Raw genomic sequence first — 57671 nt, 5'->3', positions numbered from 1 at the left:
CCTAAAATACCAATAATAGCAACGTAAAATCTCTGCTTTTAGGTCAGTTTAGGGCAAGCAACACGGTTTCTGATTAGAAGTGGAGGCGGTAGTGATTTTCACTAGATTTTTAACCAATCAATCGAGGCTTCAAGTCTTTCGCTCGAATACAGTGAAAGCGGATATTTTACAGCTAATAAAAATATTTTTTCTGATCTATTTCCCTATAGCTGTGGCCATATCTAGGGTTAGTGTCAAACGCTCTTGAGATTCTTTAAGGGCGTCTTGGGGGTTGCGGCCCAGAAGGGTTGCTTCTATGGCGCGACCGAGGTTTTCTGAGAGGCGGGAGTAACCTGATATAATAGGTCGCGCTCTGGCTGAGTTCATTTGCTCTAAAAATACTTGCAAAACAGGGTTTTTTTCCACAAAGCTTTGATAAGCTTGGCTCTGTCTCGATTTTAAGTTAATGGGCAAGTAACCTGTTCCCAAGGCCCATGCTGTTTGGAATTCTTCACCTATAACGTATTCTAAGAATACTAGGGCGGCTCGCTCTCGTTCTGGCGAGGTTTTCATTAAAAATAGGTTTTCACCCCCTACGACGGCTGCGGGCCGTTTGAGAATCGGTAAAGGCATTGCTCCGTAGTCGATCGCGCTTTGCTGCAACTGTGCTAGCGTCCACGGCCCGGTGATTTGCATGGCGACTTTCCCGGCGATGAAGTTGTCGAGTTCGTAACCGCGTTCGGGTGCTGACAATATTGCTGAACCTTCTTTTAACAAGTCGTTCCACAATTCTAAGGCGGCGCGAGAACCGGGATTATCTATTTGGGGTACAGGACTTTGAGGTGTTTTGCCTTTGAGTTCGCCGCCTGCGCTGAACATGAATGGCAGCCAGGTAAATACTGTCCATTCTCCTTTGCCTAGGGGGAGCACTATGCCGTGTTGGTCTGTGCGGCCGTCTCCGTTGGTGTCTTGCGTGAGCGATCGGGCTGTTTGCTTTAATTGCGCCCAATTCTGCGGCAATTTTTTGATTCCTGCTGCTGCAAATAAGCTGGGACGGTAAAAGATGGCGACGTTGTTTGTCGCCAGGGGAACTGACCAAGTGTGTCCGCCGAGTTCCATTGACTCGAAGAGTGCCGGGTAGATTTCGGCTTTCCGGGGCGATTTGTCGAGCCAGTTTTCTAATGGTTCAATTGCGTTTAGTTCTGCTAGTTTTCCTGAAATTGTGGCAGCATTCCAAAGCAAATCCGGCGGTGCATTTCCAACGATTGCTGTTAGTATTTTTGGTAGTTGTTGGTCGGGCTGACCGATGTAAATTGGTTCTACTTGGATGTTGGGATGTGTTTTGTTGAATTTGTCTATGAGAGTTTTAAATACGTCGCGATTGGGCGGGGGATTAATGCCATGCCAAAGTGTAATTTTTATTGGTTCGGCGTTTTTGGACGCGGGTGTTGTGGTGTTTTGACAGCCGCTTAATATTAGCAGATTTAAGGTAAGTAAAATGCAGACAGCTAGTTGTATTGGTCTTTTAATTGCTGGGAATAATTGGGATAGAATCATTTTTTAGTTACATTCAGGGAAGAATATTTGTTTAAGCGCCGATGAGCGCGGATGGAGGCGGATAGTTAGAGGTACATAAAACGAGCTAAATCTAGCAAATCTGGTAGTAGCTGATTTCTCTCTCCATTCGAGGTGTTTTGAAACAAAACGGTGAAAACTCCTGTTCCTAGTTTATCCTGCGGCCACATCCGATAGCAAGGAATTGCTGTCAGGCGCGATCGATGTTTTGCTAAATGAGGAACTGTGACAGGCTGAAATTCGGGAAATTTGCTTAACAGCCATTCGCTGACTTGTTCATTTTCTGCGGTTGAATAAGTGCAGGTCATGTATGCAAGATAACCTGGTCGCGCTACAATTTTAGCAGAATTGGCTAAAATTATTTTTTGGCGGTTGGCATTGCTGTTGATGGTGACAGGATGAAAGCCTCCGGGTGCTTTGTCTCCTTTTGCTAAGAGTGACTGACCAGTACAAGCAGCATCTACTATTACTAAATTAGCCGTTTGTGGCATCTTTTCGGCAAATATTTTTGAATCGACGTTAGTGGCGACGGATGGTTGAATTTGGCAGCGTTTTAAATTCGAGATAAGCATTCCCATGTGTTTGCCTATGACTTCCTTGCACAATAGCAATTCTGGGTTTAAGGTTTTCCAAGCAAATATACTTTTTCCTCCGGGGGCGGCGCACATATCTAAGATTAGTTTGACGGGCTGCGGTATTGTTAACAGTGTGGAGGCGGCGAAAATTGAGGAAAAGTCGAGACAGTAGTAATGTCCTGCTTGATGTAAGGAATGTTTTCCCCGCTGGAATTATCATGCCAGTCTATCTACAAATTCCGCTTACCAAAAGACAGAAATTGCGAGGGTAAATGGGTTTTCTATTGATTTTGGTTGCCCCCACAAGATGGCAGGATTAAAAGGTTGGGGATTGATAAGTAGCTAGACAAAATTAATTACATAGTTTTCTCCAAATTCTTTCATGATTTTTTCCACAGAGGTAACAAAAGTTCCCCAACTCTTGTAAGCAGATATCTCAATCCATTCATACTTAATAAACCGCCATAAAATTTCAATTAAATTTAATTCAGGAGAGTAAGAAGGCAACTCAAAAAGAGTAATATTACGTTGTTTCCACTCTTCAAGTTTGTCAACAATAGCATCACTGGTATGAATAGAAGCTTGATCTGTGACAATCACCGTTGGCTTATGTACTGCGGGAAAAAAAGCATCAATACAGGCAATAACCACATCTGAATTAATACTTTGAGATGAAATATAAGTTTCAAGATGGTTATTTCGATTCACGATTCCTAGTACATTCATTCGCTGACTACGACGACTAGGGATTGTTAAATATTCTCCGATTTCCTGCCAGCCATAGGGGACACAAGGAATTAAACAAAATCCCGTTTCATCCAAGTAATATAAATCAATTTTACCCTCATCATCCAATCGCTTTAATTCTTCTAATTGTGCCTTTTTATCTTGATATTCCTGGGAGGGAGGCTTTCCTCCCACTCCTTTACGCATACGATGCCAAGTCATGTTCAGACTTTTTAGTATTCTTTGAATTGTTTTTATGCTCGGACTTATCCCCCAGGCTTCTTGAACTTTTTGGCTAACATTTTTTAATTGCCTTGGTTCTTGCTTAGTCCACTCTTTGATTTGGGCTTTCTGCGAAGAATTAAATAGTGATTTAGCACCTCTTCCTGGTTTATTATAAAGTCCTATCATTCCTTCTAATTCCCACCGATTGAACCAGTTATAGAGTGTCTTATAACTTATTCTGAAAATATTCATTAACTCTCCTTTTTTTACTCCTTGCGAAGCTAATATGAGGCAATGTGCTCGTTGACGTACCTGATGATGTCGGCTTTGGCGATGAATTCGCTGTAGCAATTTAGACGAAAGAGGGTTTATTTCTCTGATAAACATCATATGAAACTGTAATTAACTCATAATTTGGCCGGAAATATCATTATACTATGTATTTGTGTAATTAATTCTGTCTGACTACTTAATAGCCTGAATATTTTTTGTTCTGCGCTGTTGGCAAATAAGCTGCGGCTGAGTTTAAACAGGAGATTCGACAGTTTTTCCATGTTCGGCGAGATCTGATAAGATTGAGATTAGCAGTAATAAAGGTATTTTCAAGGAAAAATCCTACTGTAGAACAGTTAGAGTTAACTTGGAAAGAATGGATGCAAAGGTTGTTGCGTCTATCAAACCGATTGCTTTGGAGCCTTTGAGTCGGGCTGCACCTAAGTAGAAATCGAGAGCTTTTTTGTTGATCGCACAACTCGGAACTATTGTCGAAGTGTATAATCTAGGAGGAAAGTACGATTATTGGAGTCCTGGGCGCATGGGGAGCTAGAAACCCGCTGGATGCTTAGATTTCTCGTTTTGACAGTTCCAGACAGTATCGAGAGGACTCATAGTTAATTCACGCCTACAGGCTATAAGTGATGACGGATGACTGATAATTACTTAATAACTAAAAATTTATGAAAATTGTCTTTTTTGGCACTCCGGAATTTGCTGTTCCTACTTTATCCAGTCTGCTAAGTCATCCCGAATTCGAGGTAGTAGCTGTGGTGACTCAACCAGATAAACGTCGGGGAAGAGGCAATCAATTGATGCCTTCACCTGTAAAAATGGCGGCTTTAAATCACCATCTCCCGGTTTTGCAGCCGCAGCGAATCAAGAAAGATTCTGAAACAATTGCCCAATTGCGGGAAGCGGAAGCTGATATTTTCGTGGTGGTAGCTTACGGCCAGATTCTTTCTCAAGAAATACTGGATATTCCTAATTTGGCTTGCGTTAACGTCCACGGTTCAATTTTGCCGAAGTATCGCGGTGCCGCGCCGATTCAGCGCTGTCTTTATGATGGGGAAAAGGCGACCGGAATTACTACTATGCTGATGGATGCTGGTATGGATACTGGCGGGATGCTGTTGAAGGCTTTTGCGGGTATTACGCTGTTGGATAATGTTGATTCTTTGGGTGACAGGTTGGCGGAACTTGGGGCCGATTTGTTGGTGGAAACTTTGGTGAAATTGAGGGATGGCGAAGTTAAAGCTGTTGTTCAAGATGATGCTGATGCGACTTATGCGCCGATGATAAAGAGTGCGGATTATGTGCTGGATTGGTCGAAAAGTGCGATCGACCTTCACAATCAAGTTAGGGGCTTTTTCCCGGATTGCACGACGACTTTTCGGGGCAATTCTTTGAAGGTGATTGCGACAGTGCCCGTCGGGCCGGAATATTGGCTGCAAATGCCAGCCGATTTGAGAGTTTTGGAACGCGAATGGCCTGTTTTAGGCGAGTTGTCGGGGGAAAATGGGGCAGTTGTCAAGGTTGTGAAGGGCTTGGGGGCGATCGTCCAAACTGGCGATGGTTTATTATTATTGCGGGAGGTGCAGTTAGCGGGGAAAAAAGTGCAGTCTGGGATGGATTTTGCGAATGGAACTCGGTTGGCTGTCGGGGAAGTTTTTGGGAGTTAAATTGTATATTTAGGGCGGGCAAGATACCCACCCTACAATATTTGGCAGCAAAATCATCCTGTAATTAGATGCGCGATTCTTGACCTAAAATTCCACCAAAACTTCCTCCGCACCACCCAAAAAACCCTGCGCGGCATCTAACATACTCTCAGCAACATCTTTCAAATCTTCGCGACTTGCTAAATAAGTTTTCAAAGCTTCTAACGGTTCTATACTATTATTAGCATTCAATTCGGGCAACCGCGGCCTCGCTAACTGACTGACTAATTCCGGTTGAATTGTGTAGCTGTGGGCTGCGCCGAGAAGTGCGTGCAATTCTGCGTTATCAATGATATCTAATTGTTCCGATCGCAATTGGTAAATTAATCTCACAACTGCATCTTGGATGTCTTTCTTGCCAATAGCTTTAACTAACTCAGCTTGCGGGTTTTCCGATTCAGAAACATTCACTTTAATAGTCTGAAATACCCGCACTGGCAAAGTGCAAAATTCCCACTCAGCTTTTCCCCGTTCCAAATTAACTAACACAAAACCTTTATCTTCTTTCTCTTCGCTAAAATCCACTCGTTCGATACTTCCAGGATAGATTACGGGCGGATTATTAGAAGCATTGAGATTTTGGTGTTTGTGTACATGGCCGAGAGCAACATAATCAAAACAAGGGCGAGTTAGCATGGAAACGGGTATGTTAAAACCTTTGCCAACTGCTAAAAAACGTTCGGCGCCCAGACTTGCTTTATCTGCCATTAAGTGCGCTAAAAGTACGGTTGGTATGTCGGGGTTGAGGCGGCGAATTTCGCCTTCCATTGCGATCGTCAGTTTTTCGGTTAACAATTGGTTAACATCGCCCATAGACAGGTTTTCAGTCTCGGAACGTGTCATTAAGGTCGATCGAGTCAACCAAGGTAATGTTACCACCTGTACGGGCCCGCTGCGAGTTTGAATCAGGTGAGTGTCCAGGCGATCGCCTACAATAAACTTAGGTATCCCCAAAGTCCGGTAAATACCCAAACTCGCGCCACCCTGTCCCTGAGAATGTTGGTCGTGATTTCCTATTAGCAAAACCGTCGGAATTTGCGCGTCCACCAAGCGGCTGAATTGGCGAGCAAAAGCCTCTTTTACAAACGGTGGAGGCGTCGAATCCGGGAAAGCATCGCCACCGAATATGACTAAATCTACGGGTTCAGAAATTGCTCTGTCCATACATTTGCTCAGCGTCGCCGCGAAGTCTTCCAAGCGTGTATTTAAACCAGTTTCGGGATTAATCCGGCCGTGGGAAAAGCCGCTTCCCATGTGAATGTCTGAAAGGTGTAAGATTTTAATCATTGTTTTTTAGGTAGTGCTAAACAAGTAATGATGTGTTGTAGTGATGGATAAAATACCAAATGGCACTAATGTGATTTTCCAAGGACTTAGAAAAGGATAAGGTTTTTTGCACTAACTGAGACACCCGTTTTCTAAGGGTGTTCTTGAATCGTTCAATGTAAGTGGTGAGAGCCCGTTTCCTTGCCCACGGCTCGATGTCGTTTGCTCCCGGCAGCACGGCGGCGTAAGCTGCCCAAAAATCGGTGTAGGCAACGGCGCATTGGCGATAAAGTGGGGGTAAGGAATTCCACAACCCACGAACAGCGGCGGAGTTACGTGCGCCAATGTAGACAACCCACAATTTCACTCTTTGTCTGCATCAAGGGCGAGCCACACCCATTGTTTATTGCCCAAGTTGTCCACGAACGACCACAGTTCGTCACATTGCATCGTTAGTCTACCCTTTTTTTTTGTACCACCTGAACTTTGCCAGACACCAGAGCATATTTCTGATTGAGGTAGCGAAAGCAACCACTGCTCAGACACCTGCGTGGCACGAGCAATTCCAGCTAGGGAAATCCGTTCTAGCAACAATCTATCAATCAGTTCACGCGCAAGCTGAATCAATTACTTTTTTCTGCGGGTGCTCCCGGCAAACTGTCGCCCACATTTATGGCATTTAAACCGTTGTTTAGCGTTGTGGATGCGAGCATTTTTGACCGACAGCATCCAGGATACAAGCCCCCGGATTCATCCGTCCATAAATAAAAACCTTCTATCCGATGAAACTTGCCCCCCGAATTTATCCGTGGGGTCAATGCTTCAATTCTTTAATCTAAAATCTAAAATCTAAAATCGCGCAATCGATTGACCGTTTGGCATGAGGCACAGGTTGGGCTAGCAGGCATGATGGAAAACACCAACAAGAAACTCTACTTTCCTATCATTACATCTTTGGCACTACCCACCCGCACTATATCTACTTTCTTGCGCCCTCTCCTGGCTGTCAACATCGACAGTTTACGGTGCGGTTATTCGGACATATCTACCGTAAACCTAATTATAGCTTCTTTATCCGGTGCTTGCAGCTTGCTCATTAAGCTAGGCTCCTTTAATTGAATGGAAAGTGGTTCTGGTGCTAATGCTTCCGGCCCAGGTGGTGTTGCACTTGACAATGCAGTTTCCTGTGTTGGTTGTGTGGGTGGTGTTTCCCTTATCAGTGATGCTGTGGGTGTTGTTGCTAACGATACAACGAATGGTAGTGCTTGCACACCTGTTTTTATGTGTGTTAGCTTATTACTTAGAAAGGGATATGTGTCAACGATTACCGTCCGCCGTCGTTGTTCGAGGATGAGGAGTGGTTGAATGCTTCTGATTCAGGGTCGCTGGTTGTTCCAGTTAAGTCATCCACTCCAGCAAAAGGGAAAGCTTCAACAAAATGTACTTCTGAGAGTTTTCCACTTTAAACTTTTCGGACGTTAATAACAAACTTATCGACAATCGCTAAAAACCGAGTCTAGCCTAAATTGCGTCGGGTTTCAGTTAGTTTCGACAAGCTGACGATGCAGTCGTCTTAGCAACGCAGAGAACTTTGGATTTACTGAAGGTTTCCTAATATTGTAGTCATCTATGGGCGAGGGCGTTAGCCCTATTGCCCGACTGATGGGGTTTTTGCGATCGATGCGATCGACCACAGGGGGAAGTTCCGCTAGAACAGTTGAGAAAATCTCAACTTTGCAACCGTTTTCGGGAAAGCAACGCGCTTTGCATCACACCAGGAAGCACGCGCGCTCTCGCTTTCTATCTAGCTACCCTTAAACAGCGAAACTCTATTTAAATCGGGCATCAGTCGAATAATCTCACATTCCATCTGCCCTGCTTGACAACAGGCGATAAAACCCAAAGTTAATTTCTGGCTTCTCTGACTGGGGTGAAACTTCCTAATTGGTGCATTGTCTTACTTATAGACAGTGAGCACATCCATGAATTTTCCATTCAAAGCACGTTTGAAGAGCCAGAAGAATTCACCAAAAATGGTGATGCCGTTAATTAACCAACATTGGTTGGTGCGGATCGTCCTGCGCTCCATTTCCTACTTCCGCAAAGACTTATGGCTGATCGTCACGCTCTTGCTTTTGATCGGAGCATCGGTGCTTTTCAACCTTCTCAACGCCTGGCCGATAGCAATTCTAGTGGATACGGTTTTGTCACCAACTCCGAAATCTAACTGGATTCATACGCTGTTTCTTGCTCCGTTCGGTGAAAGCACGCTGAACCGAATTTTCGGAATGGCGTTCGTCGCGATGATGATCAGAATCCTGAGCGAGACCGTCTTCATGCTCCGCAGGATGTTGAACTACCGCATCCAGTACAACGGAACCTTGCGCGTTCGTACCGAACTCTACGACAAAATGCAGGCGCTTAGCCTCGGCTGGCACGGTTCCCGATCGCAGGGTGACGCAATCTATCGGTTGAGCTACGACAGCCTCGGCCCCTGGGGGGTGATCGATACGCTCATCGGCTCCACCGCCGCATCGGTGACGCTGACGGCGATGATCTGGATCATGCTGTCGCGCCACGTCCTTCTCACCGTGTTTGCGCTTTCGTTCACTCCGCTTCTAATACTGGCGAATTGGTACTTCGAGGGAAGGATTAGAAGTCGAGCTCTCGAATCGAAGCAGACCGATGCGGTGATGACCTCAACCATGCAGCAAGCTATAGAGTTGATCGGGCTAATCCAATCCTTCGGTCGAGAAGCAACGGAGTCGCGGCGCTTCGGGCAGGCGGTCGAACGCAGCGTCAAGGCATCCATGCGGCTTAATTGGCAAGAGAGCCTCTATCCGCTAGCGGTTCAGGTAGTCTTCGCCCTGGGAAGCGGGGTAATCTTAGGCTACGGCGGATACCTAGTTTATCGCGACCAGTTCTTGCATCCGGTGCCGAACGGCGTGAGCATCGGCGATTTGCTCGTATTCATGGCGTACCTGGGGCAGTTCTGGGACCCGATAGGTTGGGTGTTGGGGTTCACTACTAAGATCCAGACGTTTGTAGCTTCATGCGATCGCGTCTTTACTGTTATTGACGAGCCGCCCGCCATAAAAGATGAGCCTGATGCGCGATCGCTTCCCGTCTATCCCCGCACACTCGCATTTGCCGACGTGAGCTTTGAGTACAACGCTGGGCAACCCGTCTTGCGGAACATCAGTGCTAGTATCGAGCCGGGTCAGATGGTGGCCTTTTTGGGCCCTAGCGGAACCGGAAAGAGTACGCTGCTCAATCTTTTGCCACGCTTCTATGACCCGACATCGGGCAGCGTCCTTCTCGACGGCTTTGACCTCCGCACCCTTAAAATTGCCGATGTCCGCAAACACATGGCGATCGTCTCGCAAGGCAGCCCACTTTTCCCGGGAACAATCGCAGAGAATATCGCCTACGGCCGCCCGGACGCTCTGATCTCCGATATTCGGGAAGCGGCGATCGAATCCGGGGCAGCCGAGTTCATCGAAACCTTGCCGGAGCAGTACGATACTTTAATCGCTGAGGGCGGTCAAAACCTCTCGGGCGGACAGCGGCAGCGCCTAGCTATTGCGCGGGCGCTGGTCACTAAGGCTCCCATACTCATCCTCGACGAACCCACGAATGCGCTGGACTTGAAGCACGAGCAGTGGGTTCTAGAGACTCTGCAACGTCTGCGGCGCAAAAGAACCATTATCTTGGTCACGCACCGACTCGAAACTGCTGTAGACTGCGATCTAATTTTTGTGATGCAAGAGGGCGAGATTAAGGAGTCTGGCACTCACGCCGAACTCCTTACCCAGCAGGGGTTCTATTACCGAATGTTGGGCTACAACTCAGTAAAATCAATAGGGCTTACTGATAAACCCTGCATCGAGTAGGAGTACGGCATGGTGAACTTATTTCTTATCCTTTTGCTTCAATTTGTTGCCTGTCTGCCTAGTAAATTATCTTTTGGGTTCGTAGTGAGGACTTCAGCCCTCCTTTAGCTTCTGCAGAAAAACTAAAGTCTTTACTAAGAACTAGGTTTAAGGTTTTTGTCAAAGTACAGACAAGAGGAGATTAAGCTGTTGTGCATTTAAAATGCGTGTTTCAGAGGTTGAAACCCTTTACTGGCTTAGATAGCCTCGAAAATTTAAATGATGAACAGCTTACTACTAAAAATTTAGTTTCATACATCACAATACCATGCCGGGGACTTTTTGATAAACTTGTGCGATCGGGCAGCGAAAATCTATACTCCTTAACTCTAACTCATCTCCTTGTCGGTAAATTTGAGAAACCCAATTTCCCTCAGTGTTGACGCGAAAACACTCAATTTTGATTTCTGATTGAGCTATGAGCACGTATTCCTGCAAACTCGGAGAAGTTTGGTAATCTGCAAATTTATCGCCTCTGTCGAAAGCTGCTGTTGAGGGCGACAATACCTCAACTACTAAAGATGGATATAAAATGAAATCTTCAGTAGTTGAGGTATCTCTTTCGTCGCAAGTCACAGCTACGTCAGGATAGTAATAGCAATTTGCCTCTTCCAGTCGGACTTTTATATCTGATGATAAAACTAAGCAGTGGGTGTTATCTAGGTGATTTCCCAGCCGCCTTACTAAGTTGCTAGCAATAATAATGTGAGGCTTTTTGGCCCCAGTCATTGCATAAACGTGTCCGCGCCTGTATTCGTGTTTGATCGGACTTACTCGTTCGCCTTCTAGGTACTCTTCTGGAGAAATGTAGAAATTGTTTTTGCTGATAACCATTGATTTTTACTCCGCTGATTTTATCTGATACTATGTGTTGGAACTCAAATATTCTGGGAAGGAAACGGCAGTGCCGTTTCCCTACAGATTTAACAAAACTCCAGAAATCTGGCGTGCCACAGTTTGCCACTTTCTGTCAAACCCTGCGATCGCACTTTAATTTTGACACTTTTGGGGTTAGCCTCGTAGAGTCGGGCAATTTCCTGCATTTCCTCCCCGCTAAACCCGGTTCCCACGGTTCCTACTGGGACTAATTTGCCATCAATTTCTTGCGCTACTTTGACAGCGCTAAACGGCCGCCCGGCAACTTTTGTCGCCGTCAAACCCACAATAAACAAATCGTGTTCTTGACAGTATTTAGTCCTCACCATCGGATATTTCTTCACATCTTTTCCGCCGACATAGTGACAGTTGTGCAACACCCAAACTTCGCCTTCTTTATTTTCAGATTCCTGCTGATTTGCCAGGACGAGTTTTTCGGCTGTGGTGCGAAATGTCGGTACAACTTCAAAGGCTGGGGATAAATTCGCCAGCATTTCGCCAACTTCAACTCCCGCTGCAATCCGTTCGGATTCTGCCACGGTAGTTAAATCATTGCCTTTGAAAAACAAACTTTTAAAAATGGCATAAATTGCGCTGGGCTGGATTGTGGGAAAGCCGCTTTCAATATTAACTGTAGCAGCTTGCGCGCCGGTGCGGTGTTCGCTGCCCGTACAGCTTTTGTAATACAGTTCGCCGTCTAAAACAAAGGTGCCAATTTTAGCGGCTGTGTCGATTAATGTGCGATCGATCTCAACGGATGCCTGTTGCCGCAGGTTAGTCGATCGAGATTGGTAGTATACTTTATCTGGCGTCGCAATGACTACTACTCGATTGCCGTCGCGCTTTGGCTGTCCCCAATAATCGGGATTTTCGATGTAATAAGAACGATCGCTCGGCGCGTCAACTGGCTGCATTGTCACAATCCTTCCCGGCTGCCAATGCGGCGGCAATTCGGGCAAAATCGGATTGTAGACAGTTTCTATTTTTGGGGCCGAAGTTGATTGTTTATCAGGAGCGAGAGCGGTGGTAGAATTGCTTGGAGTATTGAGGGCGATCGGCTTTTCTCCGGTTTCCAATTCAAAGGCTCTTTTCCAAAAGCCGATCGCCATTTCCGGGTATCCTTCCGACTCGGCACACAGTGCAAAACCGATAACTTTGGCCGTACCGATGCCGCGCCCATAATCAGATAAATACTGCACGGCCCCCGCTTCACCCATCAAGTGCAATCCTCGCGTGACGATGCGATTGTTCCAGCGTTCTCGAATGTCGGCGCTAATTTTCTTAGCGGCTTTTCGCTTGGCTTCGGCGTATTCGGTGCAGTCCATACTGCCTCCTTGCTGTAGGGCTATTTATATACTATACTCAAAATTGATTTATTAGTCAAGTATTATTAGACAATTAGGTGGTGTGAATAAATTTAACTCTTTCATTTGTGAACTAGATTTATTTTTTCACCGCAGAGGCGCAGAGAGTACAGAGGAAGAGAAGAAAGAGAGGGATGGGGTTGTAGTGTTTTAATTGTCAAGCGCGGCAATCTGTTCGCCGCCAATGCTAAGATAACTTCGATCGCGCATTGCGACCAATAAAGCCGTGAGTTGCGTCTTACTCGCGTTGGGTTCGCCAACTTGCGATCGCACGTTCGAGAATTTAAGATCTAGTTTAATCTTACTGTTATGATGCGATTGATTTTGTACAGCAAACCCGGATGCCACTTGTGCGAAGGGTTGCAAGAAAAACTAGAACTGATTGAAAGCCTCAAGTTTCAACTCGAAATCAGAAATATTACTGAACGCGACGATTGGTTTGAAGCTTATCAGTACGAAGTTCCAGTTTTGTTTAAAGTGCAGCCCCAGCCAAAAAATTCTGTTGGCGAGGCTGCATTCTCCGCTGAAGAACTGTTACCCCGTCCTTCTCCCCGCTGTAGTGTCGCCCAATTGGAGCAAATGTTACAGAAATATTTGCAAAGTGATCGGTCACAATAATACGATTTACGCAAAAACTCAGGTATTAATCCGGGCAGCGGGCTGCGCTGCACCTTATTTTAGGCTTGTAGGCTGTGCACCGCGCACAGAAAAACCCGTAGAGTTTGCATCGCGAACAGCAAAAGCTTGTAGATAGTGACTCAAACAATGTGTTCCGCCAGTCATATTCAAGACATCCAAGTGAGGAGTTTTTCAGATGAAATTGAGAGAATTATTAGCAGCAGTTCCCAGCATTTCCTTTGACGCCCAACATCCCGCCCTCAATGCCGAAGTCAAGGGTTTATCCACTAATTCCCACGCTTGTCAGGCGGGCGATTTGTTTTTGGGAATGCCGGGAACTCGGGTAGATGGGGGAGATTTTTGGCAAAGTGCGATCGCCAGCGGTGCAGTTGCCGCCATAATTTCCACCCAAGCAGCCGAGAAAACACCTTCCGAAGACGGGGGTAGTTGCGTCATCGCAGCAGCCGATATGGCTCAAGTTTGCGGTCAAATAGCAACCGCATTTTACGGCAATCCAGCTAGCCAATTAAAACTTGTCGGCGTTACCGGGACTAACGGCAAAACTACCACAACTCATTTAATCGAATTTTTGCTCAATGAAATGCAGTTGCCGACGGCGATTTTCGGTACGCTTTATACTCGCTGGCCGGGATTCCAACAAACTGCACTTTACACCACACCTTTTGCGGTTGACCTGCAAAAGCAATTAGCAGAAGCTGTAGCAGCCGGATGCAAACACGGCGTGATGGAAGTCAGTTCCCACGCTTTAGCACAGCAGCGAGTTTTGGGCTGTAGTTTTGAAGTTGCTGTCTTTACAAATTTGACTCAAGACCATCTCGATTATCACCGCGATATGGAGGATTATTTTGAGGCAAAATCGCTTTTATTTGGTTCGGATTACCTCAAAAATCGCGCTGTTATTAATATTGACGATCCCTACGGGCAGCGGATAGTTAAAAGTTTAAATTCTGACGGAGTTTGGAGTTACAGCACTGTTCTGAAAACGGCCGATTTGTATGCTTTTGATTTGCAATATCAGCCCAATGGAGTTAAGGGAATGCTGCACACTCCCAAGGGCGAAACTGCTTTTTCTTTGCCTTTAGTCGGTCAGTTCAATTTATCAAATATGTTGGCTGCTGTCGGTGCTGTTTTGGAATTGGGTTTAGATTTGTCCGCAATTGTGGAGAAATTATCTCAGTTTTCGGGAGTACCGGGACGGATGGAACGGGTGCAGATTAGTCCCGACCAAGATATTAGCGTCATTGTCGATTACGCGCACACTCCCGACAGTTTGGAGAACTTGTTAAAGGCGTCGCGACCGTTTATTCCGGGTCAGATGATTTGCGTGTTTGGCTGCGGTGGCGATCGCGATCGCACTAAGCGCCCGATCATGGGTAAAGTCGTTGCAGAATTAGCCGATTTAGCTGTTGTTACTTCCGACAATCCGCGCACGGAAAATCCCGATCGCATTTTGGAGGATGTTTTAGCAGGAATTCCCGCCACAGTAAAGCCGATCGTGATGTGCGATCGAGCCGCTGCAATTCGCACTGCTATTATGGACGCTAAACCGGGAGATGGTGTGCTGATTGCAGGGAAAGGACACGAAGATTATCAAATTTTGGGCACCGAAAAAGTCCATTTTGAGGACCGAGAACAAGCGCGAGATGCCTTGAAAGCCAGAATGAATTCGGTTAAGTGAATTCGGTTAACTGTTAACGGTTAAGTGAATTTACTTAACCGTTAACGGTTAGCTGTTCGCGGGCTGGGAAATTAGTTATATTTTTAAGTATTAATACGAAGCTAGAATCTTATTTGCACTAGATTATAATAGTAAGACCAAATATTTTTATAAAAAAATAATTATTGCTATGATAGAACTAACTGGGTATCAAATTCTCGATCGAATTTACTCAGGCACTCGCACTCTAGTTTATCGCGGAACTCGCCTCTGCGACCAAAAACCTGTCGTCATCAAAGTCTTGCGGAACGAGTATCCCAGCTTCAGCGAACTCGTGCATTTTCGCAATCAATACACGATCGCCAAAAACCTGAATTTGCCCGGAATCATCCAAACCTACAGCTTGGAACCCTACCGCAACGGCTATGCGCTGATTGTGGAAGACTTCGGGGGCATTTCTCTGAAGGAATGGACTGGGAAAGGAAAAACGGTGCAATCTCTGGTTGATTTTTTCCACATTGCGATCGACCTAAGCAATACATTAGATATACTTTACCGCCACCGCATCATTCACAAAGACATTAAACCGGCCAACATTCTGATTAATCCTGAGACTAAACAAATCAAGCTCATTGACTTTAGTATTGCATCTTTGCTGCCGCGAGAAACTCAAACTCTGATGAGTCCCAACGTGCTCGAAGGGACACTAGGCTATTTGTCTCCCGAACAAACGGGAAGGATGAATCGCGGGATTGACTACCGGACGGATTTTTACTCTCTCGGTGTCACCTTTTACGAGTTGCTGACGGGAGAGTTGCCGTTTCAATCTAACGATCCGATGGAATTGGTACACTCTCATATTGCCAAACAACCGCCGCTGCTTGGCGAAAAAAAAAGGGGGGAAATTCCCCAAGTTCTCTGCGACATCGTGATGAAATTGATGGCGAAGAATGCCGAAGACCGTTATCAGAGTGCTTTGGGGCTGAAATTTGATTTAGAATTTTGTTTGCGTCAACTAAAAGAAAGTGGTAAAATAAAAAGTTTTGCGATCGCGCGGCGGGATGTGTGCGATCGGTTCATCATACCAGAGAAACTCTACGGTAGAGAAGCCGAAGTTGCCCAATTATTGGCAGCGTTCGATCGCATCTCTGGTTCCGAGACTCTTCTTGGGAACGAGGGAAAGCGCGAGTTAATGCTGGTGGCGGGTTTTTCAGGCATTGGCAAAACTGCCATTGTTAACGAAGTTCACAAACCAATTGTTCGCCAGCGCGGCTACTTCATCAAAGGCAAATTTGACCAATTTAATCGCAATATTCCATTCTCAGCTTTTGTGCAAGCATTTCGAGAATTAATGGGTCAATTGCTGAGTGAAAGCGAGGTTCAATTAGCAGCTTGGAAAACCAAAATTTTAGCTGCGCTTGGTGACAGCGCGCAAGTAATTATTGAGGTAATTCCTGAACTAGAGCAAATTATCTCTCAACAGCCACCCGCAACAGAACTGTCTGGGACGGCGGCACAGAACCGCTTTAATTTACTTTTTCAAAAATTCCTCCAAGTATTCACCACAAAAGAACATCCCTTAGTAATTTTCCTAGATGATTTGCAGTGGGCTGATTCGGCATCCTTGAAATTGATGCAGTTGTTGATGAGCGAGTCAGACGGCAGATATCTATTATTAATTGGAGCTTATCGCGACAATGAAGTTTCTGCCGCTCATCCTTTGATGTTGGCGCTAGAAGAGATTGGGAAAGCACAAGCTGCAATCAACACGATTACATTAGCCGCGCTGAGTGAAACGAGTTTAAATCAACTCGTTGCCGATACGCTTAGCTGTTCGCCCGAAATCGCGCTACCATTAACTCAACTAATTTATCAAAAAACCAAAGGCAATCCATTTTTTAGCGCGCAATTCCTGAAAATGCTGCACCATGATGGGCTGATTCAGTTTGACTGGGATGGGGGCAATTGGCACTGCGACATTGCCAAAGTAAAATCATTAGCACTGACGGATGATATCGTTGAGTTTATGGCGTTGCAGTTGCAAAAATTGCCAGAAGACACGCAAGATGTTCTCAAGCTAGCGGCTTGTATTGGCAATCAATTTGATTTGGCGACTTTGGCGATCGTCTCTGAACAGTCAGAAGTAGAAACAGCAGTGGCTTTATGGAGAGCATTACAAGAAGCGTTGATTTTGCCTATTAGTGAAACTTACAAATTTTTCCAATCTAACCACTCAGAAGAGACAAATCGTTATCGTCATATTGAAGTTCCCTATAAATTTTTACACGATCGCATCCAGCAAGCTGCTTATTCGTTGATTCCCGAATCACAAAAACAAAGCGTTCACCTGCAAATTGGCAGACTGCTGCTGGCGAATACGGCAACAGGAGACGACGAGCAACTTTTTGCGATCGTCAACCAGCTTAACAAGGGGCTGAAGCTGATTGAATCGACTGAGCGAGAGACGATTGCACGGCTAAATTTGCAGGCCGGTCAAAAAGCTAACGCCTCAACAGCCTATCGGGCAGCAGTAGACTATTTGCTCACTAGCCAGCAGCTATTAAACTCCGATGCTTGGCAAAGTCAATACTCGCTTAGCTTAGAAATCGCCAACCAGCTTGCTCTAGCCGCTTATTTGGCCGGGGATTTCGAGCAAATGCAGCAGACGATCGATCAAGTCGTGGCTCAGACGCGATCGCTCCTGGAACAAGTCACTGTCTATGAAATTAAAATTCAGGCGTTGATTGTGCAGGGGCAGCTCCTAGGCGCGCTCAAAACGGCTCTGTCGCTAGTCGAACAGCTAGGCATCAAGTTTCCAGCCCAGCCCACCACACCACAGGTTTTGCTAGGTCTAGCCGAAACTAAAATTGCCCTACTCGGCAAGTCTATCCAAACCCTAGAAAACCAACCAGCGATGACCGCCCCGGATAAAATGGCGGTGACGCAAATTTTGGCAAAAACCCTCTCAGCAGCCTACATTGCCGCCCCAGATTTGCTGCCGCTGCTGGTATTTCGCCAGGTGAATCTGTTTGTGAAGTATGGCAATACCAGTGTGGCTGCTTTCACCTATGCCTGGTATGGGCTAATTTTGTGTGGTGTGGTGCGAGATATTCAAACCGGCTACCAGTTTGGTGAATTGGCTCTCAAGCTCTTGGATAAATTTGATGCCAAAGAAATTAAATCCAGGGTAGTTTTCATCATTTACTATTTTGTATTCCATTGGAAAAACCACCTCAAAGATACGCTCGATCCACTTGTAGAAAGCTATCAAACCGGACTAGAAACAGGCGATACAGAATATGCGGCTTGGGCGGGACTGATCTGGTGTGCCAACTCTTACTATGCCGGACATAATCTGTCTGAAGTGAGTCAAAAGCTAGAATTTTATACTGAATCTATCGCCAAAATCAACCAAGAAAAGGGTGAGCTTTACTGCAAAATTTTCCATCAAACAGCACTCAATTTATTGGGCGAGGCAGAGGCGACGGCGCTAGAGGGTGAGGTTTATTGCCTGAGCCAGAGGGAGGCACAACAGCAGGCTAGCAGCGACAAGACGGGACTGTTTTTCGCTTACACAAATCAAGCCACGCTCAGATATTTGTTTGCCGACTTTGCCCAGGCTCGCCAAACCCTTCAACAAGCTAGACAGTATGAGGACGGAGGAATTGGATCGCCCGGTTTAGTTGTTTTCTATTTTTATGATTCATTGACTTGTTTAGCAGAATTCCAACAGGCTAGCGAGTCTGAACGGCGCGATCGTTTAAAGCGAGTGGCTGGCAACCAGAAAAAGATGAAACAATGGGCGCACTATGCCCCGATGAATAATCAACATAAGTGGTGCCTAATCGAAGCAGAACGCTACCGTATCTTGAACAAGCTAGCGCAGGGAATGGAATACTACGATCGCGCCATCTCCCTCGCCAAAGATAACGAATACCTGCAAGAAGAAGCCTTAGCCAACGAACTCGCCGCTAAATTCTACCTCGACTGGGGCAAAGAAAAAGTCGCTCAGGTTTATATGCAGCAAGCTTACTACTGCTACGCCCGCTGGAAAGCAAAAGCCAAAACCGATGACCTAGAAAAACGTTATCCCGATCTGCTGCGCCCCATCTTATTACAGGCAGCCCAACCCGTCTCTATTTTAGAAACTCTATCCACACTCACCAATCCCACCTACTCAATTCATTCGAGCATCTCCCACAGTACCTCAAGCACCTCCATCAACCAGGCTCTAGATTTTTCAACCCTGCTGCAAATCTCCCAAGTCATCTCCAGCACGATCGACCTCGATGAGTTGCTGCAAATTGTCACCCAAACCATGTTACAAAACTCTGGAGCCGATCGCTGTGCACTGATGCTCTGCCAAGATCGACAATGGCAAGTGCGGGCGATGGCTACCGGGGAACACATTAGCCTGCAAACGGAACCCCTAGAGAACAATCCCACCGTTCCCGTTAAATTCATCCAGTATGTCAAAAACACCCTAGCAGCAGTTGTCATCGATCGCCTCAAAACTGATCTGCCTGTGATTGACGATTATTTAGAGCACCACCAACCAGAGAGTTTGCTGGGTTTGCCAATTCTAAATCAGGGGAATCTGGTCGGCATTTTGTATCTAGAAAATCGGATAACCAGTGGGGTGTTTAGTCGCGATCGCCTCCTCGTGCTGAATTTTCTCTCTAGTCAAGCGGCGATCGCTCTGGAGAATGCCCGCCTCTATCACCAAGTGCAGCAGACTTTGAATGAACTTCAGCAAGCTCAGATGCAAATGATCCAAAGTGAAAAGATGTCAGCATTAGGTAATCTAGTGGCAGGGGTTGCCCATGAAATCAACAACCCCGTTGGTTTTATTGCCGGGAACCTTAATGAAGCTAATGCTGGAGTCCAAGATTTAATTGATTATTTGCAGCTATATCAAGAAAAGTTTCCTCAACCAGGAGCAGAATTGATTGAGAAAGCAGAGGAAATAGATTTAGATTATCTAGTAGAAGATTTACCCAAGATGTTGACCTCCATGAAAATAGGGTGCGAGCGCATCAAAAACATCAGCACCTCCCTCCGCACTTTCTCTCGCGCCGATACCGCCAATAAAGTTGAGGCCAATCTCCATGAAGGACTCGATAGCACTTTGATGATATTACGCCATCGCCTGAAAGCTAGCGAAAAGCATCCTGAAATTCAAATTATTAAAGAGTACGGCAAGATTCCCAAAGTCAAATGTTATTTGGGACAATTAAACCAGGTATTTATGAATTTGCTGGCGAATGCGATCGATGCCTTAGAAGACTCCAATCAAGGACGGAATTTTGCCGAGATTCAAGGCCATCCCAATCAAATCACTATTCGGACAAAAGTAGAAAGTGAAACTGTAAAAATTTCCATCGCCGATAACGGCAATGGAATGTCGGAAGAGGTGAAAAATAGGATTTTTGACCATCTATTTACCACTAAAGACGTGGGCCAAGGGACTGGGCTGGGACTGGCGATCGCGCGTCAAATTGTAGAAGAAAAACACGGCGGCAAACTGAGTTGTTTTTCTGCACCGGGAGAAGGAACCGAATTTGTCATTGAGATTTTAATTGATTAAAGATTAGTTGTCCGTTGTTAAGCGATATTATTGATCTCTCTCTTCTCTTCCTCTGCGTTCTCTGCGTCCTCTGCGGTTAAATCATTCCGATTCAACCGGAATTGATAGGACAACCGACAACTGACAACCAACAACTGATATCAAATCCGTTAGCATCAGAATAGTAAATTCCAGTTCACTGTTCACTGTCAACCGTCAACAGTGAACCGTCAACCGTCAACCGTCAACCGTCAACATCATTCCGGTGTAACCGGAAATGATATGACAACTGACTATTGCAGCGGCAAAAATACCGTCATCACCTCACCCTTTTGAGGCCGCTGGCGAATTACCAACTTCCCGCCAGCAGCCCGAAATAAATTCTTAGTCACACTCAAATTTAAACTCAAACTTCCCGTCTCCGGCTGCACCATCAACAAAGGCCCGATCGATCGCAAAGGACCATTCGCCTTAGCTGCAAAAGTCGATGCGCCATTACCTTCAGGTATGTGTTCCGATTCCAACTGCAACTTTAACTGATCGCCCGCCAATGTCACCTCCACCTGAATGCGACTCCCCGAGGGCAAAGTTCGAGTAAAATTCTCAATCAAATTAGTTAAAACCTGATCCAACATCGTCGGATCGCTGACTACCGCAGGCAATTTTTTCGGCACAATAACTTCCAAAGTGTGGTTGCGAACACTCGCCTGTTTTTGCCAGCGGGGAATGCTATTTTGCAGCACTTCACCGAGGGACATTGCTGTTAGCTGCACACCAGAATTTTTAGCTTGCGACATTTCCAATTCCACGGCGCGGAAAATTAAACTGAAGCGATCGATCTGAGCGGTACACTCAGCATCAATCATTTCCAAACGCTTGACCACTACGGCATCGAGTTTGGGTCGCTTCAGCAACAATCGAGTCAGCGTGCGAATAGTAGCCAAAGGAGTGCGGACTTCGTGGGCGATCGCCTGTAGCAATTCCACCTCTTTAGTAGCCAGAGGAATTGGAGATTTGCAGTTGATATCCGTAGCCGATAACTTTTGATGTCTCTGGTTCAAACCATCATCAATTCTTTCATCCTTTACCCGGCCTGCTTCCTCTTTCCCAAGCGGCAAATTATTCAACAGCAGGCGGCTGAACTGCATCACTGTTTGATAATTTGGAGCAACAGGCGAAAACTGCTGGAACAGCGCGTCTAATTTAGTAGAATTATTAGTTAATTGGCTAACTGGTAAATTGAAGCTGCCGTCAGAATTGGCAAGCAAACATTCGCTTTCAGTCACCCTGCGCCGCAAAACTTCCCACGCTTTCGCCACTACTTGCGGATCGAAAGAAAATAGAAAAGCCGGAATTCCTGCCGAATTTTCACCCAAAACCATCACCAGGCTAAAACTAGCAGTTAAAACCAAACAAAACTGCTCCTTGGCTAAGGGATCGCCACTTGCCAAAGCCAAAGCCGGGGCTGCCGCAGGCGCTGATGTTTGCACCTGGGCCGCCGGCAGTAAAGCTAAAGTTTGTCTAGCACGAAAAGACCACAAAGCAGCATCGTTGTCGGGAATACTGGTAAAAATCCAATTGGTAAAGCCCGAAGCCAAAGCTGGGTCAGTCAAAACGGAAGACGGGCCCGACAAAACTAATCCCTGACAGGAATTGGGCATTGTCGATCGACCAAATTGTCGATCGGCATCTGTTTTTTGTCCTGCTTTTTGCCGATCGAGCATTTGATTCAAAGCTGCGATCGCCCCGTACCATTCCTGTTCAGCTTTCAGCCGAGAAGCCCCACGGCTTGGAGGACACCGATGGCGGTTGTTTTCTCCCGCCAACTTAGCATCAAAGAGACTGAGGTCATTTTCTTGGCCTTCGGAGGCTAAAATTTCGCTTATTGTCGGTAAAAAGTAAGTATTCATAGTAGTTATAAACCCACCTTCACAGGCATGAAGGGTGAAGTATTTATGTATAGGAAAGTTCAGGAGTTAGGAGTCAAGCACCAGCACGATCGAAAAATCCCGCATAATTTCTTGCACCTTCCTCCTAACTCACAGGATATCCACATTTATCAACTAACGATATTGGCAGAACCGTACCAATAAGTCGCAATCTCCGCGCTTGGGGCGATATTTTGCACGATCGCCCTGACAAAAGTGCAAAATGAAGTAAGTTAAACACCGTGCTTTCCTTATGCCCACCTCGATCGCCGACTCGAAAAATCTGCTGTCAGACTTAATGGCACGCTACCGCCACCAAGTCGATTATCTGGCAATTCGACTGGAAGAAGCCGAAGGCACCGACATCCTGCTGCGGGGCGAAAAAATTGAAACCCTCAGCGAAGGAGTCTCAATTGGCGGCCAAGTCAGAGCTTGTCACAAAGGTGGCTGGGGCTTTGCAAGTTTTAACCGACTTTCCACCCTCGCCGAAAGAATCGAAGAAGCCATCGCCGCGGCCAAACTGATCGGCGAAGAAGAAACGATTCTCGCGCCTGTCCCCCCAGTACAAGACATTTGCTTGCTGCCGCTGACAGGAACAGACCCCCGTCTGGTTCCCCTAATTGACAAAAAGCAATTGTGCGATCGCTACGCGGCCATCCTCCGCAGCATTGACCCCCGCATCGCCACAATCTCCGTGCGCTACGGCGACAGCACCCAGCGGATGATCCTCGCAACCTCCGAAGGCACCATGCTCGAACAAGGTTGGGCAGACATGGAAATGCGGTTTGCCGCCACGGCCCGCAGCGGGGAAACCGTACAAACAGGCCGCGAAACCACTGGTTCCCGCAAAGCTTACGAAGACTTAACCGATCTCGATGTTCAAGTTCGCAGCGCCGCGCAGAGAGCCGTAGATTCCCTAGCCTTACCCCCCGTCCAAGGCAACACCTACACCGTCGTCATCGACCCAATTTTGACCGGATTATTCGTCCACGAAGCCTTCGGACACCTTTCCGAAGCCGACATGGCCTACGAAAATCCCGACATTTTGGAAATTATGACCCTCGGCCGCCAGTTCGGCCCCAAAAACTTGCAAATTTTCGACGGTGCAGCACCAGAGGGACACCGGGGCAGTTATTTCTACGACGATGAAGGCACTCCGGCGACTACGACTCAGTTAATTAAAGACGGCGCTTTAGTCGGGCGGCTGCACTCGCGCGAAACTGCGGGCAAATTGGGAGAAACGCCTACTGGCAATGCTCGCTGTTTGAATTATCATTATCCGCCGATCGTCCGCATGACGAATACTTGGATCGAACGGGGTAACACGCCAGTTGCTGACTTATTTTCTGGTATCAAAGAAGGAGTTTATGCGCGCAATTGGCAAGGCGGCATGACTAACGGCGAAATGTTTACTTTCAGTGCCGGCGAAGCTTGGATGATCCGCGACGGAAAACTAGACAATCCGGTGCGGGATGTTACTCTTTCTGGTAATGTTTTCAGCACTTTAGCTGATATTGAGGCGATCGGCGACGATTTCTACTGGGATGAATCCGGCGGCTGCGGCAAAGCAGGACAAAGCGGTTTGCCCGTCGGCTGCGGCGGCCCGAGTTTGCGGATTCGCGATGTCGTTGTTGGTGGCGAAGCTGCGGAAGAAGATTAAAGGTGTAAAAGTTTAAAAAATAAAGGTAAAGCGCCAGATGCCTACTCGCGCTTTACCTTTATTTTTTGAGTGCAACATTTCGCGCCCGTTTGTGGTGTCTGATATTTTGAGGATATTGGGCAAAAAAACCGGAATAGCCAAAAATTATGTCTGGAGTCGTCAAATACGGCTAAAAAATCGGTTTTTTGGTACGCAGTACGTAATTCCCCAATTAAGGGCTCGAAATCTTCAATTTTTCTCTTTTTCTCCCAATTTTATATTCTCCCATCATCCCCTTAATTCCCTGCAATTATCGCTTTTTTCGGCTTTATCTCCCGGCGCCTCGTGGTGGCGGCTCATCTTTACCGGTATCTGCGTCAAAGGTCGGAGTGCCAGCTAGAGTGGTTAAAATATCTGGAGTAGGGTTGTCTTGATCAAGAAAGGTCGATCGAGTTTCTAAGCTTTGAGCGTTAACTGCGGTGCCGCTCAGTAAAAGGCTTGACATCAGGATGGAAGAGTAAACGCGCATCATAAATTTTGGTGTTTGTATTTTCCCCCTCTTGATACGCAGTCTCTACTCTGCTATCAGGATAAAAAAAATAATTGTGACGAAATCATCCATTAGTAAGTGACGGGCCCTACAATTTTTTTTATTTGTGGTTAAAAGCTGGTGAAATCCATACTCTAGCTCGCTTGTTCGCTGGTAATTTCTAGTTCTCTGCTAGTGGCGGGCAACCAGCCGAATTCAAGACCATGTTCAAAAAAATAATGCTACTCTTCTATGCCCGTATTCCCAACCCTGCTAGTTATAAATCATTCCCAAATCTAAAATCTAAAATCTAAAATGGTATGCCCCCTGGAATCCTCTGGAAACGGTCTTCCAACAAGGAAACAAAAACCGCTAATTGTAAAGTTTTACTACTTTTATGATTAAGTTCATAATTTATTGATGTGAGGCGGCAACCCGGGGATTAAAGACACAACATGAGAGTACCGAGGCGCGCCCTCAGCACCTTACATATAAACATCTTGGTGAATGAGATTTCTTAAAGCGGGCAATGCCTAATTTTTTACATTAACTTCATAAATGGTTGCTATTGTATTTTTAAATAAATTGTGAAGCTCTTATTTTTTCTGATCTTTTCTGACTTTTCTGATTTTGCTTTGTGACAAGAGGGCTTACGCGCCACTCCGAAGGAGGAGTCGAAAGCGGTTGGGGAAAAAAGCCCGTTCACAAAATCGTGTAGTCAATCTTCAATCTCAACTCTCAAATCGAACTGGCCCGCAGAAAGTAAAAAAACCTGGTTTTAAAACTGATATCGCCGAGTCAATCTCAAGTATCAAATCTCAAAGCGACTGACTTGCACATCTACCTGCAGGAATAGCGCGTCGAGGGTTGACGAATTGTCCAAAATAACATCAGCTTGTTGACATTTTTGAGCTAGTGGCAACTGGGCGTTAATGCGGGCATTAGCTCGATCGTAACTCAAGCCGTCTCGTTGCATTAGTCGTTCTAACTGCACTTCGGGTGAACAGTACACCACCCAAATTTCGGTACACAAGTCAGTCATATTAGCTTCAAACAGCAGCGGCACTACCAAAACCAAAGTCAACGTGTCAGTCGGGGCGCAGAAACCGGGTTTTTTTTCAACAATACTTCGTTCTAGCTTTTGATGAGGGTGAAAAAACCCGGTTTCTTGAGTCTTTGTACCTAAATTCTGTGTGTGCTGGGATACCAAACTCGATGCAGCAATGCAGCTTTGAGTTTCCTCAACTAATCGGTGGCGCACGTAAGGGTGAATCTGTTGTTCCAACCACTGCCGCTCGTCTGCGTTACAAAAAATAATACTTCCCAACTCGGACCGATTTAAATTGCCGTCCGGGAGCAAAATACCCGCGCCGTATCGTTTTACAATAGAGTCAAGTATTGGCGAACCGGGGTTCACAGCTTCGCGCGCGTAAATATCGGCATCTAAAATCGGAAATCCACAGGCATCTGCCAGATAATTAGATATAGCGGTTTTACCGGTGGCGATGCCCCCAGTTAAACCAATCAGACGGACAATTCGATCGCTCATAATTTTATCTGTTGAAAATTCCTGTGTTTCGACACTTACTGTCAGTCTTTGCTATGTTGGTGACACAATCAAATTTAGACTTAAAATTTAAGATTTGCGATCGAGAGTTCGCGTTAGGAAGTGTCAGCATTGGGGTGCGATCGACTCTTTTTTACCTAAAATCTCAATTTTAAACTCGAATTAAGGTCTAGACCGAGGCAAACTTATGAATGCTCAACGTGCTGTGCGGTCGATTCTGGCAGCAATTCCCCTGGCTGGATTTTTGATATTAGATTTTTTCCCCAACCTGGTTTTCCTCAAAGAAAACAGCAACGGATGGGTACTCGTGGCAATTTATCCCCAATCTCAAATTGCTGCCGCACAATCTATTATTCCAGCCCCAGACGGCACCGGAACCGCTGTCAGCGCCCCAGGTACAGGGTCGCCTCCTCGCTACGACATTAAAGGCGGCACTACCTCCAGAGACGGAGCAAATTTGTTCCACAGTTTTACTCGGTTCAATCTGAATTCTGGCGAAACTGCCAATTTCATCTCAAACCCAACCGTTAAAAATATCCTCGGCCGCGTTGTCGGTGGCGACGCTTCCTTAATTAACGGTCTAATTCAAGTTAGCGGGGGCAATTCTAACTTGTTGCTGATGAATCCCGCAGGCATTATCTTTGGAGCAAATGCCAGACTCGATGTGTCGGGGTCTTTTTTTGCTACCACCGCTAGCGGTATCGGTTTTGACGACCGTTGGTTCAACAGTACAGGGGCGAACGACTACGCAGCCCTAGTCGGAACGCCGAATGCTTTTGTTTTTGGCTCACAGCCGGGGAGTATTGTCAATGCCGGTAACTTGGCTGTCGGCACGGGGCAAAATTTGACTTTGCTGGGCGGTACGGTCATCAGTACAGGGCAACTTTCCGCCCCGGGCGGTCAAATTACTGTGGCGGCTGTCCCGGGCGAAAATCTGGTGCGGTTGAGCCAAAACGGACTTTTGCTAAGTTTAGAAGTTTCTCCGGCTGCGGGAGTGTCGGGTTCGGCAGCTCTTCCCTTCTCTCCCCAAAGTTTACCTCGGCTGCTTTCGGGCCCCGGCGTGGCTAACGCTACGGGTATAACTACGAACGCTCAAGGTGAAGTCGTGCTCACAGGTGGTCAAACAGTGCCTGCAGGTGCTGGAACTGCGCTGTTATCGGGTGAGGCGAAGGTGTCTGCCAGGGGGGGCGCGGGAGGAACTGTCAACGTGTTGGGCGACAAGGTAGGGCTGTTTGGAGCGAAGATTGAGGCTTCGGGACCCGACGGCGGCGGCACGGTGCGGATCGGGGGAGATTACCGCGGCGAGGGAACTGTGCCGAATGCCAGGATGACTTACGTGGATGGCAAAAGCTCGATCGCTGCCAACGCAACTGAATCAGGCAACGGCGGCAGAGTTTTGGTCTGGGCTGACAACACAACAGCATTTTTGGGCAGCATCAGCGCCACTGGCGTTTCTACAACGGGAACCGCAGGTGTTGGCGGGTTTGTGGAAGTGTCGGGGAAGCAAAGATTGATTTTTAACGGTACTGTTGATACCTCTGGGACAAACGGTTTGGGGACTTTGCTGTTAGATCCAGACAATATCTTAATTACAGATTCCCTAAAAACTGCGGACGATGCGGCAATTATTGCCAACAATAATATTTTGGCAACAGGAACGCCACCTGGATCGGAAAAGAATTCTGAGCCTTCGCTGACAATTTCGGCTAGAGCTTTGGAAAGTATGTCGGCTACGTCAAATGTGGTTCTCGAAGCGCTCAATGATATTACAATTGCTGATTTGGCGGACAATCAGTTGAGCTTTCAAGCAACTACTGGTTCGGTAACATTGAGAGCAGATGCCGATCGCAGTGGCGCGGGTGTTTTTTCGATGAATTCTGGAGATACAATTAGCACGGCTGGCGGTGCGCTCGCCATTTCGGGAAGTCAAATTACTGCGGGCAATTTGTCGAGTAACGGCGGAAATATTAGTTTGATTAGTCCGGGTGTGACTGTTGCCAACAATATTTCTTCATCCAATCCCAGCAGCGGCAGCAGCGGGAATATTTTGCTTGAAGGCCTGAACGTAACGGCCCAAAAACTTGATGCCAGCGGTCGGGAAGCGACAGGAAATGTAACTGTGACGGCTCGGAATGTTCTGGGAGTGAGCTTCGTCGCAGGGGGGTCGGGAAACATTACTTTGACTGGTGATGAAATTAATTTTAAAGGCGACAAAAATTCAGTCAGGGGTACTGGCTTTTTGGTACTGCAACCTTGGAGTCCCGGTCAAAATATTGCCATCGGCGGTTCTGGAGATGTCGGCACTAATATTTATTTGAATCTGACGGCAAACGAACTCGGAAGTTTGGAAAATGGGTTTGCTGGAATTACGATCGGCCGCAGCAACGGTATCGGTTCAATTCTGATTGCCAACGATTTCACATTTTATGATCCGCTAATTATTCAATCGCCGGCGGGTTTGGGAACAATCACTACCACAAATTCCTTGACAGGGGCCGACAATGCCTCAATTACTCTCAAAGCTGACGGCAATATCAGAACTGGCAATATTTCTACTAACGGTGAGGAAATTCGCCTCGCCAGCACAAGGGGCAATGTCACAACTGCTCAGCTACGCACTGTTCCGGCCCGCACCATCAACTCTTCTGTCAATTCTTCCAAAGTGCCAGGCTCGGAGGCGGGAGATGTTAGCGTTACTGCAGAGGGCACGGTGACGGCAGGGGCGATCGACACCAGGGCCGCTCACGCAGGGAATGTGACGCTGACGGGCCTCAATGGAGTTACCGCAGGGGCGATCGAAGCTGGTGGCTCGAAAACACCGGGAAATATTACTTTAACCGGCAACGAAATTGACTTGACGGGTGGCAACAATTCGATCGCCAGCAACGGCAATCTTGTGCTGCAACCGGCTGATCCAAGTCAAAATATTATAATTCAAGGTTCTGGCGATACAGAAGCTTTGAAATTGACGGCTGCTGAATTGAACACTTTTCGGAATGGGTTTGCTTCGATCACGATCGGCCGTTCTGACGGTAGCGGTGTGATCTCGATTGCTTCTCCAACGCAAAATTCAACGCCGAATTCAACGCCAGTGGCGGTGACATTTCAAGATCCGACGACGATTCAATCGCCCAAGGGCTCCGGCGCGATCGTGGGAACGGGTGCGATCGTCGGAACTGATAACGCCATGATCGCTCTGATGGGCGGTACTGTAACCGTCGGAGACGTTACCTCGACAGCAGGGATTAACATCACTACCACTCAAGGCAACTTGAGCGCTGGTACGCTTTCATCTCGATCGGCTTCCGGGGCGGGCGATATCAACATCGACAGCGCCGCTGCGGTAGCAACCGGCAACATCGATGCTTTTGGTTCCAGAAGCGGGGGAGATATCTCGATTGCAGCGCCGGGTCGGATCGTTACAGGGGTGATCAACTCGAGTTCTCAGTCGGGAAGTGCCGGTTCGAGCAAGATTACCGGGCAGAAAGACGTTGAAGTTGTTTCGATCAAAGCTCGTGGCAATACGGGCGGCGATGTGGCAATCGAGGCTGGGGGAGCGTTTCGGGCTGCGGGAACTGGAACGGCTGCCGATCGCGCCGAGGTCAGCATTTCTACAGACGGGCTGGCTCGATCGGGTTCGCTGACGCTCTCTCAAAGCACTTGCCCGTCGGGAACCTGCACGGCGGCGACTGTTGGGACGGGAAACTGGAAGTCGAACACTGCCACCTCGTCAACTACTATCGGGCCGCTGGCGATCGTGTCGAGTCCGGCACCAACTACCACCGTGGAACTGAAAACTACCACAAATTCTCAACAAATTGTGACTCAGGTGAGTCTCGCCCCCGCAGCGTCTACGCCGAAGAGCAGTACCACAAATGTCTCGCCAGAACCTGCTGGTGCGTCTGTTGAGGCGGGTTCGAGCGAGACTGCGGCAGGCTCGGTATTGCTGTCGCAGTCGGTGTTAACAGACCATCAGGGTGTACCGGCGGCGACAGAAAACGGCAGCGGGGGGGCAACTGCACAGAAGCCTGCGAGTGGGGTGAGTACAGGAAGTATTGGGAATGTGAGGGTTCCTGAGATTTCTCGATCGAGTTCGATCGCGCAAATAAATCCGATCGACGCAGTGCAGCAAAGGGATATAACTCAGGGCCGGGAATTTGAACGTTACTTTGGGGGCAATCTCGGTCAAAAGTCAGTGACGCAGCAAAGTATTCGAGATACTCTCAGCAGCGTCAATCGGTTGACTGGGGTTAAACCCGCCATCCTTTACGTGTGGGCGAAAGAGAAACATTTAGAACTTGTGCTGTTATTGCCAGACGGCAAAAGTGTTTTTAAAAGCGTGCCTGCAAGCCGCGAAACAGTGCTGCAAGTTGCTAAAGAATTCACTAATGCTATCAGATCTCCCAGGAGATTGAATGCTGCTGACTACAAGCAACCTGCCGAGGAACTTTACCAGTGGTTAATTGCACCGCTGCAACCGGAATTGGAAGCTAACAAGATTGACACTTTGGTGTTTTCGATGGATGCCGGTTTGCGAACTTTGCCTTTGGCTGCTCTTTACGACGGCAAGCACTTTTTGGTAGAAAAGTACAGTTTGGGGCTGATTCCGAGTTTGAGTTTAACTGATACTCGCTATGCCGATGTTAAGGGTTCTGAAGTGTTAGCAATGGGTGCGTCGAATTTTCCTGCCAAATACGATCAAAATCCTTTGCCTGCGGTGCCGTTGGAAATATCGACAATTGTGGGCAAGATTTGGCCGGGTTCGTCTTTTCTCAACGAAGCTTTTACTTTGGCAAATTTGAAGGACAAGCGCAATCAATCGCAATACAAAATTATTCATTTAGCTACTCACGGCGATTTTCAGCCTGGGGGGGCGGAAAATTCTTACATTCAGTTTTGGGATACTAAGTTGCGGTTGAATCAGTTGGATCAGTTGAAGCTATCTAACCCGCAGGTGGAGTTGTTGGTTTTGAGTGCGTGTACTACGGCGGTGGGAGACGAACAAGCTGAGTTGGGGTTTGCGGGGTTGGCGGTGCACGCGGGGGTAAAATCGGCTTTGGCGAGTTTGTGGTATGTCAGCGATGTCGGTACTTTGGGGCTGATGACTGAGTTTTACCAGCAGTTGCGTACAGCGCCGATTAAGGCTGAGGCTTTGCGACAAGCGCAGTTGGCTATGTTGCGGGGTGAAGTGCGGTTGCAAGATGGTTATTTGGTACGATCGGGCAACAATCAAGCTCTGCCTTTACCGTCGGAGTTGGCCGCCAGGGGCGATCGAAATTTGTCGCATCCTTATTATTGGGCTGCTTTTACCATGATCGGTTCGCCGTGGTAATTCTGAAGGAACAGGGTGCGATCGCCCAAAAAACCGGGACAGAACAAGTCGCAAACTCAGAGGATGGGAATACCTAAAAAAGTGCGGTAACTCACACTAGAGATTGCGACTTCAACATCGAAAACGGGATAAAATGGAACAAGAAAAATTAAAAAAAAACTCGACTGCTAGCGCCATAAATACTGATCGTATACAAGTCTTTACTAACAACTTTTAGCCCCGATAAATTATGATAATTCAATCAAAAAGTTTCGATTACCCAACAACAATCGCTCTTGGTTATTAAGCCCTAACGATCGGCGGTGAGAATAAACTCATTGGGAGCCACGTTTTCTCGGTCTTCGTCGAGCATTCTTAACAAAATTTCATAATGCTTTAATGAGGGGTTAGAGGTAATAGAGGCAATCTTTTGGGAGTAGAGACAAAAACGATTGGTTTGTAACGCACGGCGGATGTTGGAAATCTACTGCCTCTCACCACATTGTCTAATTATATTAGTTCGCCATCGTCTAGACGATAAACATGAACACAGTTGCGACCTTTGTCTTTGGCAGCATAACAAGCTGCATCAGCCGCCCGCATAACCTCCATCAAATCTTGGCTGGCTTGGTTAATGGCAACAACTCCAATACTGACCCCGATGATAAAGGTTTTGCTATCCCAAATAAACCGAAACTGATGCACTAGGTCTTTGAGTTTTTCCGCAATCTGAGCTGCTTTAGAGAGAGGACATTTAGTAAGCAAAAGACCAAATTCATCACCTCCCAAGCGAGCTAGTATGTCATTAGCGCGGACTCCCTTTTGTAAAAGTGTAGTGATTTGGCGCAGTAGCTCATCGCCAGCACAATGACCTGCGGTATCGTTAACGACTTTGAACTTATCTAAATCTAAATAACAGAGAGCGTGCTGCTGATTGCTATCTTGAACAGAGGCGATCGCCTCAATTAGTAGCTGCTCAAATCCTCGACGGTTGATTAAACCCGTCAGAGCATCGTGACTGGCTTCCCAAGAGAGTTGACGAGCAAGATTGCGCGATTCGGTAACATCATGAAAGACGATTACTGCCCCGATAATTTGACCTTGGCGGTCTCGAATCGGTGCTGCTGAGTCCTCAATGGCATACTCCGTCCCATCGCGGGCAATGAGAATAGTATGGTTAGCTAAGCCCACAATGCGCTTCTCAAACAGAGCCTTGCCGATCGCATTCTCTACTGGCTTTCGCGTTACTTCATTGACAATTTCAAAGACTGTAGACAGGGGGAGTCCATGAGCCTCATAAGCCTTCCAGCCTGTCAGTTGCTCAGCGATAGGATTGAAAAATCGCACCTTACCTTGAGCATTGGTAGTAATAACTGCATCACCAATCGATTGGAGAGTCACTTGAGCGAGTTCTTTTTCGGCAAAGAGGGATGCTTCGAGACGTTGGCGTTCTTCCATTTCTCTCAAGAGACGTAAATTCTGCTCTTGGAGGCTTTGTTGCAACCGTCGGATGGTTAGGTGAGTTTCGACACGAGCTAATACTTCTTCGACTTGAAACGGCTTAGCAATATAATCTACCCCACCCACAGCAAGCCCCTCAACCTTATTAAAAGTTTCATTGAGAGCACTCAAAAAAATTATCGGAATGCCTGTGGTTTGCTCGTCAGATTTTAATTGTTTACAAACTTCATAGCCATCAATATCAGGCAATTTAATGTCAAGTAAGATTAGTTCCGTCGATGGCGATTGGGCGGCTCGGAGCGCCATTGCGCCTGTTGTGACACTGCGAACTTTATAACCATGTCTCTTCAAAGTACGGCCCAGAAGATGCAGGTTATCAGGGAGATCGTCAACAATTAAAATATTGCCTCGGTAGTTGGTAGCTGGATCGCTAACTATATCGCTAGTTGTATCGAGAATCCTACTGCTTTCCATAGTTTCTTGCCAGAGGACTATAAACCTATGAATAAGAGTATAGTTGAATTATTAGGTTATAAACTCACTTTACGCACAAAGAAGTCCTGCGATCGCAGAGTTCGAGGACTGGCACGGTGGCACAGCCCCTACAAAATCTGACTTGTTCAGGTAGGGATAATCCCTCCGTGATTGCCCTTCTTCGTTCCGCGTAACATCAGGACAACCTTTTTTCCCAAGCAGCCGGTTTATGGACAACCACATTTCTTACAGGGCAAGTCTACTCCTCATTGCGATCGGATGTCTCGTGCTGCTGGGTTGGTAATTTGACATCTCCCTACTCAAAAGTAGTTTTCCCGGTAAGACTTCGACGATGAAGCGGGCAATGGCAGAACTCAATCGCTAAGCACTTCAGCACTCATGAATAATGCAGGTTAGGTATGATTACACAATTTTTTGAGACGGGAGGATTCATTCCTCATGGTCACTGCTATCTCTGGCAAACAAATTTAGTAGGATTACATATTTTATCCGATGGTTTAATTGCTTTAGCTTACTACTCCATCCCCATCATGCTAATCTACTTTGTGCGACAGCGCCAAGATACTCCTTTTCAGAAAGTATTTTTGCTGTTTGGCGCCTTCATAATTGCCTGTGGTACAACTCATATCATGGAAATTTGGACACTTTGGTTTCCTACTTATTGGGTTGCTGGAGGACTTAAAGCTATTACTGCTCTGATTTCTATATATACTGCATCTGAGCTAGTGTTTTTAATTCCATCAGCCTTAGCTTTACCTAGTCCAGCTCAACTTATTGCGGCAAATCAAGCCTTAGAGAAGGAGATCAATGAGCGCAAGCGGGCTGAAACCGAACGCAAACAAATTGAGGTGGCATTAAGAAACAGTGAAGAGCAGTTTCGCAATGCGTTTGAAAATGCGTCTATTGGAATGGCGATCGTTTCACTTGATGGGCACTGGGTTAAAGTCAATCCTGCCTTATGTCAGATTCTTGGCTACTCCTCAGAAGAGTTGTTAGCGTTAACTTTCCAAGACATTACCCATCCCGACGATTTAGACCTGGATCTTAGTTATGTACATCAGCTATTAGCAGGAACAATTTCAAATTACCAAATGGAAAAACGGTATTTCCATAAACAAGGGCATAGAATTTGGATTCTTCTTGATGCCTCGCTAGTACAAGACGAACAGGGAAATCCACTGCATTTTATTGCTCAAATCCAAGACATTACCGCTCGAAAAGAAGCTCAAAAGACGCTAGAACTTCAGAGTGTTATTATGCATAACATGGCAGGTGGAGTGTGTTTAATTAAAGCGTCAGACCTCACGATCGTCTACACCAATCCCAAATTTGACTCTATGTTTGGCTACACAGATGGCGAACTCGCAGGTCAACCCGTTGGTGTCTTGAATTATGTCGATCAACAGCTAACACCAGACGCAAGCGTGCTAGATATTGTCACTGAAATTGATCAGAAGGGAGAAGCACAATATGAAGTATACAATAAGAAAAAAGATGGAACTCTCTTTTGGTGCAGAGTTCATACGTCTAGGTTTGACCATCCTGAATATGGAACCGTATATGTTGCGGTTCAGGAGGATGTGACAGAGCTGAAACAAGCTGAGCAAGCCTTGCGAGATACCACAAGTCGCCTCAACTTTCTCCTGAACTACAGCCCCGTCGTTATTTTTAGCTGTAAACCTGGTGGCAATTATGCAGCAACGTTCATCAGCGAAAATATCAAAGATGTATTGGGCTATGAAAGCAGGGCGTTTTTAGAAGATGGTGAATTTTGGGTGCATAACTTACACCCAGATGATGTAGAACGAGTGCTTAATGGCTTAGACAATCTATTCGTCAATGATTTTTATTTCCATGAATACCGTCTTCGTCGCTCTGATGGGGTTTATCGCTGGATACTCGGTCAACTCAGACTAATTCGAGATCGTGCAGGTAGACCAGTGGAAATGTTGGGATATTTAATAGACATTAGCGATCGCAAACAAGCCGAGTTGGAACTTCAGCAAGCTAAAGAAGCAGCAGAAACAGCAAACCGAGCCAAAAGTATGTTCCTGTCCAATATGAGCCACGAACTCCGTACTCCTCTCAATGCTATTTTGGGATTTACGCAATTGATGAGTTACGATCCAGTTCTGACTCCCGAACTGCAAAAAGATCTGGCGATCGTCAATCGAAACGGCACACATTTATTGGAATTGATTAACGACATTTTAGATTTATCTAAAATTGAGAGCGGACAGATGACACTCTATCTTTCTGACGTTGACCTAAAATCTTTGCTGATTTCTCTTGAAGAAATGTTGCAAATTAAAGCCCACTCGAAAGGATTGAAACTAATTGTCGAGCGAGATCCCAATCTTCCCCAATTTGTGCATATCGATGATAAAAAACTGTATCAAGTCTTAGTCAATCTGCTCGGTAATGCGATTAAGTTTACTAATCAAGGAAGCGTCACCTTACGAGTAAGATCAGAAGAGAGCGACCAAACGTTCTGTCGCCTATGTTTTGAAATTGAGGATACTGGAGTGGGAATTGCTCCAACAGAAGTTGACAGCTTATTTAAGGCGTTCGTGCAAGCTGAAGCTGGGAATAGATTGAATCAAGGTACTGGTCTAGGTCTAGCTATCAGCCAAAGATTTGCCCAACTCATGGGTAGTCAGATTCGGGTTCAAAGCACATTGAATCAGGGCAGCATTTTTTACTTTGAACTTGGGGTAAACTTACCTCAAGCAGTCTGCCTTGCCTCAGAATTGCCTAAACAAAGAGTGATTGGTATAGCTGCAGGACAACCAGCTTACCGCATCCTTGTTGTTGAAGATTTAGAGGAAAATCGTCGCTTATTGGTCAAACTCCTTACCTCAGTCGGTTTTGAGGTGCGCGAAGCAACACAGGGAGTTGAAGCACTCGAAATGTGGGAAAGTTGGTTCCCAGACGTGATTTGGATGGATCTACGAATGCCGATCATGGATGGCTACACAGCTACCCAACGCATTAGAGAACACCCTAAGGGACAAGAGACTGTGATTATTGCTTTAACTGCCAGTGTTTTTGAAGAAGATCGAGAGAAAGTTTTTATGGCTGGTTGTGACGAGTTTATGAGCAAGCCCTTTCAGGAAAGGCTCGTCTTTGACAAACTCGCTCAATACTTGGGAGTAGAGTACATCTACACAGTTGTAGGAAAAGATCCCCAAAAACTAGGTGTTTACACTTTATCTCCAGAAGATCTAGCCGTGATGTCCTCTGAGTGGTTAGAACAAATGTCTCAAGCTGCCTACTATGCTGATCCTGAAATCATGAACGAGCTAATCCAACAAATTCCCGCATCTCAATCAACCCTTTCCAGTGCGCTAATTGATTGTGTCAATAACTTTAACTATGACCAAATTGTGGCGTTAATTCGACCTCTGCTCCCGAATTCAGTTTAGTTAGCGAGTTTAAGGACAAAGAAGCTATAGTGCTCTAAAGAAGCTATAGTGCTCTAAGGAGTGGCTATATCTCCAATAAACCTCTCCCATAATTACCTCTCTTTACCAGCTTGGTTTGCTGCGGGTACATTAAAGGCTCCGCAGTCATAAACCAACGCTTAAATCTGGGTTTCAACGGTTCATCAATACAGCATATTCCATGTAGATGTAGATCGCGAGAAACCGGGTTTCGAGCAACAGAATCAGTAATGATGCGAGAACTGTAAAGAAACGTGGTTTCTGGGGTGTACTTTATAAACTTGGAATATGCGGTAAAACTCGCCGACAAATAACAGCGGAGAGACGATCGATAAACTGATGATTTTTTCCAGCATAGGCGGATACTCCAACAAGTGGAAGTAACCCGCTTTAATCTGATCTAGCTGTCGTTTCTGAAAGTCGGTGATTTCTGGCACCTCGTCTTGCCATTCTCTAAAAAATTAGTCGTCTGTGACAAGTTGCAGGTCAAAAAGCGTTTTTAATTCTTCTAATGTGACATTTTTAGCTTGAATTTTTTGAACCCTAATTTGAATTTACTAATTCCCGATTTTTTGCAAATTTAGAACAAATCCCGGCAAAACATTTTCTCCTGAAATGGTGAGAGGAGATGTTAAGACTTCCACTTTTTGACCGAGGCGATAAATTTCAACTTCCCGTTTTTTGTGGTTAATCAACCAACCCAAACGGCAGCCATTTTGCATATATTCTTGCATTTTTTCCTGGGTCTTTGTCAATCTGTCACTCGCAGAAAGAAACTCGATTACAAAATCAGGACACAAGGGGATAAAATTGTCTTTTTGTTCGGGTGTCAAAGCTTCCCAGCGGGCTTTTTCTACCCACGAGACATCAGGAGAGCGATCGGCTTTATTGGGCAGAGTAAACCCTGTGGAGGAATCAAACACTTCTCCTAGTTCAGTTCGCTCGTTCCACGTCCAGATTTGAGCATTCGCTGTTGAGTTGCTTTTTCCCGTTTCTCCTCCGGTTGGGGGCATGACAATTAATTCTCCGTTGGCATTCCGTTCTAGTTTTAATTCCGGGTTTTCTTCACACAGTTGATAAAACTGTTCTGAAGTTAGTTTGATAATGGAATTGAGGTTTAAGGTGATAAGCTGTTCACCATTTAAATTTTCGATACTATCTAAGCCAGTAAAGGGTTTCAGCCTCTGCAACACCCAGTTTAAATGCTAAACAGCTTAGCAGTCATTGTTATTTACCTGCTGTTTGTAGGAACTTGATTAAGAATTAAAAATGGGATTAGTCATTTTTAATTCTTAATTTTTAACTTCTCATTCTACTGCAATTGTTTGATTCTGTTGAGCGCGTCTTGATAGGCGCTGGTTCTGCCGCCTTGTTTGTAAAGTTCTGCTGCTTTTTGAAAGTCGGCAATTGCTTTCGGTTGGTCTTTGTTGTCCAGGTAAGCTAAAGCTCGGTTATAGTAAGCGTCGGCAAAACCGGGATTGGCTTCGATCGCGCTCGTGTATGCTTGAATAGCGCTGGGTGCGCGCGTTGAATCGATGCTGGTGCTGGTGAGGAGAGTGCGGGCATTGCCGATGTTGAAGTACAATTCGGGAGTGTAATTGGGCTTAAAAGCGAGTGCTTTGTTGAAATCGGCGATCGCGTCCCAAGGATTGTTTTGATCTAACAGCGAAAGTCCTCGAAAATAATAAGCTTGGGCGTCTTGAGGATTAATGGTGGATACGGGGCCTTGAGTTGCGGGAGTATTGTCTACTTTCAACTCGGATTTGTTGATTCCCGCCGCCAGCAGCTTCGCGATAAATGTATTGATTGGAACTGCTGCGTTAAATCCGGTTTTAATCGGGGCGACTTCGCCGGAACTCGTTTGCGCGAAACCGAATTCCCCTTGTCCGTGCAAACCGATGACTCGGCCTTCGGAGTCAAAAACTGGGCCGCCACTCATGCCACTCCAAGTTACGGCTTGATACCGCAAGGTGTAACCTTCCGGGCGGTTGCCGGGGCGGCTGGTAACGAGTCCGGGAGAGAGTTCGGGTTCTCGTTCCGCGCCGAAAAGTCCGCCGGTAGCGGGATAGCCATAAACGAAGATTTGAGTGCCAATGACGGCTTGATCGGAATCTGCGATCGTGGCCACTGGATATTCTTCGGGGCTTTCAAATTTGACTACGGCTAAATCTGGGTCAGTTTCGGCGGTTTGCAAACGGGTGACTGCCGTTGCTTGATAGTTTTTGCCGATCGACGTGCGAACGGTGTATTTCACGTCTGCTTTTTCTACGACGTGATTGACTGTTAAAACTGTGTAAGTTTTGCCTTTTTTGGCAATAATTACCCCAGAACCGTCTCCTATGGAACTGTTAATTTGTACTGTCAGCGGCCCGGCAATGCTGGCGACTTCTTGGGGGGTTTTGGCGATCGCGGGTTGGCTGATGACTATGGTTAAGGCTGCGGTAGTTCCTGCTAGCAGGGTGGTTAAGGTGTCGTAACGAGAAAAATTTATATTCATGGCTATTGCTAATTTGTAGTTGGGTAGCGGGATTTGCGGGAAAAAGGGCGATCGGCGATTTGTGCTTTTTTGTGTTTAGTTTTCTTACTGGCTTGACGCAAAGGATCTAGGCTTTGTTCTTTAGTGATAATTTTACTCGCTTTTTTGTTCCGCGATTCGCTATTTCAAGGTAGGGTGAGTACGCCGCAGCTTACTTAATCTCAATGAAGGCTGCCCAACTTACTTATTAAAACTCAAAAATACATGGCTCGAACTCGGTGGTTAGTTCTTCCTTAGTCATGGTTCCCCGTGTGACTCGCATGACTAAATCATATACTTCATCGTCCGTCAAATTCAGAGTGTAACCATTTAAACGCAAAAATGTATCTGTCACCGCAAAAGCCGTTCGTTTATTGCCGTCAATAAAGAGATGATTCATCGCTATGTGATAGAGAGAGGCGGCAGCTTATTCGCTAATTCTTGGATGCAAAAATTGGCCGCCAAAAGTTGCTTGCGGTTGAGCCAAAGCCGACTCTAACAAACCTTCGTTTCTGACGCCTGGAGTGCCACCAAATATCTCTATCTGTCTGGCGTGGATACTTAAAACCCTACTTTTGCTGACAAAATTAGGAGTTGGTAAGGCGACGGTAAACCTCCTTTCTTTCGCGTTCTGAATCTAGATATGCCTGCCATGCTTTGGCTTCTAGTTTTTTTTTCTTGTTCAGTTTTTAAGGAACGGACAAATTCAAGCACTTTCAGCAGCACGGGTTCTGGTACTTGGTCTAGTTCTTGAAGAAGTTGGTCTTTTGCGGTCACGTTTCTTTCCTCCTAATGATCGTAGAACTATTTTACAACCTCGCTTGTGTCCATTGGACGATCGCCTCAGTCAATCCGTCTAACGTGTATTCTTTGGCTTCTACGTCTAACTTACCCAATAAATTATGGCAGCTTTTGGAAGTTTCAGGGCCGATGGATGCGATACAAACGCTTTCCAACCAATCCTTAGACAAGGATAATTCAGGGGTTTTTTCTAGGAGGTTACAAAAGTTATGGACGGTTTTGGAACTGGCAAATGTTATGATATTTATAGCTTGATTTTGTAGTGCGGATAGGGCGATTGGATCGATAGTTTCGGGACAGCAAGATTGGTAAGCTGGTACTTCTATTACTTGCGCTCCTTTGGCGGTAAATTCTTTAACTAAAACTTCTCTGCCGCCGCTTTCTACTCTGGGAAATAGAATCTTGCAGTTTTGCAAGTTGTCGGGGAAGTTCTCGACTAGAGAATCGGCGACAAAGTTGGGGGGAATAAAGTCGGGTTGTAGAGAGTGCGATCGCAAACTTTCTGCTGTTTTTTTCCCGACTACTGCAATTTTAATACCAAACAAACTCCGGGCGTCTTTGCCTTTTGCTTGTAATCGTTGAAAAAAGCAGTCTACAGCGTTGTGGGAAGTGAGAATTAACCAGTGAAAGCTTGACAATTGTGCGATCGCACTGTCTAATGGTTCCCAAGTGGACGGCGGCCCAATTACCAAGGCGGGCATTTCGATAACGCGGGCTCCTTGTTGCTGGAGTCGATCGCTAAATTCAGCAGACTGAGAAACCGATCGCGTGACTAAAATGGTTTTTCCTGCTAGTGGCAATTTGCTGTTATTAGTGGTGACTGGTGTATCGATCATATTTGTGGTTTCTGGCTGGATTAAATATTCGCGCAATCTAACTACTTCCCCAATTACGATCACGCAAGGCGATAGAGATTGACCTGCTGTTTGCTGTACAATGTTAGAGAGAGTACCGACCCAAATTTGCTGTTCGGGGCGACCGCAATCTCGGATAATGGCGATCGGAGTTTCGGTCGATCGTCCGTGCTTTTGTAATTGCCAAATGATCTCGCTTAAATTGCGCCCTCCCATCAATATTACCAAAGTTTCTATCTGCACTAAAGCTTCCCATTCAAGAGCATCCGGTTCGTGGGCGCTCATCACTGCAAAACAGCGACTCATTACAGGATCGGTGAGGGGAATTCCTGCTAGTAAAGGTGCGGCTAATGCTGATGAAATTCCGGGTATTACTTCAAACTCGCAGCCCGCTGTAATTAATGCTTGAATTTCCGAACTAGAGCGACCAAAAATAAATGGATCGCCGCTTTTTAAGCGTACTACTTGTTTGCCTAAATTGCAATGTTCTACCAGCAAACGGTTAATTTCTTGCTGCTGGGTGGAAGGTTTGCCGCCGCGTTTCCCGACTTCGATTTTCCGACAAGTTGCTGGGATTAATTCGAGTTGCGGGATGTCGATGAGAGCATCGTAGATTAAGACTTCGGCTTGGCATAGCAGTTTGTGCGATCGCACTGTCATCAAGTTACAATCTCCGGGCCCCGCACCGACTAAATAAACTTTCCCTTTTTGGTTTTTCACAATTCCTCCTCGATAGTATAGTTTTATGAATATTGCTAGCCTATAGTAAGGTACGCATGGTGTACCCTACACTATAGTAAGGCGTGCATGGCGCACCCTACGGTATACTCAGCAGTTTGATTGTATAATAAAAGCTATTTATGCAGATTATCATCATCACGGCCGCCGATGCAAATTACTTTGAATTGGTGCGAGGCACTATTTTATCGGTGCGGGAAAAACCAGAGGGTGAAAATGTGGCGATCGGCTTTTTCGATCTCGGCTGCACTCCCCAACAGTTGCAGTGGCTGGAAACACAAGTTAATATCATTCAAAAGCCCGATTGGGACTTTGACTTTCCTGGCAGAAATGAAGCTCCCGAACATTTAAAAGGATTGTTAGTTAGACCTTATTTGCGAAAATACTTTCCCAATTTTGATATATACCTCTGGATTGATGCGGATGCTTGGGTGCAAGACTGGAGAGCAATTAATTTGTTGGTTGAAGGAGCATCGCGCCGGGGACTGGCAATTATTCCCGAAGTTCACAGGGCGAGCTTGCAGCAGTACGGGCAACTTCCTCAGTTTTGGCAGTGGGTTTATCAACAATATGAAGCTAACTTTGGTGAAGAAATCGCTAATAAATTCTACAGTTATCCGATATTAAATGCCGGAGTTTTCGCCCTCCGAAAAGATGCTCTGCACTGGGAAATATGGGCTGAGAAACTCAATCAAGGATTGCAAAGATCCGGCTGTGTCATGACCGATCAATTTGCCCTCAACCTCGCTGTTTACAGTGGCGAATTGTTCAATCTGACTGAAATGCTCCCAGCTTGGTGCAATTGGATATTCAACGGTTTTCCGGTTTGGGACAAGCAGCGAGGCTGTTTTGTGGAGCCGTACTTGCCGCAGGAGGCGATCGGCATTTTGCATTTAGCTGGCCGCCAGCAGTTTGACCGAGTACAATTGATGGCAACTGACGGCGATATACTGGAAATTAGCGTCCGTTATCAACCTAAAAAACAGGAAGCAATACAAATAATTCAAAAACTAAAAATGACTTACCAACAACCTGAACTTAGCCAAAATAATTTATTACAACCAGGAGATTATGTTTCCCCTGGGTTCCAAATAATTATACCTGACTCCTATTTTCCCAATATGATTATTGCCGACGCAAATGCGAGTAACTGGCCTTATTTGCGCCGAGAAATTCCGCATAATTGGTATGCAGACAAGCGCTATCCATTCATCGGCTTTTTGAATCGCGACGAAGCACATATTCTTTACAATACAGCCCTGCAATTCAAAGGTAAAAAAGCCTTAGAAATAGGCTGCTGGCTAGGGTGGTCTGCCTGTCACTTAGCCCTCGCAGGAGTTGAGTTAGATGTCGTCGATCCGCTGTTAGAAAGAGAAGATATCAGACAAAGCGTAATCGATTCAATTCAAGGTGCTCTAAATGCGTCGGGCGTTCAAACATCAGTCGAGCTAATACCCGGCTATAGCCCCCAAAGAGTAGAAGAATTTTCCGCTCAATTCAACCGCAAATGGTCGTTAATTTTTATTGACGGAGAACACGGAGGTGATGGGCCGTTAAATGATGCCATTGCGTGTGAAAAATTGGCTGAGGAAGATGCAATAATTTTATTTCACGATTTAACCGCTCCAGATGTTGGTAAAGGTTTAGATTACTTGAAGCAAAGGGGATGGCAAACAGTAGTATATCAAACAATGCAAATTATGGGAGCTGCTTGGCGGGGCAATGTCGAGCCAGTAAAACATCAACCAGACCCCAATATTTCCTGGGAGTTGCCAGCACATTTGCACGGTTACAATATTAGCACTTTAGCGACAATTAATCCTCAAACCGCCAGCCAAACCCATCAAAACCAACAGTCATCTTATACAAGAGATTTTTACCAATTAATCGGAGAAGGAACTCGCACTTCGGCTAGAGAAATTATTCCCCTGCTGTTAGACTTGCTGCAACCCATTTTACCTAAAAGTGTGGTAGATGTGGGCTGCGGTACGGGAAGTTGGTTAGCTGCGTTTCATAAGTTGGGAATTGCTGATTGTTTGGGAATAGATGGCGATTATGTCGATCGCACTATTTTGCAAATTCCTTTAAATCAGTTCCAATCCGCCGATTTAAAGCAACCGCTGCAAATAAACAGAAAGTTTGACTTAGCAATTTCTCTAGAAGTTGCCGAACATTTGCCGACTACCTGTGCCGAAAACTTTGTTAATTCTCTCACTCAACTAGCACCGGTGATTCTTTTTTCTGCTGCGATACCATTTCAAGGAGGCGTCGAACACGTTAACGAACAGTGGCCACAATATTGGGTGTATTACTTTCAGAAAAACGGCTATGCAGTTATTGACTGCTTGAGAAAAAAAATATGGAACAATGACAAAGTAGAGCCTTGGTACGCTCAGAATATCGTGATTTTTGTTAAACAAGAATACTTGTCGAGATATCCGAGGTTAGTAAATGAATATCAAAATACCGATCTGAATCAATTAGCCATCGTCCATCCCAAAATTTATTTTTACAGCTTGCAAGCTGCTAGAAATTCGGCACATAATTTACAATCAGAAAGTGTCAAACAAGTTTCAGCCTCGCCACAATTGGCAGATCGACCTTTGGTATCTGTGATTATTCCCTGCTACAATCAATCTCATTTTTTGGTGGAAGCAGTAACTAGCGTCATTAACCAAACTTACAAAAATTGGGAAATTATCATTGTCAATGATGGCAGCTTAGATACTACTAGCACAGCAGCCAAAAATTTGATAGCAGCAAATCCCCAGCATCAAATTAGGCTAATAGAACAAGCTAATCAAGGGATATCAATGGCTAGAAATACTGGCATATCGGCAGCAAACGGCGAATACATAATGCCCTTAGATGCCGATGATATTTTAGCTCCAAATGCCTTGATTTGTCTTTTAGAAATATGTCTAAAATCCAAAGTACCTTGCATAGCATTTGGTTCTTATCAACTTTTTGGTGGCAATAAAAATCACACAATACCCAGTTATGATTTATATTCACCAAACAAGATCAAACAATCTAATATGATTTGCACGTCTTCATTGTATCACAAATCAGTTTGAAATTTGGTCAAGGGTTACAAAGCAGAGATGAAAGAAGGTTATGAGGATTGGGAATTTTGGGTTAATTGTCACAAACATAGCATTCCTTTTTTGGGAACGAGAGAAATAGTTCTTAATTATCGCCAGAATCATGGTTCTAGGAATGAAAATGCTCAAAGTTACCATGATAAATTGGTAGCACAAATTGTTTCTTACAATCCAGAACTATACGATATTGAAAGTGTAAACAGTGCTAACAAACTATTGAAATTAATCGCAAATTAATCTTTTTTATAATGACTAAAGTCTTTTCTAAGAACAATTTTCCAAAAGTTTGTAGTCAGCACTTTAGTGTTATCTACATATCGGCAATCACCTCCAAAAAACGCTTAACCTGTTTTTCCCAAGTCCAATCGAGCATAAATTTAGCCGCAGCTAAACCGCGACGTTTTGATTCTTCGCGATTAGTATAAACTTGTTCCAAAGCCTCAACAACTTCTGCAACCTCAGACTCTCCCCAACCTTCTACACCGGGAAAAAGAGCAGTAGGTTTAACTCGTCCTTGACTCCATAAAGGATAGCAAATGTGGCTGTAAATTAAGTCTAAATGACCAGTATTTGCTGATAAAATAGTTGGAATTCCGCAGGCCATACTTTCCATGGCCACTAAATTAGTACCGCCTTCGCAGCGGTTGGTAAAAACAGCGCAGTCGGCTTCTCGCAAAATTTGTCCGGCGAGGTGATTGGGAATTAAGCCGATATCTATAAAAGAGTCAATCGGCAAACCGTTAGCCACTAACCATTGGGAAATTGCTAAACTTCCGTCGCGGTTGATATTGGGAAGTCCCGCAACGTTTCCGGTTTGTTCGATTCCTAACATATACTGAGGCCAAAAATTGTGCCATGTTGTTAGTAACAAAGCCTCTGGATGTTTGGCGCGAAATCGTTTGAAAGCGGCAATTACAATATCTTGACCTTTGCGATATTCCAGTTTGCCGCCGGAGAAAATGACGAAGCGATCGCCAAATAGATTAGATTTGGGTGCCGGATGGAAAATTGTTGGGTCAATTCCTTGATTTACCATCGCCACATTAGTCAAGCCGTGGCTTCTCAAAACATCGGCATTCCAGTTGGAACCGGCGACAATCACGCTATATTTTTTGGCTGTTTCTAGTGCTTCTGCTGTGATTCGTGTGTCTTCAAAAAATATGACTCCTATTTGACAACCGCTGGTAATTTGATTGTCAACTCCAGACGATGCTAAATTATTCCCCAAAGCGTAAAGTACGGGAAAATTACAACTGATTTGTTTGTCGGAATTTGCTGCTACTAATTCCTGAAAACTTTTTTGCTTTTCTATTACAGGTAATAACAGCGATTTATGCAGCGGATTGAGCGATTCTGAGGTGATTGAGGGCGGTGCTAAAAGTGCAACTTCCCAGGCGGGATTTTGCAGCAGTTGTAGTGCTAAATTCATGCCGTAAATTCCCCAGCCACTGGTGATGCTGACCGGCCAACTAATGCCGATTCCTGTAATTTGCGGGGGTATTTGTGGGGGGGAGTTTCGAGGCGGATCATAAGAATCTGTGTTACCAGGCTGAGCCTGGGAACGAGTAGAGATTAAGTGTTCTAAGGCTGCTTTTATACGATCGCACACTCCATCCCAGTCACCCGCTTTTTGCTGCCTAAACAACCGTGCAGTGGGATACCAAGGGCTATCTTCGCGATCGAGCATCCAGCGCCAATCGGGAACAAAAGACAGCAAAATCCAGACTGGTTTGCCCAAAGCACCGGCCAAATGCGCCACAGAAGTATCTACGCAAATTACTAAATCGAGTTGCGAAATAATGGCTGCGGTGTCAGCAAAATCAACGCAATGTTCGCTCAAATCTTCAATTTGCTGTTGATTTAATAAAGTAATATCGCCCGCTGACAAATCTTTCTGAAGACTGTAAAAACTCACTCCCGGAACATCTACAAATTTCAGAAAATCGCTCAATTTACACGATCGCCGATGATTGTGGCGGTGCAGCGCCCCGCCCGCCCACACAATACCTACTTTTAGTTTATTGTTCGGCTCTAGGGAATATTTAAAATCCTGTGGCGGAGCTAAATAAGGAATATTCGCTGGTATATTTTCCAAAGTTGTTCCCAGAATTCGCGGCAAACTTAGCAGCGGGGCTTGCACTTGAAAATCTACCAAATCGCTCGGTCTGACTCCTACTCGATCGACTCCTGCAATTCCTTCAAATAAACGCTTCAGCAAGACATGACAAGCAACAATAACTTTGCCACCTTTTTGCTTGACTAAAGGTGCGTAGCGGATAAATTGTATCGTATCGCCAAAACCTTGTTCAGGGTGCAATAAAATTGTTTTTCCCTGCAAATCAGAGCCGTCCCAAAGTGGTTGATCAAAAGAGCGCTGATCCAATTGTTGAGTTTCCCAGCGCGATTCGTACTCTGCAAAACCAGCATCAAAATTCCCAGTTAAAAGCAAAGCTAATGCTAGTCTCAAGCGCCAATTAGGGTAGTTGGGACGTAGTTGAATTGCTTTATTGTAGAAGTCGATCGCCTCTACGACTTGTCCCTGCTCTTCGAGGGCAGAACCCAAATATAAGTTAGTTTCAGGCTGGTTGGGATTGATTTTTAGCGATTTTTGGTAGTGAGCAATAGCCGAGGCTATTTGCCCGTTTTCCTGTTTGATATCACCTAAACAACTGTGGGCTTCGGCGTGGCTGGGTGAGGCAGCAATTACTTGTTCGTAACGAGCGGCAGCGTCTGCTTTTTTACCTTGTTTTTGTAAAGCAGTGGCTATGTGAAATTGTACCTGTGCGGGCGATAAGGAAAATCGAGGCGAAGCCTGGGGATATCCGTTACCAGGCACAGCCTGGGAACGAGTATAAATTAGGTGTTTTAACGCTGTTTTTACGCGAGAGAACACTCCCACCCAATCACCCGGTGTTTGCTGCCGAAACAGCCGCGCCGTCGGATACCAAGGGCTGTCCTCGCGTTCCAACATCCACCGCCAATCCGGCATAAAACACAGCAAAATCCATACGGGTTTACCCAAGGCACCGGCTAAGTGCGCGACAGCAGTATCAACAGAAATTACTAAATCTAGTTGCGATATCACCGCCGCAGTATCGGCAAAATCGTTCAAATTGTCGCTCAAATCTATCACGGGAATTTGAGTTAACAAACTACGATTGTCAGGCGACATTTCTTTCTGAAGACTGTAAAAAGTTACACCGGGAATATCTAACAATGTCAGGAAATAGCTTAAATCGCTCGATCGCTGAAAATCCTTCAAATGTTCCGCACTTCCCGCCCACGCAATTCCAATTTTGAAATTGCAATCGAAATTTAGGGAAAACTGCCAATTCTGCGGCGCATCTAAATAAGGAACATTTGCCGGTATATTTTCTAAATTTGTTCCCAGAACATACGGTAAACTCATCAGCGGTGCTTGCACTTGGAAATCGGGCAATTCATCCATCCTAACCGCCACTTGTTGGATGCCAGGAATCTGCTTAAATAAACGCTTCAGTTCTTGATAGCAAGAAATGATTACTTTGCCGCCTTTTTGCTGTACAATTGCCGCGTATCGCACAAATTGAATGGCATCGCCCAAACCTTGTTCGGATCGGAGTAAAATAGTTTGTCCGTTCAAATCGGAACCGTCCCAAACTGGTTGATCAAAATTCAACCGTGGTATTTTTTTCGCCTGTTCTGTTTGCCAGCGCCACTCGTACTCTGCTAAACCGCGTGGTAAGTCTCCAGTCAACAGCAAGACTAAGCTTAAATTGAAGTGAGCTTTAACACATTCTGCATCAATTTCAAGAACCTTATTGTAACAAAAAATTGCTCTATTTACCTTTCCTAATTGTTCCTTTGCACTTGCTAAATTAGTGAGTGCTTCTATATAATTCGGATTCAAAGATATTGCTCGTTCCAAGCTACAAATTGCCTGTTCTATTTTGCCAGCCCCCAAGCATAACGTTCCGAGGTGATAGTGTCCTTTAGGATTGTTCGGTTCTGCTTCAATTGCACGCTCGTAAAGCCGTTCAGCCTCAGCTAGCTGACTTTTTGCTTGCATCGCCACACCCAAATTTACCAGCGCTGGCACGTAATTGGAATTGACAGAAAGTGCTTGATGAAAACACGCGATCGCAGTCGGCAACTCGCCCTGCTGCTGGAGTGCCGCGCCGAGATTATTGAGAGCTTTGACGTAAATCGGATTCAGAGCGATCGCCTTTTGAAAACAAGATACAGCCGCCGCTATATTGCCTTGATCTTGCAGCAAAATACCCAAGTTATTCTGCGCTTGAGCGCAGTTAGGGTCGATTTCGATCGCGCGCTGATAATAGGTGGCAGCTTCGGCTAAATCGCCTGTTTGGTGCAACGTCACTGCCAAATTAGTGGCGGCCTCTATCGAATTGGGCTGCAAAACTAAAGCATTTTTAAAATAAGCGATCGCATCGGAAAATCTTCCTTGCGACTTGAGAATATTTCCCTGATTGAACTGTTTTTGATATAATTGAATGTTGGTCTGAGTTTCTATTGGCGGTAGAGCTTCTTGATGCTGACAAATTCTTTCTCTCAGCGCCAAAGCAGCTTCTTCTAAAACTCCTTCCCAATCTCCCGCCGTTGACTGGCGAAACAGCCGCGCCGTGGGATACCAAGGACTATCTTCGCGTTGCAACATCCACCGCCAATCTGGCACAAAACACAGCAAAATCCACACTGCTTTGCCCAAAGCACCAGCCAAGTGTGCCACACAAGTATCTACAGAAATCACTAAATCCAGAGCCGAGATTGCCGCCGCAGTATCCGCCAAGTCGTGCAAATAAGAGCTTAAATCTGTTACGGGCATTTGCTCTAACAAAGCGCGCTCGTCTGCTGTCATTTCCTTTTGCAAACTGTAAAAATCTGCTCCGGGAATATCTAACACTTTGGTCAATAAATTCAGGGGTAACGATCGCACATTATTGTGGGAATTTTTAGGATTTCCTGACCAAACAATTCCCACTTTCAAATTAGGAGTTTGACTGAGAGTAAATTCCCAACCGGGCGGCGGAGCTAAATAAGGAACTTTGGCCGGTATAGTTTCTAAAGTTGTTCCCAGAAGGTGAGGCAAACTCATGAGTGGCGCACGCACTTGAAAATCCGGCGCATCCTCTGGATGAACTATTAACGCATCGATTCCCGAAACTTGTGCAAACAAGCGCTGCAATTGCGGCAAACACCAAACAATTACCCTACCGCCTTTTTGTTTGACTAAATCTGCGTAGCGGATAAACTGAATTCCATCGCCTAAACCCTGTTCCGGGCAAAGCAAAATAGTTTTTCCCTCCAAATCTTTACCATCCCAAAGTGGCTGAATAAAGTTGTGGTGCCGGAACTGTTTTTCTTTAACTAGGAGTCGCCATTCGTATTCGCAAAAACCGCGCTGGAAGTCTCCCGCCAGCAGCAACGCTAAACCTAAATTTAGGTGAGATTCGGGATTCCCGACATTGAATTTAACTGCTTGGCTGTAGCAGGTGACAGCATCTACAAATTGTCCGCGATCGTGCAAAGCACTTGCCAAACTGGTGAGGGGATTGATATAACTGGGTTTGAGTTCGATCGCCCGACGGTAACAATCGATCGCCTCTGCCATATTTCCCGCTTCCTCAAAAGCTTTGCCGAGATTGTTCAAAGCTTGTGGAAAGTCTGGTTTCAGGCTCAAAGCTTGCTGATAGCAGACGATCGCATCTTCAATTTTGCCCTGTTTGTGCAGGACAATCCCCAGATTGCAGTGAGCCTGTGCACTGGCGGGCAATGCCTGAATCGCTTGCTGGCAAACAGCTAAAGCTAAATCCTCATCCAACTTATCTGGGCTAGACAGCGAAGTCCCGAAAGCGAGATCAGTTTCTGCCCAATCCGGTTGCAGCGCCAGAGCTCGATCGTAGTATGCGATCGCATCGGCAATTTGGCCCTGCCGCATCCAGGCGTATGCTAAATGGTGCAGGGCGTCCACATAATTTGGCTCGATTGCGATCGCCCGTTCGTAATTCGCGATCGCTTTCCCTTCCTCCCCTTGTTCCTCCAAAGCAATTCCCAAATTCAAATAAGCCACCGCGCAATTAGGATTGATTTGAATAGCTTGCTCGTAGCACCTTACAGCCTCCGCTACATCCCCTTGCTCTTCCCGCAACAGGCCCAAATTAATCAGCGCTTCCGCGCAATTCGGGTTCAAAGAAAGCGCCCGCTCATATTGTGCGATCGCCTCTTCAGTTTTCCCTGCTTCCGCCAGCGCGCTGCCCAAATTGCTCGCAGTTTCCGCCAAATTCCCGTCAATTGCTAGCGCTTGTCGGTAGTGCGCGATCGCCTCTGTTAGCTGGCCGGTTTGCTGTTTGACAACGCCTAAATTGCTGTGCGCGGCTGCGTAATTAGGATTGATCGCGATCGCTCGCTCATAACATTCGATCGCACCCCCAAAATCGACCTGCTGCTGCAAATCCACGCCCAACCGAAACTCTGCATCCGCCGCATCCGACGGCACAAATGCAGCAGCAACCGCGCCTAGAGATCCCGCCACCCGATCGAAAACGTCCTCCCAGTCGCCCCGCTGATGCTGACGAAACAGCCTTGCGCTTGGATACCAAGGACTATCTTCACGCTCCAGCAGCCACCGCCAATCCGGCGAAAACGCCAGCAAAATCCACACTGGTTTGCCCAAAGCGCCCGCCAAATGGGCGACAGCGGTATCGACACTAATGACTAAATCCAGTTTGGCGATCGCAGCAGCAGTATCGGCCAAATCGCCAAAATGCGGGCTCAAATCTACGATCGACGTTTGATTCAACAGCCCGCGATCGGGCTCGGAAACCTCTTTCTGCAAGCTATAAAAACTTACCCCCGAAACGTCCAAAAGTCGCAGAAACTGGCTTAAACTGCACGAACGCTGCTTGTTTTTGCGGTGTTTTGGATTCCCCGCCCAGACAATGCCAACTTTCAAAGTCCGATCGGGCAAAAGTGCAAATTCAGCACCCGCCGGCGGAGATAAATAAGCAGTATTTGCCGGTATTGTTTCCAGCTTTGTACCAAGAATATAGGGCAAACTCAACATCGGCGCTTGCACGTCAAATTCCGGCAGTGCCTCGCCTTTAACTATTAGCAAATCAATGCCGTCAACCGTTGCAAACAAACGGTGCAATTGCGGGTAACAGCCAACAATGACCCTACCGCCTTTATTTTTGACGATCGCAGCGTAGCGAATAAACTGAAGCGAATCGCCTAAACCTTGTTCGGCGTGCAGCAAAATAGTCTTTCCCTCCAAATCAGAACCGTCCCATAGCGGTCGATATTCTCTCGCCGGAACACTATTATCCGAACCCGCCAAAAAACAGGAATGACCAGTGTGAAATTCTTTAATTTGCCAGCGCCACTCGTATTCAGCGAGACCATTTTCCAAATCTCCCACCAACAGCAAAGCCAAGGATAAATTTAGGTGAGCGCTAGCGTGATTTGGACTTAAATGAATCGCTCGTCTGTAGCAGACGATCGCATCTTCTACTGCGCCTTTTTCCAGAAACGTCCTGCCTAAATTGTTGATAGCTTCCACAAAATCCGGCAGCAATTCTAGAGCTTTGTGATAATACTCCAGCGCCTCTTCTAAATTGTCCTGTTCTTGCAACACTGTTGCCAGATTGTTGTAAGCTTCCCAGCTATGCGGATGAATTTCCAGCGCTCGCCGGTACAGCTCGATCGCCCTTAAAAGTTCACCTTTTTCTTGCAGCGCCACCGCTAAATTAATCAGGGCGGGTACGAAATCCGGTTGCGCTACAAGAGCTTGCTCGTAATGTGCGATCGCCTCTTCCACTTGACCTTGTTCTTCAAAAATCTTTGCCAAGTTGTAAGCGGTTTGAGGAATATTTGGATCGATGGCTAAAGCTTCTCGGTAATGGGGGATAGCGGCTTCCAATTCTCCATTTTCTTGTTTGAGAAAACCAAAATTAATCCGCGCTTGAACGCAATTTGGCTCAAGAGATATAATCTGTTCGTAAAGGGCGATCGCCTCTTGCCGATCTCCTGTTTCCATTAAATGTTCTGCTTGCCGCAATAAATCCTCTAAAACAACTAAATTCTCGCCAGCCGTTCCGATAATCGCAATCGATGTCTCTATTCCCTGCGATTGCTTAGCTGCGGAGCGTTCTGCTAACCCTTCGCTCGCCATCACAAATATTTCTTTACTCTCTTTAACCACGCTTGCACCTGTCATTGTGAGAGCCACAAAATCGAGGTCAGGCTTATTATTACCAGTCATTGCAAGCGAAAGGGAGTCAAGCTGATCGTGGGCAGAATCCTCGGAATAACTAGCAGTATTAGCGATCGCAAATAAACTCAAAGCCGCCTGTACTTCCTCAAACAATTCTTGCCAACTTTCCGGCTGACTTTGGCGGAAAAGCCTCGCAGTTGGATACCAAGGATTATCTTGACGATCCAGCAGCCAGCGCCAGTCAGGAGCAAAAGAAAGCAGCACCCAAACCGGTTTCCCTAAAGCACCCGCTAAGTGCGCCACAGCCGTATCGACAGTAATGACTAAATCCAGTTGAGATATAGCCGAAGCGGTATCAGCAAAGTCGTTCAAATGCGGAGTTAAATCCGGCACTAAGTGTTGGTTCAACAAAGTGCGATCGCTCTCGGATAAGTTTTTTTGTAAACTATAAAAAGCGATTCCCGGAACATCCAAAAATCGAATAAAATCGCTCAAGCTGCAAGAACGCTGATTGTCTTTCCGGCGCTGCGGACTCCCCGCCCAAACAATCCCTACCTTCAATTTGGCATCAGAAGAGAGCGCAAATTTGCACTCAGCAGGCGGATATAAATAAGGAACATTTGCCGGTATTGTTTCCAGAGTTGTCCCCACAATTCGCGGCAAACTCATCAGAGGTGCGTGAACGTCAAATTCTGGCAAACCTTCCAGACTCACTGATAAATATTCAATACCAGGAACTGTCGCAAACAACCGCATCAGTTCTGGATAGCAAGCCACCATAACTTTAGCGCCTCGGCTGCGAAGAATCGGCGCGTAGCGAATAAACTGAATCGAATCGCCGAAGCCTTGCTCAACGTGCAGTAAAATAGTTTTCCCCTGCAAATCCGAACCATCCCAAACCGACTTTTTAAATTGTCTCGGTTGTACTTGCGGAGTGCGCCACCGCCACTCGTATTCAGCAAAACCGCGCTTAAAATCTCCGAACAATAGCAAACTTAAACCTAATTCCAGGTGGGCGGTGGCGTTCTCTGGCTGCAATTCCAAGGCTCGACTGTGACAAGAAAAAGCTTCTTGAAACTCTCCTAAATCGATCAAAGCGTGTCCGAGATTGTTAATAGCCTCCACGAAGTCTGGCTTTAAGTTTAATGCTTGTCGGTAGTGGGATATTGCTGCTTTTGCATTGCCTTGTTCGTGGAAAAATGCTCCTACATTGTTGTGAGCTTCGGGATTGTTGGGGTCGAGTTTTACCGCTTGCTGGTAGCAGTTAAAAGCTTCTGCTAATTTACCTTGCTGCTGCCAAACTGTTCCCAATCCCATCAAAGAATATGTTAAATTTGGATTGATTTTTAAAGCGTGCAGATAATAAGCTATCGCCTCGTTTAATTGATTTTTCTGTTTAAATAAATGTCCTAAATTGTGCGCTGTTTCGTGCAGGTTTGGGTCGAGTCGTAGCGCTGTTTGATAATATAAAATTGCCGAGTCTATTTCGCCTAATTGCTGTTTAATCCAGCCCAAATTATTGTAGGCGAGTGCGGAATTTGGCTGGATTTTGATTACTTGTTCGTAACTGGCGATCGCGCTTTGATACTCGCGTACATCCAGCAAAACATTAGCCTTATTTAAATGTGCTTCTACAAAATCGGGGTTTTGGGCGATCGCCTTTTCGTAAAAGTCGATCGCCTCTGCAATTTTTCCCTGCTGTCTCGCCGCTATTCCCAACAAACACAGCACGTTTGCTGATTCCGGCTGCACTTCTATTATTTGCCGATACAAATTCTCAGCTTCTAACAAACGGCCCGCTTGGTGATGTTCCCAAGCTAATTTCAAAGAGTCTTCGGCACCCAGTTTGCAGGCAGATTTCCGAATTTTTTTTTGAGAAGCCATAGTTGTCTTTGTTGTGTGGGAGTTCGCTAACTGGTAATTGCCAAATTGTTCTAATTTGTTAACTCTTCCTTCCTTCTTCCTTCCCCCTTCCTTCTTCCCCCTCCCTTCTTCCTCCTTCTTCCCCCTTCCTTCTTCCTTCTTCCTTCTTCCTTCTTCCTTCTACCCCTTCTACCCCAACAAACAAGCTGCGGGAAAAATCAGATATTCTAAGAAAAACAACTTCCAGATAAACTGATAAAATGCAGCAATTTCTTTTTGATCGTCCAAATCAACTTTCGCGCTCCAAAACCACATCAAACCCAAAGCCGCCAAATGAGAAACTGCCAGAAACACTAAATTAACATTAGACAATACTACTGCTCCCGCCAAAGTCGCGCCCAAATAACAAACCGTCAACACCCAGCGAGATAAATTAAAGACGGCCGGCTTGCCCAGCTCAATCGTAAACGTAGTAATATTGTATTGCTTGTCCCCTTCCATGTCGGGGATATCTTTAAAAATGGCGATCGCAAACGTAAACACCACAACAAAAACCGTTAGCACCCAAACTTCTGCAGGAATGTCAAAAGACACACTCTTCAAACTCCAGCCAGAAAAAGCGCTTTTCGCCCTTCCCAAACCCAACACCCAATTAAAGTGCAAAAACAACCCTAAATTTACGATCGCGCCCCGCACCGTAAAAATGCACAGCGCCGCCCAAAAAGGAAACCGTTTCAGCCGAATTGGAGGCAGAGAATAAGCAGTCCCGATCGCCAAACTAACGCCAACGGTAGCCAGCAAAAACGGGCCTTGTAAAACAGCAGTCAAAATTGCTATAATTCCCGTTGCAATTACAATTAATTCCCCGGTTTTCCGAGAAAAAGCTCCCGAGGCGATCGGCAAATACGGCTTATTTATTTTATCAATTTCAACATCTTCTAACTGGTTCAATCCCACAATATAAATATTGCCGCAAATGCAAGCCAACCAGGCAAGAGCTAGGGGTCCAAATACAGGATTCACAAACAGCCTCGTACTTTGGGCGATCGCGTACAAAGCCATTACACTCAAGCTAGTACCCACAATTGTGTGCGGCCGAGAAAACTCCCAAAATGCCCTCACCCAGCTTTGCGGAGCCGAGCCATTTTTATCAATCCAAGACTTGCCAATCGAATCATTGCCCATAAATCTCACACCCACGCCAAACAAATAATATTCTGTAGGGTGCGTAATACGCACCTTACTCATCAACTCAAAACTCAAAACTTCTCTGATATATGCCTGTTATTTTACAGCACAAATCATCCCAAAACGAATCAATCCGCTCTGATATCCGCGACTCATCAATCCGAGAGCAAGTGCAGCTTGAATAGTCGTCCAACCGCTCGTTAGCAAACCCCAAATAGCGCTCGGAGTCAAAGCAGAATCGATCACCACATCCCAAAAAGGAGCAACAGCTTTTGACCAATCAGCGGTGCGAATACTTGTCAAAGGCAAACTGCGAACAATTTCCTCGTATTCCGGCAAAGAAATCACATAAGGCAAAGCATAAACCCGGTAAATTTCTGCCAATTGCCTTCTCTCTTCATCGGTTAATTCACCCGCCGTTTCTCCCACCGGGCGGTGGCACCAAGTTGCCAAAATCAAAGTTCCTCCCGGCTTGAGTACGCGGCAGCATTCCTGCAAAAACTTAATTTTGTCTGGCATATGTTCGCCACTTTCGAGCGACCAAACCAAGTCGAATGACTCGTCAGGAAAAGGCATATTCAAGGCATCGGCCACTAAAAAATTCACATTGCTTTGAGCATCGGCAATTTTAGCGCGTTCGGTCGCTCTGTTGGCCTGTACCGGACTCAGAGTAATCCCGGTCGCTGTAACGCTAGCGCCCGTTTTGTTTTGTTCGGGCGATTGGCTACGCTGTCGATCGACCATGCCATCCAACTTTAAATTATTTTGAGCTATCGAACTAAACTTTTCGGTCAAATAAAGCGTGCTGCCGCCGATCCCGCAACCGACATCAAGAATGCGGTAAGGTTGACACAGTGCCTTCTCTGACGGCACTCCAGCCCAAGCCAGCAGTTCTTCTATCAAATCTATCTGAGCCTGTCGGCGCTCTTTTTTCAAATTGCCATCCGGGCCGTAGTAACCGTGGTGCATATGTTCGCCCCACACCTGCTCCCACAAACCGCTAGAAGCGTCGTAAAGTTGCTGAATTTGCTGGTAAAGTGTTGATGTCATCGCCGGATTGCAAGTTATTAAAGGAATTCTACCGTTATTTTCCCGCTGTTGTCATAGAATTTGGCGATTGAGTTCGATCGGTCTCCGGTATTCGCCAGACAGAGATGTCCTGATTTCAAGCCCGACGATCGATTGGTGGCTTCCGTCTCAAACCTCAAATCTAAAATCGATTGGTGGCTTCCGTCTCAAACCTCAAATCTAAAATCGATTTGTGGCTTCCCTCTCAAATCTAAGTGCGATTCGTTTAACCTAAAATAAGCCGAAAAGCTTATAGGACGGTTAGCCTAACTGCTCAAACAGTTAGTGACAACTGGTTACATTTGTAGGTGAACCGCCGTGCGGTAAGTCCTATCCTCCAAGTGCAGGAGTGAAAGCATAACCCCTAGTTTAATGGGTAGCAACCAATAGGCTAAAGCGGGGTTAAAAGGCAGAACTACTAGGAGCCAAACCCGGTAACTGTCGAGCAAGAGTCCATGCGTAACGAAAGTGAAGATGTGTTTGAACCATCGTGATGGGAAATGGTGTAAGCTGTTGTGCCTTTAAATAGGGTATAATAAAAAATGAGTTTAGTCAATCTCTACAAAAATGCCAGCTAAAAA

The 57671-nt window shown here is 45.9% G+C and carries 31 protein-coding genes and 1 pseudogene; 10 read left to right on the top strand and 22 right to left on the bottom strand.

Annotated elements, in window-relative coordinates:
• Nucleotides 1–195: 195 nt before the first annotated feature.
• The 3 genes from QT996_RS08570 to QT996_RS08560 all read right to left on the bottom strand — a co-directional run bounded on the left by QT996_RS08570 (nucleotide 196) and on the right by QT996_RS08560 (nucleotide 3470).
• A complete protein-coding gene (locus QT996_RS08570; RefSeq protein WP_333045832.1) occupies nucleotides 196–1536 on the bottom strand; it encodes an ABC transporter substrate-binding protein in 1341 nt (446 codons plus the stop codon).
• Between the two features lie 65 nt (nucleotides 1537–1601).
• Nucleotides 1602–2252 (bottom strand): hypothetical protein, encoded by a 651-nt coding sequence (locus QT996_RS08565; protein WP_333045898.1) that lies wholly within the window; start codon nucleotides 2250–2252, stop codon nucleotides 1602–1604.
• A 219-nt stretch (nucleotides 2253–2471) separates the two neighbouring features.
• A complete protein-coding gene (locus QT996_RS08560) occupies nucleotides 2472–3470 on the bottom strand; it encodes an IS630 family transposase (protein ID WP_333045829.1) in 999 nt (332 codons plus the stop codon).
• Nucleotides 3471–4036: 566 nt separating this feature from the next.
• Here QT996_RS08560 and fmt point away from each other — a divergent pair.
• Nucleotides 4037–5035, top strand: coding sequence for a methionyl-tRNA formyltransferase (gene fmt, locus QT996_RS08555; protein ID WP_333045828.1), 999 nt, complete (start codon nucleotides 4037–4039; stop codon nucleotides 5033–5035).
• Between the two features lie 84 nt (nucleotides 5036–5119).
• On the opposite strand, the gene QT996_RS08550 is transcribed toward fmt, so the two are convergent.
• The 3 genes from QT996_RS08550 to QT996_RS08540 form a co-directional block, all read right to left on the bottom strand.
• Nucleotides 5120–6361 carry an exonuclease SbcCD subunit D gene (locus QT996_RS08550; protein WP_333045826.1) on the bottom strand — a complete coding sequence of 414 codons (1242 nt, stop codon included), beginning with the start codon at nucleotides 6359–6361 and terminating at the stop codon, nucleotides 5120–5122.
• A 16-nt stretch (nucleotides 6362–6377) separates the two neighbouring features.
• A complete protein-coding gene (locus QT996_RS28610; protein ID WP_445304553.1) occupies nucleotides 6378–6707 on the bottom strand; it encodes an IS1 family transposase in 330 nt (109 codons plus the stop codon).
• A gap of 664 nt (nucleotides 6708–7371) precedes the next feature.
• The gene (locus QT996_RS08540; protein ID WP_333045824.1) at nucleotides 7372–7515 is read right to left on the bottom strand and encodes a hypothetical protein; all 144 of its coding nucleotides are present in this window, start codon (nucleotides 7513–7515) and stop codon (nucleotides 7372–7374) included.
• A gap of 807 nt (nucleotides 7516–8322) precedes the next feature.
• On the opposite strand from QT996_RS08540, the gene QT996_RS08535 reads away from it, so the two are divergent.
• On the top strand, nucleotides 8323–10233 hold the full coding sequence (locus QT996_RS08535) for an ABC transporter ATP-binding protein (protein ID WP_333045823.1): 1911 nt from the start codon (nucleotides 8323–8325) through the stop codon (nucleotides 10231–10233).
• Between the two features lie 297 nt (nucleotides 10234–10530).
• On the opposite strand, the gene QT996_RS08530 is transcribed toward QT996_RS08535, so the two are convergent.
• Together QT996_RS08530 and QT996_RS08525 are read right to left on the bottom strand one after the other, a co-directional pair.
• On the bottom strand, nucleotides 10531–11106 hold the full coding sequence (locus QT996_RS08530) for a Uma2 family endonuclease (RefSeq protein WP_333045821.1): 576 nt from the start codon (nucleotides 11104–11106) through the stop codon (nucleotides 10531–10533).
• 89 nt (nucleotides 11107–11195) lie between these two features.
• Nucleotides 11196–12473: an ATP-dependent DNA ligase gene (locus QT996_RS08525; protein WP_333045819.1), complete on the bottom strand. Its 1278-nt coding sequence runs from the start codon at nucleotides 12471–12473 to the stop codon at nucleotides 11196–11198.
• A gap of 351 nt (nucleotides 12474–12824) precedes the next feature.
• Here QT996_RS08525 and QT996_RS08520 point away from each other — a divergent pair, with 351 nt between their 5' ends.
• The 3 genes from QT996_RS08520 (at nucleotide 12825) to QT996_RS08510 (ending at nucleotide 20395) form a co-directional block, all read left to right on the top strand.
• A complete protein-coding gene (locus tag QT996_RS08520) occupies nucleotides 12825–13130 on the top strand; it encodes a glutaredoxin family protein (protein WP_333045897.1) in 306 nt (101 codons plus the stop codon).
• Between the two features lie 196 nt (nucleotides 13131–13326).
• Nucleotides 13327–14829, top strand: a complete 1503-nt coding sequence (locus tag QT996_RS08515) for a UDP-N-acetylmuramoyl-L-alanyl-D-glutamate--2,6-diaminopimelate ligase (RefSeq protein WP_333045818.1) — start codon at nucleotides 13327–13329, stop codon at nucleotides 14827–14829.
• Nucleotides 14830–14998: 169 nt separating this feature from the next.
• Entirely contained in the window at nucleotides 14999–20395 is a 5397-nt protein-coding gene (locus QT996_RS08510) for an AAA family ATPase (RefSeq protein ID WP_333045815.1), read from the top strand.
• A 272-nt stretch (nucleotides 20396–20667) separates the two neighbouring features.
• Here QT996_RS08510 and QT996_RS08505 read toward each other — a convergent pair whose 3' ends face one another.
• Entirely contained in the window at nucleotides 20668–22284 is a 1617-nt protein-coding gene (locus tag QT996_RS08505) for a HAMP domain-containing sensor histidine kinase (protein ID WP_333045812.1), read from the bottom strand.
• A 271-nt stretch (nucleotides 22285–22555) separates the two neighbouring features.
• Between QT996_RS08505 and QT996_RS08500 the strand changes: the two genes are divergently transcribed.
• Nucleotides 22556–23962 carry a TldD/PmbA family protein gene (locus QT996_RS08500; RefSeq protein WP_333045810.1) on the top strand — a complete coding sequence of 469 codons (1407 nt, stop codon included), beginning with the start codon at nucleotides 22556–22558 and terminating at the stop codon, nucleotides 23960–23962.
• Nucleotides 23963–24269: 307 nt separating this feature from the next.
• On the opposite strand, the gene patX is transcribed toward QT996_RS08500, so the two are convergent.
• Nucleotides 24270–24473 carry a heterocyst-inhibiting protein PatX gene (patX, locus tag QT996_RS08495; RefSeq protein WP_333045808.1) on the bottom strand — a complete coding sequence of 68 codons (204 nt, stop codon included), beginning with the start codon at nucleotides 24471–24473 and terminating at the stop codon, nucleotides 24270–24272.
• 808 nt (nucleotides 24474–25281) lie between these two features.
• Nucleotides 25282–26019 (bottom strand): dephospho-CoA kinase, encoded by a 738-nt coding sequence (gene coaE, locus QT996_RS08490; protein WP_333045806.1) that lies wholly within the window; start codon nucleotides 26017–26019, stop codon nucleotides 25282–25284.
• Between the two features lie 205 nt (nucleotides 26020–26224).
• On the opposite strand from coaE, the gene QT996_RS08485 reads away from it, so the two are divergent.
• Nucleotides 26225–31369, top strand: a complete 5145-nt coding sequence (locus QT996_RS08485) for a CHAT domain-containing protein (protein ID WP_333045804.1) — start codon at nucleotides 26225–26227, stop codon at nucleotides 31367–31369.
• Between the two features lie 489 nt (nucleotides 31370–31858).
• On the opposite strand, the gene QT996_RS08480 is transcribed toward QT996_RS08485, so the two are convergent.
• The gene (locus QT996_RS08480; protein ID WP_333045802.1) at nucleotides 31859–33283 is read right to left on the bottom strand and encodes a diguanylate cyclase; all 1425 of its coding nucleotides are present in this window, start codon (nucleotides 33281–33283) and stop codon (nucleotides 31859–31861) included.
• Between the two features lie 419 nt (nucleotides 33284–33702).
• Here QT996_RS08480 and QT996_RS08475 point away from each other — a divergent pair, with 419 nt between their 5' ends.
• Nucleotides 33703–36729, top strand: a complete 3027-nt coding sequence (locus QT996_RS08475) for a PAS domain S-box protein (RefSeq protein WP_333045799.1) — start codon at nucleotides 33703–33705, stop codon at nucleotides 36727–36729.
• A 242-nt stretch (nucleotides 36730–36971) separates the two neighbouring features.
• Here QT996_RS08475 and QT996_RS08470 read toward each other — a convergent pair whose 3' ends face one another.
• From QT996_RS08470 to cobA, 6 genes and pseudogenes are all read right to left on the bottom strand, one after another.
• A complete protein-coding gene (locus QT996_RS08470) occupies nucleotides 36972–37184 on the bottom strand; it encodes a hypothetical protein (protein ID WP_333045797.1) in 213 nt (70 codons plus the stop codon).
• Nucleotides 37185–37304: 120 nt separating this feature from the next.
• Complete coding sequence (locus QT996_RS08465) at nucleotides 37305–37874, bottom strand: Uma2 family endonuclease (protein WP_333045895.1); 570 nt, start codon at nucleotides 37872–37874, stop codon at nucleotides 37305–37307.
• A 185-nt stretch (nucleotides 37875–38059) separates the two neighbouring features.
• The gene (locus QT996_RS08460) at nucleotides 38060–39244 is read right to left on the bottom strand and encodes a tetratricopeptide repeat-containing serine protease family protein (protein WP_333045796.1); all 1185 of its coding nucleotides are present in this window, start codon (nucleotides 39242–39244) and stop codon (nucleotides 38060–38062) included.
• Between the two features lie 226 nt (nucleotides 39245–39470).
• A pseudogene (locus QT996_RS08455) lies at nucleotides 39471–39677 on the bottom strand (type II toxin-antitoxin system death-on-curing family toxin); the annotation flags it as partial.
• Between the two features lie 146 nt (nucleotides 39678–39823).
• Nucleotides 39824–40039, bottom strand: a complete 216-nt coding sequence (locus QT996_RS08450; RefSeq protein WP_333045794.1) for a hypothetical protein — start codon at nucleotides 40037–40039, stop codon at nucleotides 39824–39826.
• 32 nt (nucleotides 40040–40071) lie between these two features.
• Nucleotides 40072–41637 carry a uroporphyrinogen-III C-methyltransferase gene (cobA, locus tag QT996_RS08445; protein WP_333045792.1) on the bottom strand — a complete coding sequence of 522 codons (1566 nt, stop codon included), beginning with the start codon at nucleotides 41635–41637 and terminating at the stop codon, nucleotides 40072–40074.
• A gap of 140 nt (nucleotides 41638–41777) precedes the next feature.
• Here cobA and QT996_RS08440 point away from each other — a divergent pair, with 140 nt between their 5' ends.
• Both QT996_RS08440 and QT996_RS08435 read left to right on the top strand, forming a co-directional pair.
• On the top strand, nucleotides 41778–44732 hold the full coding sequence (locus tag QT996_RS08440) for a glycosyltransferase (protein WP_333045789.1): 2955 nt from the start codon (nucleotides 41778–41780) through the stop codon (nucleotides 44730–44732).
• Between the two features lie 27 nt (nucleotides 44733–44759).
• Nucleotides 44760–44996 carry a hypothetical protein gene (locus QT996_RS08435; protein WP_333045787.1) on the top strand — a complete coding sequence of 79 codons (237 nt, stop codon included), beginning with the start codon at nucleotides 44760–44762 and terminating at the stop codon, nucleotides 44994–44996.
• Nucleotides 44997–45069: 73 nt separating this feature from the next.
• Here the strand turns inward: QT996_RS08435 and QT996_RS08430 are convergent, their stop codons facing one another.
• From QT996_RS08430 to QT996_RS08415, 4 genes are read right to left on the bottom strand one after another with little or no spacing between them, the layout of a single operon-like run.
• Nucleotides 45070–54855, bottom strand: coding sequence for a tetratricopeptide repeat protein (locus tag QT996_RS08430; protein ID WP_333045785.1), 9786 nt, complete (start codon nucleotides 54853–54855; stop codon nucleotides 45070–45072).
• Nucleotides 54856–54913: 58 nt separating this feature from the next.
• On the bottom strand, nucleotides 54914–55039 hold the full coding sequence (locus QT996_RS08425) for a hypothetical protein (protein WP_333045784.1): 126 nt from the start codon (nucleotides 55037–55039) through the stop codon (nucleotides 54914–54916).
• The gene (locus tag QT996_RS08420) at nucleotides 55024–56082 is read right to left on the bottom strand and encodes a homogentisate phytyltransferase (protein ID WP_333045783.1); all 1059 of its coding nucleotides are present in this window, start codon (nucleotides 56080–56082) and stop codon (nucleotides 55024–55026) included. The genes QT996_RS08425 and QT996_RS08420 overlap by 16 nt, the downstream gene beginning before the upstream one ends.
• A 36-nt stretch (nucleotides 56083–56118) precedes the next feature.
• A complete protein-coding gene (locus tag QT996_RS08415; protein ID WP_333045781.1) occupies nucleotides 56119–57072 on the bottom strand; it encodes a methyltransferase domain-containing protein in 954 nt (317 codons plus the stop codon).
• Nucleotides 57073–57671 lie beyond the last annotated feature (599 nt).

This window comes from Microcoleus sp. S13C4 (genome assembly GCF_036700865.1).
Classification (GTDB): Bacteria; Cyanobacteriota; Cyanobacteriia; order Cyanobacteriales; family Microcoleaceae; genus Microcoleus.
This window is presented reverse-complemented; position numbering and strand designations above follow the sequence as displayed.

Excerpts from the sequence above, each read along its gene's own strand:
- coaE (WP_333045806.1), bottom strand. The coding sequence starts at position 26,019 with ATGAGCGATCGAATTGTCCGTCTGATTGGTTTAACTGGGGGCATCGCC.
- QT996_RS08485 (WP_333045804.1), top strand. The coding sequence starts at position 26,225 with ATGAATGCTCAACGTGCTGTGCGGTCGATTCTGGCAGCAATTCCCCTG.
- QT996_RS08520 (WP_333045897.1), top strand. The coding sequence starts at position 12,825 with ATGCGATTGATTTTGTACAGCAAACCCGGATGCCACTTGTGCGAAGGG.
- QT996_RS08440 (WP_333045789.1), top strand. The coding sequence starts at position 41,778 with ATGCAGATTATCATCATCACGGCCGCCGATGCAAATTACTTTGAATTG.
- QT996_RS08420 (WP_333045783.1), bottom strand. The coding sequence starts at position 56,082 with ATGAGTAAGGTGCGTATTACGCACCCTACAGAATATTATTTGTTTGGC.
- QT996_RS08460 (WP_333045796.1), bottom strand. The coding sequence starts at position 39,244 with ATGAATATAAATTTTTCTCGTTACGACACCTTAACCACCCTGCTAGCA.
- QT996_RS08500 (WP_333045810.1), top strand. The coding sequence starts at position 22,556 with ATGCCCACCTCGATCGCCGACTCGAAAAATCTGCTGTCAGACTTAATG.
- QT996_RS08475 (WP_333045799.1), top strand. The coding sequence starts at position 33,703 with ATGATTACACAATTTTTTGAGACGGGAGGATTCATTCCTCATGGTCAC.
- QT996_RS08415 (WP_333045781.1), bottom strand. The coding sequence starts at position 57,072 with ATGACATCAACACTTTACCAGCAAATTCAGCAACTTTACGACGCTTCT.
- QT996_RS08570 (WP_333045832.1), bottom strand. The coding sequence starts at position 1,536 with ATGATTCTATCCCAATTATTCCCAGCAATTAAAAGACCAATACAACTA.
- QT996_RS08480 (WP_333045802.1), bottom strand. The coding sequence starts at position 33,283 with ATGGAAAGCAGTAGGATTCTCGATACAACTAGCGATATAGTTAGCGAT.
- QT996_RS08430 (WP_333045785.1), bottom strand. The coding sequence starts at position 54,855 with ATGGCTTCTCAAAAAAAAATTCGGAAATCTGCCTGCAAACTGGGTGCC.
- QT996_RS08530 (WP_333045821.1), bottom strand. The coding sequence starts at position 11,106 with ATGGTTATCAGCAAAAACAATTTCTACATTTCTCCAGAAGAGTACCTA.
- QT996_RS08435 (WP_333045787.1), top strand. The coding sequence starts at position 44,760 with ATGAAAGAAGGTTATGAGGATTGGGAATTTTGGGTTAATTGTCACAAA.
- QT996_RS08535 (WP_333045823.1), top strand. The coding sequence starts at position 8,323 with ATGAATTTTCCATTCAAAGCACGTTTGAAGAGCCAGAAGAATTCACCA.
- QT996_RS08560 (WP_333045829.1), bottom strand. The coding sequence starts at position 3,470 with ATGATGTTTATCAGAGAAATAAACCCTCTTTCGTCTAAATTGCTACAG.
- fmt (WP_333045828.1), top strand. The coding sequence starts at position 4,037 with ATGAAAATTGTCTTTTTTGGCACTCCGGAATTTGCTGTTCCTACTTTA.
- QT996_RS08510 (WP_333045815.1), top strand. The coding sequence starts at position 14,999 with ATGATAGAACTAACTGGGTATCAAATTCTCGATCGAATTTACTCAGGC.
- QT996_RS08550 (WP_333045826.1), bottom strand. The coding sequence starts at position 6,361 with ATGATTAAAATCTTACACCTTTCAGACATTCACATGGGAAGCGGCTTT.
- patX (WP_333045808.1), bottom strand. The coding sequence starts at position 24,473 with ATGATGCGCGTTTACTCTTCCATCCTGATGTCAAGCCTTTTACTGAGC.
- QT996_RS08505 (WP_333045812.1), bottom strand. The coding sequence starts at position 22,284 with ATGAATACTTACTTTTTACCGACAATAAGCGAAATTTTAGCCTCCGAA.
- QT996_RS08525 (WP_333045819.1), bottom strand. The coding sequence starts at position 12,473 with ATGGACTGCACCGAATACGCCGAAGCCAAGCGAAAAGCCGCTAAGAAA.
- QT996_RS08515 (WP_333045818.1), top strand. The coding sequence starts at position 13,327 with ATGAAATTGAGAGAATTATTAGCAGCAGTTCCCAGCATTTCCTTTGAC.